Origin of the sequence: Dysgonomonas massiliensis, from assembly GCF_900240225.1 — a bacterium.
Lineage (GTDB): Bacteria > Bacteroidota > Bacteroidia > Bacteroidales > Dysgonomonadaceae > Dysgonomonas > Dysgonomonas massiliensis.
Window position 1 is genome coordinate 173,014 of the sequence record NZ_OEPV01000005.1, and the last position, 57,671, is coordinate 230,684.

The following is a 57,671-nucleotide window of genomic DNA, read 5'->3' on the forward strand; positions in this document are numbered from 1 at the left end:
TGTTAAAATCAGGATTCAGAAAATCCATAGCATTCCACAGATAGTTATTACCCCAATATTGCCAATCTTGGATTATCCCATCCAATGGAACTCCTGATTTGCGATATCGATTTACTACTTCTAATAATTCTTCCTGACTTTTGTAACGTTCCCTACTTTGCCAGAAACCGTACGTCCAAAGAGGAACCATTGGAACCTGACCCGTCAAAGAACGCATCTGAGCAACTACACCGTCAGCGTTTTCTCCATACATAAAATAATAATCAATACAGTCTCCTACTTCTGATTCGAAACTGGTAATATCTTGATTATCTGTAAACGTTGTAGGAGAGTAGTTGTCCCAATATAATCCGTAACCTTTAATCGATTGGATGAATGGTACTACGTCTTCTACATTGCCTTGTATCAAATATTTTGTCTGATTTCGCTGAGACATTTTTCCATTTTGTAGAATCCCTAAGCCATATATAGCCTCCTCTTTATCAAGAGTGAAACTTTGTTTTATTTTATATGTTTTGACACCAGCATCATCAAAATCAGTGAAAGCTATTCCATTTTCAGCCTCTTTAAGCAACGATTTTCCGTAGCTGTTTGAAAAAAGTACTTGCCCTGATTTTTGGTTTATGGCAACCTCGATTTTATTTGACTTTATTCTTAGATAAGTACCTTTTTCGCTAATACTTAAAGCTGAATTTTCAGGCTGAGCAATAACTGCCAGACTTTCTTTTTTATAGCTATTCTTTAACGGATACTTTATTATCCGAACAGTTGTTGGATTGAAAAACTGAACTTCAATATTAATCGAATTTATATTCGTTTTAATTCCGGTTTCTGTCTTCTCATAAGTTTGGGCAATTAGCTGAATAAAAAGAGAAACAGTGATAAATAATAATAGTATAAGTGATAGCTTTTTCATATTATTTTTTGATATTAAAGTTAGCTTATTTCGAGAACATCCAGTAGTCAAAATACATAATTCTTCCAGGTTTGTCTCCTTTGTATACGAAATATAAATCATGTGCATCAGTAGTCTTAGGAATATTCATACTGACTAGTGCCCATCTGTTATCCCCTCCAGTAAGAGGAATATTTATTGTTCCTAATAATTTACCTTCGGTACTACCTAGTCTGACTTCCATCGTTACATTACCATTGTGGGTAGTTCCTACTCGAGCAGTAAACTTGGTTGCTCCAATTTTTCCGAAATCGACACCTTTTACTTTGCTATATGATCCGTTCTTCTGAGCATTAATGAATACACCTACTTCTTTATTCTGAGAAGCTTTGACTCCTTCAGAAAAAGCAATTGTCTCTGCTTCGTTTTTTCGATAAGGATTTACTGTCATTAACCCCTCCTTTATACCATCAGTCATTCTCATTGGCTGAATTGTGCCATCTACGTTAAAATTAACTTTGTCGACACATACAGAACGTGTAAATCCACTGCCTCCGGGTAGAGCTCCATTATGATAAAATAGGTAAGTATTTCCTTTGTAGTCGATAATTCCTGGATGGTTTGTAAAACTTCTTCCTTCGGTAGGCATCAAGGTTCCTTTGTATTTCCATGGCCCCGTAGGACTATCGCTTATCGAATATCCTAAATGTTCGGGAATAGGTCCTCCTCCCCATAATAAATAATAGAGATTATTACGTTTATATAACCATGGAGCTTCTTCGTACAATGTTGGTCTTTCAGCAATATTACCTTCGCGTTTACCAAAAGCATTCTCTGTCATAGGTATATTAACTATCTCTCCTCTATAAGAAATCATATCGTCATTTAATTTGACGTAGTATAAGTATGGATTGCCCCAATAGAGATAAGCTTGTCCATCATCGTCGATGAAAACCGTTGGGTCTATATCCCCTTTCCCGCTCTGAACCAGAGGCTTGCCAAGTGGATCGATAAAAGGTCCGTAAGGACTATCCGAAACAGCAACTCCAATAGCTGGAGAATTGGTTGCTTTGTTAATAGTGGGTACATACATATAAAACTTTCCATCCCTTTCGACGCATTGTGCTGCCCAAGCATCACCTGCTGCCCAGCTGAAGTCTGTATAAGATAGAACAACACCATGATCGGTCCAGTTTACCATATCAGTTGTAGTATATAACTTCCAGTTATTCATAACAAACCAGGTTGCATCTTCTTCATCATGGCTTGTGTAAAGATATACCTTGTCGTTGTATACCATTGGAGCCGGATCTGCTGTATACATTGTTTGTACAATAGGATTTTGCGCTAGTATTGGACTTGCGCAGTAGAAAAGTATAATACTTAATAATGAGATTCTAATATTTGTTGCATTCATTGTATATAGTGATTGTTAGTTATCTAAATTTTGACAATTGGGTCTCAATTGTCTGCTTTACATTTCTCGAAAAGTCCCCTATCTTGATAGTGAGGCCAGAAGGAGACTTTTCAAGAAAATTATCATTCTATAAAAAACCTTGTCCGACAGTACCCTGTCCTCAACGGATGTAGCATCTGCCATTATTTATTAATTCTATGCTTCTAGGTTTGTTTTAATGATATTGATGTAAAAGTACTTAAAGATAGTTTTATATATACCTAATAATGTTTCAGATACCATTGCTTATATAACTGTAACATGTGAGTGTATTACATTTTTATTTGATAATGTTACATTGGAGTCAATAATGATGTTGTATCGCTGTTATATTGCTTTTGTGCTCGAATTACTTTGAATTTATATTTGGCTTCTTCTATTGGGGAATTTTCCAACAATCTTACATTTTATACGAATTTACTTCTTGTAAATTCTTCCTAGTTTATAAATATCGTTCTAGGTGACGAAGATTTTTGTTTAATTGCTGATTTATAAATAGTTGCTGTCTGTTAAGTAATATGGTCGAATAAATATGTAACTGATCTAGTAGATAATGTAACATGACGAAATTAACTGGAAACATTGTTCGTCTTTAGCTGCTATTGTAATTACTAGTTTTGATGGTCAAGAAAAAGATCATATTTACATACATATTTATTTTTTACTATGATGAAAATAATAAGAACAAAATCAAGATTCTTTAAATTCCGAGAGATGGTATTGCTAATGAGTTTTGCTATCCTCTCTTTCTCTAACTTTAGTTTTGCCGAGACCAAAGGCAGTCATGTTAAAGGTAAGAAAAGTATCAATCCTATCTTTAGTCAGTTTGTATATCAGGGGGATGACGATGTATACAAACAATATCCTTTGAAAGATGATGAATTTTATTCGCCTATACTTCAAGGATGTTATCCCGATCCGAGTATAACAAGAAAAGGGAATGATTATTACCTAATCAGTTCTTCATTTGCATTTGTTCCGGGAGTGCCTATTTTTCATAGTACCGATTTGGTTAACTGGAAACAAATAGGACATGTTTTGGATCGCCCTTCACAACTGAAAGTTCATGATTCGGATATGGCAGCTGGAGTGTATGCTCCTGCTATCAGATATAATCCCTATAATGATACATTTTATATGATTACGACTCAGTTCGGAGGAGGATTTGGCAATATAGTAGTTAAAACTAAAGATCCGTTGAAAGGATGGAGTGATCCAATAAAATTACAATTCGATGGAATTGATCCCTCACTATTCTTTGATGAAGACGGGAAGGCGTATGTAGTGCATAATGATGCCCCTGCAAAAGGAGAAGAACTATATCAAGGACATCGAGTAATTAAGGTCTGGGACTATGATCTCGAAAATGATAGAGTAATACCTGGTACTGATAAAGTTATAGTGAATGGTGGAGTTGATATTACTAAAAAACCAATCTGGATTGAAGCTCCTCATATCTATAAGAAAGATGGACGTTATTATCTGATGTGTGCTGAAGGAGGTACAGGGGGGTGGCACAGCGAGGTCATCTTTGTGAGCGATTCGCCTAGAGGACCATACACCCCAGCTCCTAATAATCCGATTCTCAGCCAGAGATATTTGAATAGAGATAGAGCAAATAAAGTAGACTGGGCAGGACATGCCGATTTGGTACAAACTCCCGAAGGAGAGTATTATGCAGTGTTTTTGGCAGTTCGTCCGAATGAAAAACATAGAGTCAATACCGGGCGTGAAACTTTCATTATCCCAGTTGACTGGAGTGGTGAATTCCCCGTATACGAGAATGGGTTAGTACCATTAGAACCAAAATTGAAAATGCCAGCTGGAGTAGTAAATCAGACAGGAAAAAATGGTTTTTTTCCGAATGGAAATTTTACTTTTACAGATGATTTTACATCAGAAAAGCTAGACTATAGATGGATTGGTATGAGAGGCAGTAGAGAAGATTTCATAATGACCTCAAAAAAAGGACTGGAGATAAAACCGTATTCAGTGAATATAAAAGAGAGAAAACCGACCTCTACTTTATTTCACAGACAGCAGCACCGTAACTTCTCGGCTACTGTTCAATTGGAATATCTTCCGAAATCAGAGAATGAATTGGCCGGATTAGTTTGTTATCAGAGAGAAACATTTAATTATGTATTTGGTGTTACGAAGAAAGACAATGAATACTACTTGTTGCTGGAAAGAACAGAAAGAGGAAAATCGACAATTTTAGCGTCAGAAAAAATTGATCTAAAATCATCAATAAAATTGCAAGTAGTTGCTAAAGGAGACTCTTATCAGTTTAACTATTCGACAAATAACTCTGAATTCAAAAATATTGGAGGTGTTGTTTCCGGTGATATTCTTTCTACTGATGTCGCTGGCGGATTTACAGGCAATTTTATCGGTCTACATGCAACATCAGCCAATGATGCACATCCTCTCTAAATCAGAAATACAGATAAAATGAAAAGAATATCATTTCTATTCTTTGTATTGGTGGCTTTGTTCGGATGTAAAAACAAGCAATCCTCTATAAGTGAAGTTACGTCGTGTACAAATCCTGTTATATATGCTGATATTCCTGATATCTCAATTACCAGAGCGGGGGATGAGTTTTATATGATAAGTACGACAATGCATCTTATGCCAGGAGCTCCTATTATGAAGTCGAAAGATATGGTTCATTGGGAAATTATCAATTATGTATTTGATAAATTAGAAGATACACCAAAGTATAATTTGGAGAATGGTACAGTGTATGGGCGCGGACAGTGGGCCTCGTCCATACGTTATCATGATGGTAAATTCTATGTGCTTTTTTCACCCAACGATCAGCCTTATCAAGGATATATCTATTCAACTACAGATCCAGCCGGAGAATGGAAACTAGTATCAAGAATTCCTCATTTTCACGATGCTTCATTATTTTTTGATGATGATGGAAAAGTTTATGTATTCTATGGTACAGGAGATTTAATCGAGTTGAAAGAAGATTTATCAGGTGTAAAGCCAAATGGGGTAAACCAGAAAATTTTTGAGCGAGATGCTGATGAACAAGGACTCCTAGAAGGAAGTCAGGTCGTAAAACATGATGGAAAGTATTATTTATTAATGATATCCATGGACTGGAGTATTCCTGGAAGACTCAGAAGGCAGGTTTGTTATCGAGCTGATAACATAACGGGGCCTTATGAGAAAAAAGTAATTCTGGAAAATGAATTCGAAGGCTTCGGCGGAGTAGGACAAGGATGCATAATAGATGATGTAAATGGCAATTGGTATGGAATGATTTTTCAAGATCGTGGAGGCATAGGACGTATTCCAATTCTATATCCTTGTACATGGATAGACGGATGGCCTATGCTTGGTGATTCGGTAGGTAATACTCCTAAACATTGGGATGTGCCATTGAAAACTTATGATACCGGTCGACGTGTTGTTGAAAGTGATGATTTCGAAGATTCTGAATTGAAACTAAATTGGCAATGGAATCATAATCCTCTTGACGAATCGTGGTCGTTGACCGAGCGTCCAGGTCATTTAAGACTGAAGACTAATATTATTGTAGACAACTTGTTCTCAGCTCGAAATACGATTTCACAACGGATGGAAGGGCCTATTTGCAGTGGAATTATTTCGATAGATATATCAAATATGAAAGATGGCGATGTTGCCGGATTCAGTGCTTTTAATGGTCATTCAGGTTTACTTTCAGTAGTGAAAGATCGTGATAAGAAATATCTAACAATGTCGACTAATACGATAAATATGGATGCGGAAAAACGTATAACTCATGTTGATGTTGACGAAAAAGCAAGAATTGAGATTAGTACGAATCAAATTTTCTTACGTATTGATTGTGATTTTAATCTACAGAAAGATATTGCAACATTTAGTTATAGCTTCGATAGGCAAGAATGGATCAGAATAGGTGATGAATTTAAAATGAGATTCGATTATTTACGCCTTTTTATGGGAACACGCTTTGCAATATTCAATTATGCCACAAAGGAGAAAGGTGGTTATGTTGATATAGATTTCTTCGAATTTGAGAAAAAGAATTAGATAGACAAGACTAGTACATAGCTTATTCTATGTATTAGTCTTATTTCTGTTACTTTTTTATTGCTGTATGTTTAATTGTCCTGTATACAGTGGTTTACGGCCTTTGCTGTTATGTCGTCAAAAGAAAATGTTACTAAATATAAAAAGATGTAATGTAAACAAAAAAAGCTGTAACAGCGTTTCTTATATCAAGAATGTCATAACGATATATTTGTATTAAGTACAATAAGTGTTTGCATGGAAACAAAAATGGAATGATAAGCTTTGAACCTGAAATCGTGTTTGGTCCTGAATGAATAATAATATTATGATAATTTAAAATTTGATTACTATGAATAACCCCGCTTATAATGATAGTTGATGTGTTCGATAGATCACCTATAAAGTGATTTGTATCAAGGTAGTTATGTGTAATATTTCTATTACAAATAAAAATAATAGTTAGTTAATCTTATTATATATCTTATGAAACAAAATTATAGAAAAATGTACCCTATTGTTTTCTTAAAATACATGAGAGGGAGTAGGTTTATAACAAGATTTTTAGCATTATTTATAGTATTGACAATATCTCTTTCTTCGTTTGCTCAAGAAAAAGTTGCCGTAACTGGTAATGTTTCTGACGAATCAGGAGAGCCATTGATCGGTGCTGTAATTAAGCTAAAAACAGATCCAAATATTGGTACTGCTACAGATTTAGACGGAGAGTTTGTGATAAATATTCCGTCAGGAAATCAAACACTTGTAATTTCTTATGTGGGAATGGAGTCCCAGGAAATTGCAGTTCGTGGTAACCAAAAAATTAATGTTACACTGAAAGAAAGTTCTATTATGCTGAACGAAACAGTGATAGTTGGTTATGGTCAGCAGAAAAAGGAAAGTGTGGTAGGGGCTATCACACAAACTTCGGGTAAAGTATTAGAGCGAGCTGGAGGAGTCTCTAGTTTAGGTGCAGCTCTTACAGGAAATTTGCCGGGGGTTGTGACAACATCCAGTACTGGTATGCCCGGTGAAGAAGATCCGAGAATTGTAATTCGTGGAATAAGTTCGTGGAATAATAGTGCTCCTTTGATTTTGGTTGATGGAATCGAACGTGCGATGTCTAGTGTCGATATTAATTCTGTCGAAACAATCTCGGTGCTGAAGGATGCTTCAGCTACAGCTGTATTTGGGGTGAAAGGTGCAAATGGTGTGATACTTATTACTACTAAACGTGGTCAAGAAGGTAAAGCTACTATACGTGCCGGTGTGAATACTACAGTAAAAGTGCCATCTAAACTACCTAAGAAATACGATTCGTATGATGCATTACGAATACGCAATATGGCTATTGAAAATGAATTGGGATTAGCACCCAATGCTTGGGTAGATTATACACCTCAAGCTATAATCGATAAATATCGTAATCCGGCAAATCTGGAAGAAAGTGAACGATATCCGAACGTAGATTGGGAGGATGTATTGTTTAAAGATTATGCTATGTCATATAACGCAAATCTAAATATTAGTGGAGGAACCAGATTTGTAAAATATTTTGCTGCTGTCGATTTCCTAAGCGAGGGAGACCTTTTTGAGGATTGGAATAATGGACGTGGTTATAATACTGGCTATGGCTACAATCGTATTAATGCGCGAAGTAATTTGGATTTCCAACTTACTAAGTCTACAGTTCTTAAGGTCAACTTAGCAGCTTCGCATGGAGCTAAGAAGAGTCCGTGGGATGCAAGTGGTAGTGAATATCCAATCTGGCAAGGAGCATATAATGTAGCTCCTGATGTGTTTTTACCAGTCTATTCGGACGGTACTTGGGGATATTATCCAGGAAATGAAGTCGCTGCAACAAACTCGGCAATGAATCTGGCTTTGGGTGGAGCTATGGAAAAAACAACTTCGAGGATTAATACAGACTTCACAATAGAGCAAGACTTAGGTATGCTTGTCAAAGGATTGAAGCTGAATGGTACAGTATCATGGGATAATACTTTTGTTGAAACAAGGAGAGGAATCAATGACTTGTATAATGATGCTCAACAAAAATGGATTGATCCCGATACCGGAGAAACCGAATACAAAAAAGAATTGGACGGAACCAACAAGTTTGACTTCATGGAAGGTATACGCTGGACAACTCAAGGTGGCGAAATGGAAAACTGGTCTACACAACGTAATTTGTTCTACCAATTGCAATTGAATTATGCAACAACATTGTTTGATGATCATAGTGTAACGGCAATGGGGTTATTTAGCCGCAACGAGACTGCTATAGGGAGTATGATTCCAAACTATCGTGAAGATTGGGTATTCCGTGTAACCTATGATTTTAGAAGAAAATACTTCTTAGAATATAATGGAGCATATAATGGTTCAGAGAAATTCAGTAAAGAGAACCGTTTTGCATTTTTCTCATCTGGAGCTTTAGGTTGGATGGTATCGGAAGAAAGTTTCATGAAGAACCTGAAATTTCTTGATATGCTCAAATTAAGGGCTTCTTATGGTGAAATTGGGGACGACAACATAGGTGCTCGCTGGTTGTATATGGATCAATGGGCATATGGAAATACAGGGCTTATGAGTGAAGATGGAAGCCGAAGTCCATATGTTTGGTACAGACAATCAGCTATTGGTAATCCTAATGTACATTGGGAGACTGTAAGAAAAACAAATTTCGGTGCAGACTTTTCTTTCCTTAACGGATTGATAGCCGGTAATGTTGATTTCTTTAGAGATAAACGTTCAGATGTACTTATCAACGGAAGTTCGAGATCAATCCCTTCTTTCTATGGAGGAAATCCTCCGGTAGCTAATCTCGGAAGGGTAAGTACAAAAGGTTACGAACTTGAATTACGTTTCAACTATGTTTTCAGTAATGGGCTACGTCTGTGGAGTAATTTCAATATGACACATGCTAAAGATAAAGTATTGGACGCAGATGATCCGGAAATGCTACCAGACTACAAAAAGCAAAAAGGAAAACAAATAGGACAAACATATACCTATGTAGGTCATGGATATTACAATACTTGGGATGAAATTTATGGAGCTACACAGCATAGCACAAATAATAACCAGAAACTTCCAGGTAATTACAATGTAATAGACTTCAATGGAGATGGTATAATAGACAACTATGATGAGGTTCCGTATGGATATCCTAATCAACCTCAGAATACATATAATGCGACTATAGGCTTCGAATGGAAAGGATTTTCTGCTTTTGTACAGTTCTATGGTGTTACTAACGTAACGCGTCAGGTTGTTTTCGAAAGTCTTTCGGGCAGACAAAATACAGTATATGATGAAGGTACTTATTGGTCGAAAAATAATGTAAATGCAGATTCACCTATTCCTAGATGGATTTCATCTCCAACAACAGGATACAATAATGCTCATCGTTATATGTATGATGGTTCTTATATCCGTTTGAAAAATGCTGAGATGTCTTATACTTGGAATTCCGGATGGGTTAAGAAAATCGGTTTGAGCTCGCTGCGTTTGTATATTAATGGTAATAACTTATGGTCGTGGTCTAGAATGCCCGACGATCGTGAATCGAACTTTGCGGGTACAGGATGGGCTAGCCAAGGAGCATACCCAACTGTAAAACGATTTAACTTAGGATTGAATATTACACTCTAATTATTGTGCATGATGAAAAAGTATATTAAATATATTATATGTTGTGGAATCATATCCATGATGTTAGGGGTTACCTCTTGTGAAGATTATCTTGATAAATCTGCAGAAAGTACGGTTTCGCCAGAAGACGCATTTAAAAACTTCACAAATTTCCAGGGATTTACCGAAGAATTATATTATTGCATCCCTGATTTTGCTAAAGGATATTGGAACAATTCCTTTAATTGGGGAGAAGACGAAATAATGACTACAGGTGTAAATTATCTTTACGGTTATAAAATTGATAACGGAGATTTTTGGGGATGGCAAAGAGAACATGATGGCTGGGCAGCCGGCTGGATGGACGGGAACTATAATACACAAAATGATGACCGATTTGGTAAGAAATTATGGCCTATGGCATGGTATGGTATCCGTAAAGCTAATCTAGGTCTTGAGAATCTGTCTAAGATGCGTGATGCTACGGACGAAGAACGAGATTTGATCGAAGGTCAATTACTGTTTTTTAGAGGCTGGTTCCATTTTATGCTGATACAATATTTCGGAGGATTGCCTTATATTGATAAAGTGTTGTCGTCTGATGAAAATTTCAAACTTCCTCGTCTGAAATACCATGAAATAGCTGAAAAAATAGGAGAGGATTTTAGGCGTGCAGCCAACGTATTGCCTATCAATTGGGATAATACAACTGCAGGAAAACAAACTCTTGGAAAAAATCAGCTTCGTATTAATAAAATTATGGCATTAGGCTATTTGGGTAAAAACTATTTGTGGGCAGGTAGTCCTTTGATGAACTTCGAATCGACAGGAAATAAAGCATATAATGCCGACTTTTGTAAAAAAGCAGCAGATGCTTTTGCCGAATTATTGAAGTTATGTGAAGATGGCGATACTCAATATGAATTGGTTCCGTTCTCGAAATACTCGTCAATATTTTATACAAATGGTCAAAATTGGAAAATGCCTGGATCTACAGAAGCTATTTTCCGAGGACCTTCTTATGACCCGAATGGATCGAACTGGGGTTTGAGCAAGCAATATCAGCCGGGAGGTGTTTTGACTGATGGCGATTTGATGTTCTCTCCTACAGCAAATTACGTGAATTATTATGGAATGGCGAATGGTATGCCTATTCCTGATGCTACTAAAGCTGACGCTGAATCTGGATATAATCCTAGACAACCTTGGACAAATCGTGACCCTCGATTTTATAACGATATAATCTTCGATGGTGTAAAATGTATTCAGGGTGCTACAAATGATGAAGCTAATCGTTACGCAAATTTATATACAAATGGTAGTTACAGAGATGTAACAAAAGGAAGTAGAACGGGTTATTTGATGTTCAAATTTATACCACGTACTGCAAATAAATATGATGACGGTTTTGGATATGGCAATGCAAATCACATTCATATTCCATATATGCGTTTAGCAGATATCTATATAATGTATGCAGAAGCTGCTGCACAAGGTTATGGTTCTCCAACAGCAAAAGTTGCCAATTATTACAAGACAGCAGCGGATGCTATTAATGTTATTAGAGACCGTGCAGGTGTAGGTCATGTAGCAAATAAGTTTTTAGGATCGCTAGACCAGTTTATGGCTGAGGTAAGACGCGAACGAGCTGTTGAACTTGCATACGAAGGACATCGTTTCAACGACTTACGACGTTGGATGTTATTAACCGAATATCCTTATACAATAAAAACTTCTCATGAGTTTACTCGTGATGGAGATATAAATAAGGATGATCCATCACAAAATAAGGTTCTGAATCTTACAGAAAAGGTTTTGGTTGAAAGAAAATTTGTAAGCAGACATTATTGGCTTCCTTTGAAAATTAAAGATGTCAATATGTACCCTGAGTTTTATCAAAATCCTGGATGGTAAGGAGCATGTTGTCAGATTCGTATAACTCTAATAAAGGAACAAAATGAAATATATAAAGATAGGAATAGTTTTATGTGCACTCCTGACCTTCTTTGTGTTGAGGGTTGATGCTCAGACTGTCATGAAAATAGATATCAAAGCTTCGATCATAGACCACAACGGAGATCCTGTCATAGGAGCAGTAGTGAGTGCCGAGGATGGAAATGAACAAGCTCTGACAAACATTGATGGAGTATTTGTTATGCAAGTAGATAAAGGATCGAAACTGAAGATAGAAGCTTTGGGTTATAATACTACTTATGCAAATGCTGCAGCTGACTTGACGCAAATAATACTCTCTCAGGTAGCTGAAAAAGAGCTGGTACAGGTTGCATATCGCAAAATGTACAAGGAGGATGTATTAGGTGGAGTTTCATCGGTCAGTATAGTTAATAATCTGGATAAAAATTATACAACATCGGCATTGGATGGTATGCAGGCATATATCGGAGGTTTCCAAGGAAACTTGTGGGGTATGGATGGCAGTCTTATATTGGTAGATGGTATCCCTCGTGATGCAGAATTTGTGAAGCCTTCAGAAATAGAACAAATATCATTTCTGAAAGGAGCTTCGGCAACCGTACTTTACGGTAGTCGTGCAGCAAAAGGAGTAATTTACATTACTACGAAAAGAGGAAAAGCTGAAGAACAAAGAATTAATGTCCGAGCTAATACTGGTTTTGATGTAGTCAAAAGATATCCTAAGTATTTAGGGTCAGGCGAATATATGTCTTTGTATAATGAAGCTCGTCAAAATGATGGATTGGAGGCATTGTACAGTGATGAAACTATTTACAACTATGCTTCGGGTAATAATCCGTTTAGATATCCTGATGTCAATTATTACTCGTCTGATTATTTGAAAAAAGCATATAATACATCTGATGTGACAGCCGAAATAACAGGGGGTAACGAGCGTGCAAAGTTTTATACTAATATTTCCTATGCTTATAGTGGAGGTTTAATAAAATTTGGAGAGGCTGAAAAGGATAATTCTACACGTTTAAATATACGAGGTAATATTGATTTGAAGTTAAACGAGTATATAAGCAGTAGAATCAATGCAGCAGCTATTTTCTATAATGGCCGCAGTGCTCATGGCGATTATTGGGCTAGTGCATCTACATCACGTCCTCATAGATTTGCTCCGCTTATCCCAATCAGCTATATAGAACAAGATGATGAAAACTCATGGCTGATGATCGAAAACAGCAATCACTTGATTGATGGAAAATATCTGCTGGGAGGAAGTCAATTGGATCAGACAAATGTGTTTGCCGATATCTATGCATCAGGATACAATAAATATGTAAGTCGTCAATTTTTATTTGATGCCGGAGTTGACTTTAAATTAGATAACATCCTCAAAGGTTTAGCCTTCCATACAACATTTGCGATAGACTATACAAGTAGTTATAATCAGTCTTATGATAATGAATATGCTGTATATGAAGCTTCGTGGAACAATTATTCAGGAAAAGATCTTATTGGCAAACTAACCAAATATGGAGAAGATACAAAATCTGGAGTGCAAAATATCAAAGATAGTTGGAGTAGACAAACAATAGCGTTCTCGGGATACTTTGATTATAAAACGACTATCGAGGACAATCATAACATTACGGCTATGTTGATAGCTAATGGATTTCAACAATCAGAATCAGCTGTTTATCATAAAGTAAGTAATGCGAATTTAGGGCTGCAGCTAGGCTATAATTTAAAGAAGAAATATTATTTCGATTTTAGTGGAGCAGTTATACATTCTGCAAAATTACCTTCTGGAAATCGTCAGGCATTTTCTCCGACTTTCTCTTTAGGTTGGAAGATTAGCGAGGAAGATTTCCTTAGCAATTCGTCTGCCGTAGATTTTCTGAAACTGACAGCATCAGCCGGTATTGTAAATACAGACTTAGATATATCAGATTATTATCTATATGAAAGTATTTACAGTCAAACAGATGGAGCTTGGTATGGTTGGCTAGATGGAGCCTCAAACCAATCTACAGATTCTAAACGAGGTGAAAATCCAAATCTCACATTTGCCAAACGTAAAGAGATAACATTTGGTGTTGAAGGTTCATTATTTGACCGACTATTATCTTTCGATTTGTCCTTTTTTGCTAATCGTATGACTGGTAAGGTAATTCAGGCCTCAACAATATATCCTAATTACTTTGTGACTGGATGGCCTTCTTCGTCGTTCTTACCTTATATAAATTTCAATGAAGATGAGCGCATAGGGATAGATTTCGCGATGAACTTCAACAAGCGTATTGGTGCTGTAGATTGGACATTAGGTGTAGCCGGAACTTATAATAAGTCGAAAGCTATAACTAGAGATGAATTGTATGAAGATAAGTATCAAAACAGAGCTGGGAAGCCTTTGGATGGATTGTGGGGACTGAAGAGTGCCGGCCTTTATCAATCAGATGAAGAAATAGCCAATTCTCCTTCTCATAGCTTTGGCGAGGTTAAACCCGGAGATATCAAATATATTGATCAGAATAATGACAATGTAATTGACTCGAAAGATGAAGTTTATCTAGGAAGAGCAGGCTGGAATGGAAGTCCATTTACTTTTGGTATAAACTTGACAGCTAAATGGAGAGACTTTACATTTTTTGCTCTGGGAGTTGGTGAGTTTGGAGCTAATGCAATGAAAAATAATTCTTATTTCTGGGTTCAAGGCGACGGGAAATATTCAGATGTTGTGCGAGGTAGATGGACAGAAGAAACAAAAGATACAGCTACTTATCCTCGTCTTACAAGTTTAAATAGCGATAACAATTTCCGCTCATCGGACTTCTGGCTGTATAAAACAGATCGATTTAATTTAGCTAAAGTTCAAATTACCTATGATTTGCCGAAACAGATATTTCATAAAACATTTGTACGCGGACTATCAGTATATGTTAGTGGAGCTAATCTGTTGACAATTGCTAAAGAACGAAAGATTTTGGAAACAAACTATGGTACAGCACCACAAACCAGATTTTATAATTTCGGGTTGAAGGCTATGTTCTAATAGAATAGTAAAACTAAAAATTGACAAGAAATGAAAATATACATATACTCAATTATAGCACTCTGTATAATTGCTTTTAGCAGTTGCGACGACTTGTTTTCTCCTGCAAATGAAAATAATCGAAGTAAGGAAGAGATATATGATGAGCCAGGTTTTGCTCAAGGTATCTTATTAAACGGATATACACGTATTCCTACCGGAAGCTGGTCATTCAATGATGTTGCAACAGATAATGCCGTTAGTAATGACAAAAACAATAATTACTTAAAGGCTGTTACGGGCCAGTGGAGATCGAACTTTAATCCATTTGATCAATGGCAAAATTCGAAGGCTGCTATTCAATATCTTAATATAATATTAGCAGAGTCTGATAAAGTGAAATGGGCTATTGACGAGAATGTTAGCAGTATGTTCAATGACCGTATGAAAGGAGAAGCATATGGGTTACGAGCTTTGTTTATGTTCCATATGTTGCAGGCTCATGGTGGTTGGTCTGAGAGTGGAGAATTGTTAGGTGTGCCTATTATCTTGGATCCTGAGAGCCCAACTTCGGACTTTAATCAGCCAAGAGCTAGTTTTGAAGATTGCTTACAGCAGATATATAGCGATTTGGATGCAGCTGAAGAATTGTTGCCTCTTGATTATGAAGATATCAAAAACGATTCCGAGATCCCTTCAAAATATGCAGGTGCTGGAATTGATAAAGATGATTATAATCGTGTGTTTGGTGAACATTTACGTCAACGTATTACCAAACGTATTTGTATGGGTATACGGTCTAAAGCAACATTGTTGGCAGCCAGTCCGGCATATTCGGAAGGTACTACATCGACATGGGAAAATGCAGCCAATCATGCAGCTGATGTTTTAGATCTAATTGGTGGAATCGACGGGATTGATCCTAATGGATTAACATGGTATGCTAATGGTTCGGAAATAGATAATCTGGCTAAAGGTGTAAATCCCAAAGAGATACTTTGGAGAGGTGGCGTTAGCAACAGCAATAGTCTCGAAACAGATCACTATCCACCATCATTGTATGGTAAGGGACGTCTGAACCCGACTCAGAATTTGGTTGATGCATTTCCTATGCTTGATGGATACCCATATTCCAGTTCGGAGACACCTTATGAAAATAGAGACCCTCGTCTGCAAAAATACATTGTGGTGAATGGAAGTAAAGCCGGACCATCGGATAAAGTTATCAAAACTGAAGTAGATGCCAATAATAATGATGGTATTGGTACTGCAGAAACTTCGACTCGTACAGGTTATTATTTACGTAAATTACTGCGAAAAGAAGTAAACCTGGATCCTGTAACAAAAAATGAGCAGAAGCATTATACTCCTCATATTCGTTATACTGAAATATTCCTGATTTATGCCGAAGCAGCCAATGAAGCTTGGGGACCTCAGTCTCGAGGTGGACGAAATTATTCGGCTTATGATGTAATCAAGGCAATTCGAAAGAGAGCAGGCATCGGTTTATCTAATGGTGATGCTTATCTTGAATCAATCAAGACTGATAAAGAGAAGATGAGAGAACTCATTCGCAATGAGCGACGTTTAGAGCTTTGCTTCGAAGGATTCCGTTTTTGGGATCTGCGTCGATGGAATGAAAATCTGACAGAAGCAGCCAGCGGTGTGCGTATCTCAAATGGTAAGTATACCAAGGTTACAGTAGAAAACAGAAATTATCAAGCTTATATGAATTATGGACCGATACCATACAGCGAGCTTCTTAAGTTTGATGCATTGGTGCAAAATAAAGGTTGGTAATTAAGAACCGTAAAATTTGAAACAATATGAAAAAGTTAATTTTTATTCTTTTAATAATATCTCTATTCTTTTCGGCTTGTAAAAATGATGATTGGGAATTTCCGGATTATGACTATACAACCGTCTATTTTGCATATCAGTCACCAATTAGAACTATTACGTTGGGGGAGGATATATTCGACACTTCTTTGGATAACGAGCATAAGTGCGAGATTATAGCAACTATGGGAGGAGTATATAAAAACCATAAAAATGTCGTAATAGATTATAGAGTGGATAATAGTTTGTGTAATAATCTTACATTCAAATCAAATGGAGAGAAAGTTCTACCTATGCCTGAGGCTTATTACTCTCTATTGTCGGACAAAATTACCATTCCTAAAGGCGAAATTTTAGGTAGACTTGCCGTACAATTGAATGATGCTTTTTTTGAAGATCCTCTGTCTCTAAAGAATACCTATGTTATTCCTATAGTGCTGACTGATGTTCAGAATGCTGATTCACTACTAGTAGGTGATGCTGCAGTATCTGATCCTAATCGTTTCTTGGTTACAGATTGGAATACTACACCTAAAGATTATGTCTTATATGCTATAAAATATATCAATCCTTGGCATGCGAATTATTTGCGTAGAGGAAAGGATATTGTTACTGGTAAAAATGGAGATTCTTCTTCGGATAAGACTATTATCCGTCATAAGGAATATGTCGAAAAAGATGAGGTCTGCAATATGACAACTGTGGCTTATGATGAAGTAGCATTACCTCTTACATTCCTAGACAAAAATGGTTACAAATTGGAGCATACATTAATCCTGAAATTTGATGATAATGGTCAATGTATTATTTCTTCAGAAGATTACGCTACAAGTGGAACTGGTTCTTTCGTGAAAAAAGGAGATAAGAACAGCTGGGGAAATATTGATAGAGACGTAATTTATCTAGATTATACTATAGATTTTGGCGACATAACTTATGCTACCAAAGACACCTTAGTTGTACGCGATAGAGGTATCAGTCTGGAGACTTTTGAACCCGTATTTAGTGAATAATTTATTTAATACTGAAAAATATGAAGCCATATAAGAAAATAGTACTCTCGGCTATCGGGGTTTTTATGATGATGTCTTGTACTGATGATTCTCAGCCTGACTTCAGTGTAGAAAAACCAGATAGTGTAAAGGCTGTAGAGTATCTGAATAAATATGATGCCTTGAAAGCTTACGTAGATCGTACGGCTAACCCTGATTTCAAACTAGGAGCAGGAGCTACAGTAAGCGATTATAATTCGAAAGGAGTTTTTTATCGCTTGGCAAATGCCAATTTTGATGAACTAACTGCCGGATATGCAATGAAGCATGGAGCAATAGTTCAGGATGATGGCAGCCTGAATTTACTTAATGTCGAAAAATTTCTTGAACTGACTGAAGCTGCAGGTTTGACTGTCTATGGACATACTTTGTGTTGGCATGCAAACCAGAATGCGGAGTATTTAAATGGCTTGATTCAGCCAGCTCTAGAACCTTCAGTTATTACTAATACTGATTTTGAAATCGACGCTTCTGGTTGGGGAGGCTGGGGTAATAATTCGACAAGAGGACGATCAGCATTAGGTGAAGGTCTTGATGGTGGATATTGTTATTATTTTACAAATCCATCTGAAACAGATGCATGGGCAGCTCAGACGGCTTTTGACTTGGCCGCTCCGTTGAAAGAAGGTTCTGAATATCGACTAAGCCTTTATATTAGAGCCTCTTCTAAAGGATCAATTACTGCCGAAATTCAGACAAATACAGATTACTCATCTAATGGTTTTGGAGCTATTGAGGTTACTACCGAGTGGAAAAAGGTAGATATGTCGGTAACTCCATCAACCGGAACTCGTAATCGTTTTCTGTTCAGTCATGGTAAGTTTGAAGGAACAGTGTACATTGATAATATTACCCTTCGCAGGGTAAATCCGAATGGCGGTCCTGAGAAAACAGAGGAAGAGAAAAAAGAAGTTTTGACTCAAGAACTGGAAACTTGGATTGCTGGTATGTATAGTGTTACTAAAGACAAAGTTAGGGCTTGGGATGTTGTAAACGAGCCTATGTCGGATTGGCCAGATCCTTATGAGCTAAAAACAGGGATTGGCAAAGAATTAACTGCAGACGAGTTTTATTGGCAAGATTATCTTGGTAAAGATTATGCCGTAACTGCATTTAATCTAGCACGTAAGCATGGTAATGAAACGGATATTTTGTTTATCAACGATTATGGATTGGAATATAATCTGGATAAATGTAAAGGACTAATCGAATATGTAAAGTATATTGAAAGTAAGGGCGCACGTGTGGATGGAATAGGTACACAGATGCATGTAAGTGTTAGTGATGCTAATAGAGAAACTATAACAGAAATGTTTAAACTATTGGCAGCTACAGGCAAAAAAATTAAAATATCAGAGTTAGATTTAGGATTAGGTGACGGAAAGACCACTGAAGAAGCAACAGAGGAAGACTATATCGCTCAATCGGAACTGTATGAGTTTATTGTTTCTGAATATTTTAAAATCATTCCACCTGCACAACGTTATGGAATAACAATGTGGAGCCCACTTGATAGTCCTAAAACTTCGTCATGGAGAAAAGGCGAGCCTATAGGTTTATGGACCGAAAGCTATACACGCAAGCATGCTTATGCCGGATTTGCAAACGGATTAGCTGGAAGAGACATTAATTCGGATTTGGATTAACAGACAAAATCCGATAGCCGTATATGAATAATACAGGGTATTACAAAAGAAAGTAATACTCTGTATTATCTTTGTTAATAAGTAGATCGTTAAATGAAATAATAGCCTGACAATAAATTCTTATATTTGTATGGAAGGACTTGTTTTGATAATTATATCTATTCTTAGATTATAAGCTCCATCGTGTCATCTTCTATAATAACCGTGAAAAACTATAAGAAAAAGAGAATTTTAATACTATGAAAAAATATAGGTTTTTATTGTGCCTATTTGGTTTTTTGTTATCAACCACCCTTTGTGCTCAAATTGGGAAACTATTTACTACCAATATGGGACTACCTTCCAGTATGGTAAATAAAGTTTTTCAAGACAAAAGAGGAATTATATGGATTGCTACAGATGATGGTTTAACGAGCTATAATGGCGCTAAGTTTACAACTTATAAACAAAATAGGGACAAAGAATTCTCTTTGGTAAGCAATTATGTTAAAACTATAGCTGACGACAGCAAAGGAAACCTATATGTTGGTACTCTTACAGGAGCTCAACTTTATGATTTTGCTACAGATAAATTTCATGATATTGTTCTTCTCGGATTTAATAATGATACTGTACCGGCTAATGTGACAACTATAATTGAGCGAAGGAGTGGAGATATATTAATAGGAACTTCCGGGTATGGAGTATTTCGGCTTGATGCAGATCGGAATAGTCTTGTAGCTCGTCCAATAGATTTACCCGTATCGTCTACTTTAATAAACTTAATCTATGAAGATAGAAATGACTATCTATGGGTAGGCTCTGGTGCAAGTAATCAGGAACTTGTGTGTATTGATGCAAATAATCAAATAAAGAAGAAGTTTGATGGTGAAAAGGCCGTTTGGAATTCAATATCGAGTATCTGTGAAGATACAAGCGGTATTTTATATGTAGGTAGTTTGGAGAAAGGTCTCTTTAGATATGATGAAAAAACAGAAAATTTTCAGCATATCTTATATTCGAGAGATTCAGCATTGCCGATAAAAGAATTATACTTAGCCAATCAGAACGAAATTTACATTGGTACAGATGGCTGCGGAATGAAAGTTTATGATATTGAAGAACGTCAGATAAAGGAAAGTAATTTTCAGTTTGCGTCTTTCAATATAAACACGTCGAAAATACATTCGATAATTAAAGATAAAGTCGGTAATATTTGGATGGGTTTTTATCAGAAAGGAGTAATGTTATTTCCTGCTATAACTAATGAATTTAGATATATTGGACGAAATTCTATAACAAATAATATAATAGGGTCTAATTGTGTTATGTCTGTTTTCAAAGATCATGAAGGAACATTGTGGGTTGGGACAGATAATGATGGTATATATCGAATTGATAGCGATTATAAAAAAGCAAAACATTACCCATCAGTAAGAAAGCCAAATTCTGTACCTCCAACAAGTATGGCTATTTTTGAAGATTCAGAGCGAAATCTGTGGATTGGCTCTTATCTGAATGGTATGGTAAAGATGGACCCTAAAACAGGTCATTGCGATTACTCATACAAACTAGTTGATCACGAGTCTAATTATACAAAAAATGTCTATTGCTTTGCGGAAGACAAATATAAGCGATTGTGGATCGGGACAATGGGAGGTGGTCTGTATTATATGGATTTAAAAACTAGTAATATCGTAAGATGTAAGACTCCTACAACAAATGAAGATTTTAGTGAAGATAGTAATGTATTACAAAATCAGTGGGTCAATTGTATTTTGGTTTCTAATGATAAAAGCAAACTTTATATAGGAACATATGATGGAATAGCGTGTTTGGATATTGAGACTTTGAGTTTTGTGTCTACATACAAGAAAAACAAGTTATTGTCAGGAAGAATCATTTTTTCAATATATGAGAGCCAAGATGGGCAAATTTGGGCGGGATCTTCTACCGGCTTGATACATTTCGACCCTTTAACCGGAAATATAACTGAGTATACATTAAAAAATGGACTTCCGAACAATTCGATCAGTGCCATAAAGGGTGATAATAATGACAATCTATGGATTAGCACAAATTACGGTATGGCAAAGCTTAACATGACAACTAAGAATATTGTTTGTTATTATTCGGGTGATGGATTATTGGGCAATGAATTTACAAAAGGAACTGCTTATGTAGATGAGAAGAATAATGAATTTGTATTTGGTGGTGTAGATGGAATAACTTATTTTAATCCAGAACGCATTGTTAATCCTTATCAAAAGCCAGAAGTATATATTACAGATTTCTATATAAATAATGTTTCAGTGAAAAAAGATGTCAAATCTGGGAAATATACAATTATTGACACTTCGGTGATGGATGCTAAAGAATTTCATTTGTCACATTACGATAACTCTTTTAGTATAGAGCTTTCTGCCATGGAGTTTAGCAATCCGGAGCGGATTACTTACCTATATTCCTTCGATGGAGGAGCTTGGGTAAATCTTCAGACAGGGCTAAATCGTTTATCATTCAATAATCTATTACCGGGTAAATACACCTTCAGTGTTAGAGCCAAAAATTACACATCTATTTCCGATCCCAAAACTATAACTATAATTATTTCTCCGGCCTGGTATGCATCTGTATGGGCTAAAATAATTTATGTATTAATAGGATTAATCATTTTAGCATTACTTGTGATGCAAGCTCGACAACGATATCGTAATCATCAAAAAATGCTAAAGCATATGCATGCTGAGGAGATAAACGAAGCTAAACTTCAGTTTTTTATGAATATCTCGCACGAGATACGTACTCCGATGTCATTGATAATAAGTCCACTGAGACACTTGATGAATACCGATAAAGATACTGAGCGACAGAAAACATATCGCTTGATTAATCGAAATTCGGAAAGAATAATTTCTTTGATAAATCAGTTGATGGATATAAGAAAGATAGATAAAGGCCAGATGCTTCTGAAAATGAAAGAGGTGGATATTGTTGGCTTCATCAATGATTTGAAATATACATATGAATATCAGGCTAAACGGAAGAATATAAGTTTCAACTTCCATTCTGATTTTGAGGAATTTAAAATCTGGATAGATCCGAAAAACTTTGATAAAATCATTCTTAATATTTTATCGAATGCATTCAAGTTTACGCCAGAAGATGGAACTGTAAATTTATATCTACGCCAAGGAAATGATCCGATGGCTTCGGGTGCAATGAAACGATTTGTTGAAATCACGATTGAAGATAGTGGTATCGGAATAGAAGAGAGTGAAATGGAACAAATCTTTGAACGATTCTATCAGATACGTAATCATCTGAATAATTCGAATATAGGGACAGGAATAGGATTACATCTTGTTCATTCATTAGTCGAGCTACATCATGGATTGATATATGTTAAAAATAACGAAGGCAAAGCTGGTTGTCACTTTGTAGTTAGACTTCCTTTGGGTAAAGATCATCTGAAACCGGAAGAAATTGATGAGTTACAAGTATACACACCTGCAATGGTAGATAAGGATTTTGTAGATAATTGGTTAATAGACGATTCTGAGGTAGAAAAGACTAGGACGAAAACCAGCTATAGAGTACTTTTAGTTGAAGATGATGAGGAAATAAGAAAATATATCTGTGAAGCATTATCCGATGAGTTTATAATGATAGAGAGTCATAATGGAAAAGACGCTTTGGGGAAAATCCAGAAAAAGGCTCCAGATTTGGTTATCAGCGATGTGATGATGCCGGAAATGGATGGCTTGACATTATGCCGGAAAATCAAACAGAATATTATGTTAAATCATATTCCGGTCGTTCTGCTGACAGCCAAAAACAGAGAAGAAGATAACATCGAAGGCTTGGATACGATGGCGGATGGCTATATTACAAAACCATTTAATATTAATATATTACGTAAAACGGTTCAAAATCTTATTAAGAGTAGAGAATTGCTTAGAAATACTTTTAGTGGTAATCAGAATGTAGAATCTCAAATATCTAAAATAGAAATTGAGTCGCCTGATGATAAGTTGCTTAAACGGATAATGAAGGTTATCAACCAAAACATAAGTAATCAAAACTTAAATGTAGAAATGCTGGCAAATGAAGTAGGAATAAGCCGTGTTCATTTGCATCGTAAGTTGAAAGAGTTGACTAATCAATCAACAAGAGACTTGATTCGTAATGTCCGGCTGAAACAAGCTGCCTTAATGTTTGCTGATAAGCGTCATAATGTTACTGAAGTTGCAAATCTTACTGGATTTGCTAATGTAGCATATTTTTCAACAGCCTTTAAAGAACTCTATGGTATATCTCCTACAGAGTATATGGATCTTCAACATAAGGATACTGATGATGATGAAACTAATGTTTGAAAAAGCTTTGTTGTAGAAATCATATTTCAATAATTAATTACCTAAAATATTATAGGGTGTATCTATAACAGAGATACACCCTTATTGTTTAGATAAAAGTGTATGATCTTTTTTTGTTATAGGTGCTGATAATCAGTGTTTAATGATTGAGAATGATACATAGAGAAAAACAAATGTTACTCTGTCTGTGAAAGATGTATTGTAATCTAAAGTATATGTTATAGAACTGTTCAAATAAATGAGGTCAAATGAATAAATTTATAATTTAAGATTTGGCTGTTCTAGCCATCAATATGCTGTACGGATTGGTCAACCTCAAATTTAGAATAAACATATAAATAGATATTTATTAAATACCTGTTAAAATGAAAAGCACAAGAAAATATTTAATTGTCATTTCGTTATGTTGGCTTTGTAGCTTTAGTAGTACAATTGCACAAATATACCCATATCAGAATCCTGATCTTAGATCGGAAGAACGAGCAAAAGATCTTCTGTCTCGCTTGACATTGGAAGAGAAAGTTGGCTTGATGGGCGATTATTCCAAAGAGGTTCCTCGTTTGGGAGTGAAGAAGTTTGCATGGTGGAGCGAGGCTCTGCATGGTGTCGCAAACCAAGGGGACGTAACAGTTTTTCCCGAGCCTATCGGTATGGCAGCTTCTTTCAATGATAGCCTTGTGTATAAAGTTTTTGATGCTATATCAGATGAAGCGCGTGCCCGTTTTCATTTCCGAGAAAGGAGAGGAGATGAACGAAGACAAGACAATGGTTTATCAGTATGGACGCCTAATGTGAATATTTTCCGAGATCCGCGTTGGGGACGAGGGCAAGAAACTTATGGTGAAGATCCTTATCTGACATCTCGTATGGGAGTTTCTGTTGTCAAAGGTTTGCAAGGGCCAGCAGATGCAAAATATAGAAAATTATTAGCTTGTGCCAAGCATTATGCTGTACACTCAGGTCCGGAATGGAATCGTCATGAACTGAATTTAAATAATCTGGATAACCGGCATTTGTGGGAAACTTATATGCCGGCATTTCAATCCTTAGTTCAGAAAGCTGATGTAAGCCAAGTAATGTGTGCTTATCATCGACAAGATGATGAGCCTTGCTGTGGAAACACTCGTTTATTGCAGCGTATCCTTAGAGACGAGTGGGGATTTAATCGTGTGGTAGTTTCAGATTGTGGAGCGATTGCCGATTTTTACACTTCGCATAAAGTTTCGTCTGATGCTCTTCATGCTGCAGTTAAAGGTGTCATAGCAGGAACAGATTTAGAATGCGGATATGGATATGCTTATCATGAACTGGTAGATGCAGTTTCACGTGGTTTGATCTATGAATCGGATATTGATAAGAGTGTCTTACGATTATTAATTGAGCGTTTCAATCTAGGTGATTTTGATGATAATTCAATCGTCCCTTGGGCTAATCTTCCGGATTCAATAGTCAACTGTAAAAAACATCAAGTCTTGGCTCTTGAAATGGCTCGGGAGACAATGACTTTACTTCAAAATAAAAAGAATATTCTGCCACTTTCTAAAAAACAGAAAATAGCTGTTGTAGGTCCTAACGCTGATGACGCAAAATTGATGTGGGGAAACTATAATGGTACACCCGCAAAAACAATAACAATTCTTGAAGGTATAAAGAATATTACCCAAGGAGAGGTCGTCTATGATAAAGGTTGCGATTTGGTTGATGATATGATATTAGAACCACTGTTGGCGGAATGTCAAGTTGAAGGAAAAGCTGGGATAAAAGCTACTTATTGGAACAATAAGCAACGAGCAGGCAACATGGTATCGATAGTGCAATATGACAAACCTATACGTCTGTCGACAACCGGACAACATCCTTTTGCTGATGGTGTTAATTTACAAGATTTTTCGGCTGTATATGAAACTGTATTAACCCCTTCGGAGTCCGGAGAAATTGTTTTCAGGCTACAATCTATAGGAGACTGTCAGCTGCTGGTTAATGATGAAGTCGTTTCAGAATACAGTTCGTGGCGATTTGTCGCTAAAAGGATTCCTTATATGGTAGAGAAAGGAAAGCAATACAAAATAAGAATAAATTTTACGCAGAATTATAATTTTACGAATGCAAACCTCCATTTTAATATAGGAAAAGAATCGCCTGTTAATTATCAGAAATTAATAGATAAATTAAAAGGTATAGATATTGTAATTTTTGCGGGTGGTATTTCGGGAGAACTAGAAGGAGAAGAAATGCCGATTGAACTTCCAGGTTTTAAAGGTGGTGATCGTACGGATATCGAATTGCCAGCTTCGCAGAGAAGTTGTATTAAAGCTTTAAAAGAAGCCGGTAAGAAAGTAATTATGGTGAATTGTTCGGGATCTGCTATTGGATTGGTTCCCGAAAGCGAGAATTGCGAAGCTATATTACAAGCATGGTACGGGGGGCAAGCTGGGGGGCAAGCAGTGGCTGAAGTATTATTCGGAGATTATAACCCTTCAGGTAAATTGCCTATCACTTTTTATAAAAATGTAGAACAATTGCCTGATTTCGAAGATTATGATATGAAGGGGCGAACATATAGATATATGATAGAGAAACCACTTTTCCCTTTTGGACATGGATTGAGTTATACAACCTTTAGAATTGGTACTGCTAAAGTAAATAATGCGAACATTAAAGTCGGAGAGTCGGTAACGTTAACTATCCCAGTGCAAAACACAGGAAAATATAAAGGAACCGAAATCGTGCAGGTGTATGTGAAAAAAGAGGGTGATGAAGGACCGGTAAAAACATTACGTGCATTTAAACGAATAGAATTATCTGCTAAAGAATCCACCGAAATAATTTTAGATTTAGAACCTTCTTCCTTTGAGTGGTACGATGAGACTTTATACCGAATGAATATTGTTGCGGGTGACTATATGATTTATTATGGTACTAGTTCGGATGAGAATAATTTGCAGCAATTAAAAATTACTCTTCAATAAATAATGGCTAGATAATAAAAATGAATTATAAAAAATAAACAACTGACGTAAATGAAAAAAAATCTATTAACTCTACTTCTAGTATTTAGTTTCTGTGTCGCATTTTCGCAGAATATATCAGTATCAAGTCCTGATGGACAATTGTCTGTTGATGTTTCGTTAGAGAATGAAGAACTACTGTATTCTGTCAGATTTAAAAATAAAGTGATGTTGGAAAAATCACCTTTAGGACTTGTGACTAATGAAGGAGATTTGAGCATCGGTCTGAAGTATGTTTCTCATAAAGAAGGTAAAGTAGATAAGTACTATAATCAGGATAAGATTAAACAATCTGAGGTGCATTATCAGGCAAATACTCTTAAATATACTTTAGAAGGGGCAGGGCAGAAAAATATATCAATACTCTTTCAGGTAAGTAACAACGATATCGCTTTCCGTTACGAACTCCCGGAATGGGGCGATCGAAAAGCATGTGTCGTTGAAAGAGAAGTCACAGGCTATAAATTCCCTTCAGCAACTACGGCATTTCTTTCCTATATGATGGGACCTATGGGAGCTTTTGCCCGCACTTCGCCAAGTTATGAGTCCGGCTATCAGGCTGATGTGGCTTTGTCTGAAACAAATTCTCCAACCGGATATGTATTTCCAGGTCTTTTCAGAATAGGGGAAGATGGCTGGGTGTTATTGTCCGAAACCGGAGTTAGTAGCCTTTACTGTGCGTCGCATTTAAGTAATTATAAAGATGGTATTTACAGAGTTGAATATCCTGATCAGAAACAGAATAATGGTTTTGGCAGCGTAGGAGCTCAACTTGGTCTACCGGGAGTTACTCCGTGGCGGACAATTACAGTGGGAGATAACCTCAGTCCAATTGTAGAGACTACTATCCCTTTTGATGTAGTAGACCCACTTTATGAACCTTCGCAGAAATATAAATATGGCCGAAGTACCTGGAGTTGGATTGTGTGGCAAGATCCGAGTATGAACTGGGCAGATCAGGTGAAATATATTGATTTAGCTTCAGAAATGGGGTATGAATATATTTTGATGGATGCATTGTGGGATACCAATATAGGCTACGATAGAATGAGAGAATTGATAAAATATGCGAACTCTAAAAATGTAGATGTATTCTTGTGGTATAATTCTAACGGATCGTTTAATGATGCTCCACAGAGTCCTAAAAATAAAATGAATACATCGATTGAACGTAAAAAAGAAATGAAATGGCTGAAAGAGGTTGGCGTAAAAGGGCTGAAGGTGGATTTCTTTGGAGGAGATAAACAAGAAACTATGCGTTTATACGAAGATATTCTTTCTGATGCCAATGATTATGGTTTGATGATTGTATTTCATGGCTGTACTCTTCCACGCGGATGGGAACGAATGTATCCCAATTATGTAGGAAGCGAGGCCGTTATAGCATCCGAAATGTTGATCTTCTCGGAAGGAGTTCGCAAGGAGGAAGCATTTTTTGCATCGTTACACCCATTTATACGTAATGCTGTGGGAGCTATGGAGTTTGGTGGAACATTCCTGAATAAATACCTTAACAGAGGTAATAGTGAAGGACAAAAACGCTTAACAACAGATGCTTTTCAACTAGCAACGGCTGTACTCTTCCAGAATCCGGTACAGATGTTTGCTCTCACACCAAATAACTTGACAGATGCTCCATCGCTTGCTATTGATTTTATGAAAAACATACCGACAACTTGGGATGAAACAGTATATATAGATGGTTACCCTGGCAAATATGCAGTTGTAGCTCGTCGCCATGGAGACAAGTGGTATGTTGCAGGAGTAAATGCGAATAAAGAAGCTGTTAAATTGAAACTGAATTTGGAGATGTTCATTGATAAAAAGGTTATTATTTATAATGACAATAAAAACTTAGAAATATCTACCAAAGAGATCGAGGTTGGCAAAAATGGTGTTATAGAAATTATCATCCAACCTAATGGTGGATTTGTGATGGTTAATTAGTTGATTAATAGTATTGAAAATTAATAATGTTCGATATGGGAAATAAGATAAATTTGAGGCTGCTGATTGTGTTTTTTGCAATTATTAATTCGTTTGCTATCTATGCGCAAAGACCAGCTATTCAGACAAAATACACAGCAGATCCTGCACCGATGGTATATAATGACACTGTGTTTTTATATACAACTCACGATGAAGATGATGCTCAGGGCTTTAAAATGTTCGATTGGCTGCTTTATACATCTACCGATATGGTAAATTGGACCGATCATGGGGTAGTAGCTTCACTCAAAGATTTTGAGTGGGTGATACGAGATAATGGGGCATGGGCTCAGCAAGTAATAGAGAGGGATGGCAAATTTTATATGTATTGCCCCATACATGGACAAGGTATCGGCGTATTGGTTTCCGATTCGCCCTATGGACCTTTTGTCGACCCCCTTAAAAAGCCTTTGGTATGGCAAAAAGAGCATTGGGAAGATATAGATCCTTCAGTATTTATTGACGATGACGGACAAGCTTATATGTATTGGGGAAATCCGAATGTATATTATGTGAAACTGAATAAGGATATGCTTTCTTATTCGGGAGATATTGTAAAGCTGGCTGAAAAACCGGAGCATTATCAGGAAGGACCATGGGTATATAAACGTGATAAACATTATTATATGGCTTTTGCTTCAACATGTTGCCCCGAAGGTATAGGTTATGCAATGAGTGATAAACCAACGGGTCCATGGAAAACTCAAGGATATATTATGAAACCAACTCACAGATCAAGAGGTAATCACCCTGGGATCATTGACTATAAGGGTAAGTCCTATGTCTTCGGTCTAAATTATGACTTAATGCATATGGAGACGTTCAAACACCATGAGCGAAGATCGGCATCGGTGGCAAGAATGTTTTATAATACTGATGGTACTATTCAGGAAGTACCATATTGGTTGGATACAAGACTAGATCAGATTGAATCGTTTAATCCTTACCGCCGTGTAGAAGCAGAAACAATGGCTTGGGGATACGGATTAAAGACCGAAAAAATGCCTGATGGTAGAATAAGTGTAACCAATATTGATAATGGAGAATCATTATGTATTCGTGGAGTTGATTTTGGTAATGGAGCAAAAGAGTTTAGCGCATCGGTAGCCTCTCTTGTAGATGGAGGGTATATCGATATACGTTTAGATAGTACAGATGGACCCTTGGTAGGAACACTGAAGATACTTCCTTCGGGAGCAATGGATAGGTATCAATCGATATCGTGCTCGGTAGAAAATGCTATTGGAAAGCATGACCTATATTTCTGCTTTAGAAGTAATGCGCAAAAGAATAATTTATTCTTTTGGGATTCTTGGGAATTTAAATGAAAAGAATGCATATTCATTTTTTTGAGTTTCGATAAATATACTGTTATAAATAATCATTTAATTGTAGAAGATGAACCGATTGTTGATAAGGTGCCTATTGGCTGTATCGATATTGTCGTTATATAATTGTAGCAATAGCAAAAATAGTAAGGATATTGGTAACGGTCTGGAGATTTCTTTATCGGAAGGGAAACTACACCTTCTAGCTTTACACGATAATGCTGTACGAGTCCGATTTTTTAAACCTGACGCTTCTATCCAAGATGAATTAATCTACGTCCCTGAAGTTTCAACTCCAGTGTATGATATTATAGAAAATAAAGAAGAAGTTGTTCTTAAGCTAAAAAATATTATAGCAGTATTTGACAAGAATAGCGAGGCCCTTTCTTTTCAGAATCGAAATGGAGAAATAATTCTGGCAGAGAAAATAGGTGGGCGTATCATCAAGAATTCTTCAATACAAGGAGAAGCTACTTTTGAGGTAGAGCAGCATTTTTTTTCACCAAAAGATGAATATCTATATGGAACAGGGCAATTTCAAGATGGGTATTTGAACATAAGAGGATTAACTCGACGTTTGACTCAAGTGAATACTCAGATTGCCATTCCATTTGTTTTATCCAATAAAGGTTACGGCCTTCTGTGGAACAATTATGGATTGACAGACTATAATCCGGCGGATAAGTCTGTAGAACTTATTTCCATAGATAGTGATGGCGAAGCACATATAGTGAATGCTACAAGTACCAGTGGAAACAAAAGAGAACGAAGGCAGATAAATGCATTTGTTGGGTCTATTGAGGTACAAGAAGATGGTTATTATTCATTGTTGCTAGATGTTGGTCAGAAGATGGCACGAAAGCATTACCTATCGATCAATGGAGAAAAAGTTATCGATGTTAATAATACTTGGCTTCCACCCACTACATCCACTATAGTTCACTTGAAAGCTGGAATTCATAAAATAGAAGTACAAGGTGAACGGAATGATAAGCCTATCTTAAATTGGCATATGGTGGCAGACGAAACTGTATTTAGATCGCCAGTGGCTCAAGCTTTAGATTATACGGTTTTTGCAGGTACAGGTGACGAGGTAATCTCAAGTTATAGAAAATTGACCGGACCAGCACCATTAATGCCTTTGTGGGCAATGGGATACATTCATTGTAGAGAACGCTATAATACTCAGACTGAATTGTTGGAAAATGCGAAAGAATTTCGTCGCCGAAGATTACCAATTGACTTAATTGTACAAGATTGGCAATATTGGGGTAAATATGGTTGGAATGCTATGCAGTTTGACGAAGAACGTTATCCTGATCCTGCTAACATGGTACAAGAACTTCATAATATGAATATGAAATTGATGATTTCTGTATGGTCTAAAATAGATAGAGAATCAGAAGTCGGAGAACAAATGGCTGACAGAGGTTTTTATATTCCGGATAGCGATTGGATCGATTTTTTCAATCCAGATGCAGCAGCATTTTATTGGCAGAATTTTAGTGATAGGCTCCTTAAACCATACCAAATTGATGCTTGGTGGCAGGATGCTACCGAACCCGAAAATGACGATTTACAAGGGCGCAGAGTTAATAAAGGAAATACTCCGGGAGAGGTTTATCAAAATGTTTATCCTCTATTTGTGAGTAAGACTATTTATGAGGGATTGCGTAAAGACGATCCGAACAGGCGGGCTATGATTTTCACTCGTAGTGGCTTTTCGGGTATGCAACGTTATGGAGCTGCTACTTGGTCAGGTGATGTTGGGCATGATTGGGAAACCTTACGTCGACAAATTGTTGGAGGGCTAGGTCAAATGGCTTCCGGACTTCCGTGGTGGACATATGATGCTGGAGGATTCTTTCGTCCTAATGATCAATATACAAGTGTAGAGTATCACGAACAGTTTATACGTTGGTTCCAGATAAGCACATTTTTACCTTTGATGCGGGTTCATGGATACATGAGTAATACAGAACCGTGGAGATATGGCGAAAAAGTAGAAGATATAGCCAAACTGTATTTGAAACTACGTTATCGAATGCTCCCTTATATCTATTCAGGTAATGCAGCTGTATCATTTGATGGATCAACCCTTATGCGTCCGTTAGTAATGGATTATCCCAATGATATTCAGGCCTTAGAGCAGCGTTATCAGTTCATGTTTGGTCCATCATTATTGGTTGCTCCGGTTGTAGAAGGCGGAGTTGATCAATGGACGATTTATCTGCCTGAATTTCAAAATGGATGGTTTGATTTTTGGACCGGAAATAAATATGAAGGAGGAGAAACAATCAACATGGATGTTGATATTTCAAAGATACCATTGTTTGTAAAAGCCGGATCAATAATACCATTTGGACCAGAGAAACAATATGCATCGGAGGATACAGATGGCTCTTTGGAGATACGGATATATCCAGGTCAGGATGGATCATTTACAGTTTACGAAGACGAAGGCAATAATTATAATTACGAAAAGGGTGAATTCAGTACATTCAAGCTGAAGTGGAATGATAAAGAAAAGGTGTTGACCATAGGTAAACGAAGTGGATCATTTTCAGGAATGAAAGAGAATGTTAATATTGATGTTGTTATAGTTACTCCTAATTCAGGACTAGGAATGACGTCTTCCGAAATTGTAAAGACTGCAATTTACACGGGAGAAAAAATAGAAATAGAAATGTGAATTAGAAGATAAAAATATAATTTGGATAGTTCATTGATTCGATAAAATAATTCTTGGATTCGTTTTTGGTTTTCAGAAGAACATGTTGCGGTTCTATCAATGCTTATATGGCAGTTGAAGTTATGACCGCAACATGTTTTTTGATGAAAATGAACCTATCTAATTAAGCAATAATCTGTTGATTGTTTTTATGAATAAACCGGATAATTCTTTCTCGATCCTAGTAGAATTTAGATGTCGGCTTTGTAACTCCCAGTGGCATACATGCCTATCATAGCTCCAGTGAAACCACCAGCAGATTCGGTACTTAAATTTTTAGCATCAATATCTTCTGCTACAATCTTCCAGGTCTGTCCCTGATCGAATGATACGTAGAAACTGTATTTGTCTTTGACTCCTTTGACTTTTAGCTTAATCGCGTCCGATTCGTATTCTGAGGGAATTTCTATTTGTGCTATACGTTTATTCTCTTTTTGCGCACGATCTAATATAATATATGGATTGTTTCCGATCAACGTTTTTGCGAGGACAAAGTTGTGTACTTCGTTTTGGTAACACACAAGTCCAGCCATTTCATTTGCAGATTTAGGAGCAAAAGTTAGTGCGGTCTCAGCTTCAAATTCAGAATGTTGCTGGCGACGACCGATGAAAGCCGGATTTGCTATAGCGCTTATATTTATAGCAATAGGTTTTAGCTCTAGACCATTACTACCAAAATTGAACCAATCTCCTTTCGGCGTTCTGATAAATTGCCATTCATTTGCTAATATTTGAGTATCGAAATTATCGCGCCAAACGAAGTTGCCGGTCAGGTAGCTTTTCTGTGGAGTCAGACCTTCTTTCTTTACAATTGTAGGGATAGGCAAATCTTTATCTAAAATAACCGGATGATTATTTTCCCATTTTACAGGCAGTAAAAATGTCTCGCGCCCCGTATTATAATGGTTACCTTCGTAAGGACGGCATCCGAGAAAAACAGCATACCAATCGCCTTCGGGCGTATCAATTAAATCAGCATGTCCTACACTAGTTACAATATCAGGACGGTGCTCTGGTAATCCTTTTTGTGAAAGTATCGGGTTGTTTTTGTATGGTATATACGGTCCTTTCACATTGTCAGAGCTTAGTATCACTTCGGTATGATTGACACTTGTACCACCTTCAGCTGCCATCAGATAATATTTCCCGTTTACTTTATAGATATGAGGCCCTTCAATCCAAATGGGTTTTGTACTTCTGTCAACTCCGGCGTCAAGAATAACTTTCCGTTCGCCGAAGGTTTGGTCAGTTTCTGTATCATAGTCATGTATCCAAATAGCTCTGTGCCCATCCCATTCAGGAGTTCCTTCGGGTGCATCATTGTGAACAATATATGCCTTACCGTCTTCGTCGAAAAATAAAGAAGGGTCTATACCTCCAACATTTGGCAAAGGGATCGGGTCAGACCAATTGTTGAGCATTGGGTCTTTTGTTTTCACTACAAAATTTCCGATACCATCAACACAAGTTGTAATCATGTAAAAAGTATCATTGTATTTATTGTATTCAATAGCCGGAGCATATATACCTCCCGAGAGCCTTATACTGTCGAGTTGCAATTGCGATGGACGATTCAATACATGTCCGATTTGTTTCCAATTGACTAAGTCGGTACTATGAAAAATTGGCACTCCCGGATAATAGGAAAATGTCGAGTTTACCATAAAATAGTCGTTGCCTTTTCGGCAAATACTGGGATCGGGATAAAATCCGGCCAAGATTGGATTGAAATATTCGTTCTGCAGATCAATATCTTTATCAAACCTTTTGTCCATTCCCCGATATTCGAAATAGCTGAACACGGCTTTATCCGTTGTGTTTTTTACGCAAGTTGCCATTGTGAGAATCATAACAATACCTAAAGTCAATGTAGTGAGTTTTTTCATGTTATTTCCAATTGATTTATATTTTGCGATAAATGTAAGATGCTATCTCTTTATTTGGAAGAATAAATGTAACAGAAGCTTTTCTACATGATACAACCGCTTAATAGAGCATGAAAAATTGATCACTAACAATTCCAGTTGTGCTGTAATTATACTTGACACGACATGTTACTTTATAAAAAAAGTAACACATGTGTACAAAATATCACCATTCTAGAGTATTGCTAATACTAGTTTGTTTGAGGTGATATATCTAAAATAATATAGATAAAGTTATATCCTTTTATAGCGAATTTTATATAGGCTTATGTATTGTTTTTATCTTTTTCTGAATTACTATTGCTATATTCAGAGGGCGATACTCCGTAGAATTCTTTAAAAGCATTTGAAAAATGTGATAGATTAGTGAATCCGACAGCATAGGCAACTTCAGAGACTGTTAGTTTCTTGTTAGTTAAGAGCGATGCTGCTTGTTTCAAACGAATACCTCTTATGAAATCGCGTGCAGACTGGCTTGTCAATTCTTTCAATTTGCGATGTAAATGGACACGGCTTATACCAGAGTTTTCGGCAAGCATCTCAACATTGAGATTGGGATTGGATATATTGTCGTTGATAAATTTCATTATTCTTTCGATCAATATATCATCAGATGATTTTAATTCGATGCTCTTAATCTTATCGTCTTGATGCTGCTTACCTCCAAATTTATTCTTGAGCAATTCTCTGTTTTCGATGAGATTGCTAATCGTCTGTCTCAGTATATCAGTGTTGAATGGTTTGGATAGATAAGCATCTGCTCCGATCTCCAGACCTTCGATCTTATCTTCGGGTTTAGTCTTTGCAGTCAACAATATGATCGGAATATGGTTTATATTGATATTCTGTTTTATTTTTCGACTTAGCATTATTCCATCCATCTCGGGCATCATTACATCACTGATGATAAGATCTACATGCTCTTTCATTACTATATCCAACGCTTCTTTACCGTTTCGGGCTTCTAATATTTTATATCTGTCCGAAAGCTCGTCCTGAATATATTGGCGTATTTCGTCTTCGTCCTCTACTAATAATAGTCTGTATTTTGTTTTAGGTTTGACTTTTTTCTCTTGCTTGTCAGTTTCGATATTTTTGTACAGATTATCTGGAATATCTAGACTGTCCATTGCCAGACGATAAGGGCTTACCGCAAGCTCGCTATGCGGTGCCTCTAGTTCTTCAGCTCTGAAATGAGCATTGCCCAACGGTAATCGGATTATAAATTTACTGCCGCGTACATCTTTTCTGTTTTCGGCATACAATATACCATGATGCATTTCGACAAGTAGTTTTGCCAGATGCAAGCCTATACCTGTTCCAAAGTTTGAGTTTGTCTGATCATTATTGATTTGATAGAAGCGTTCGAATATATTTTCTATCTTATCTTCATCCAGACCTATTCCAGTATCGGCAATTGTTATTTCGAAATATTTATTCAAGTTCTCCTTGTCGTTATCGTTTCCTCCCACGGCAAGAGATACTTTGATCTCTCCATCGTCCGGTGTATATTTGAAAGCATTAGAAAGAATATTCAGTAAAACTTTGTCAAAGTTGTTGAGGTCTATCCAAACCATTAGCGATCTCATTTCGTGTTCGAAAATGAAATTTATATTCTTCTTTTTAGCCTGATATTCAAAAGTTAACATTAAATCATTAATGAAACCAACTACATCTGTTTCTCTGCAACTCAATTTCATTTGACCTTTATCGAGCTTTCGGATATCCATCAATTGATTGATAAGACGAAGAATGCGCTGCGAGTTGCGGTGAATCATCTGATATATTTTGTGTGTATCTTCATCTTTGTTCTCTTTTATGAGCTTCTCTAATGGGTTTATAATTAGAGTCATAGGTGTGCGTATTTCGTGCGAAATATTGATGAAGAACTGAAGCTTTGCTTCGCTGACCTTTTCTGCATGGTCTTTCTGCATCAATTGTTGCTTGTATCTGATTCGCGATATAGTGTAAGCAACTATTCCATATATGATCAACATGACCAGAATAGCATACATCCAATTTGCCCATACTGATTTGTACCATGGTGGAACAATCTTAATTTGATATGTTTTTATAGGTGAATAATTACCATTATCATTTGCTCTGACTTTGAATGTATAATTGCCAGGAGGTAGATTATTATATGTAATTCTATTTACGCCATTAGCAGTACTGAGCCATTCCATATCAACATTTTCTATCATATACTGATATGATATTCGTTTCGAATATGCAAAGTCGAATGTCGAGAATTCGAAACTGAAAGTATTATCATTATAATTCAGTGTAAATCGTTCGGTATCGGTGCCAGATACGATGTCGCGATTGTCAGATTTATCTCGTTTATTTATGATTTTGTTGTATATATAGAAATTGGTTAACGAGATATCAAGAGGTCTGTTCTTTTCAATTATCTCCTTCGGGAAAAAGCTGGTTACGCCACTTGTTCCGCCAAAAAATACTTTGCCTTGATTGTCTTTAAATACTGCTCCTCTCGAAAATTCATTCCCCTGCAATCCGTCCGACACATAGTAGTTCACAAATTGTTTCGTATCTGTCTTGAGCTTGCTGATACCTTGATAAGTACTTATCCAAATATTTTGATCCTCATCTTCGCATATTCCGCATATCACATCGTTTGCCAAGCCCTCTTTGGTTGTGTAATTAGTAAATTCTTGAGATTGTTTGTCAAACATAAAAAGCCCCGTCGATGTACCTATCCAGATATTACCTTTCTCATCTTCGGTTAATGCCTGAACTACTGTTTCGGGCAGAATATTGTTTCTCCCGGAAAATGTAAGGTATGTTTTTTTTATCGGATCGTAACAACTAAGCCCTTTGAAATGACCTACCCATATTAATCCGTCTTTATCACACATCAAAGCATTTATCCAGTCGTTGGCAAGTTCATCTACTGTAAGAAGATCCATTTCTCGTTTCGAGGATTCGTGTGCTTCTAGTATTTTTCCATCCTTGTCCAGAATAAAAAAGCCGGAACCATAAGTACCCACGAGTAAATGTCCACTACTGTTTTCGGTTATACAATAGACTTTCTTATCCGATAGGTAATCAATATATTTACAGTTACCTGTTTCTCTATCCAATTTGGCCAATCCATCCGTATACGAGCCTAACCAAATGCTTCCATGTAAATCTTCGTGAATACTATACACAATATCGGGAGCCGAATTAGGAGAAGATGTTTTTTTATAATGATAGATTTGTTCTCCTTTATTATTTATGCCATATGTGCCATCATTGTCTGTTCCTATCCATGTTATTCCTTTACTATCTTTATGTATTGCTGTTACAGAACTCGAGCCAATGATATTGTAATTTAATGATTTGTATCCGAAATAATTGAACTTACTTTTGGTATTTGGTATAAAGAACAGACCTTTTTGAAAGAATCCCAACCAAATATTTTTATCTCTATCCAATAGTATTGAGTGTATCTTACTTTTCGAAAAATCGAAAGGAGTAGAGCTTATTTCATAGTCTTCTATAATATTTTTGTTTTTATTATATGTCATCAACCCCTGTCCATCGGTACCGATGTATAGTCTGTCATCATCATCAACAACTAATGACTTTATGAAAAGTTGAGAATTACCTTTATGTCTGATAGGGTGAAATTTATCACTTTCCGGATCATATTTACTTAGTCCTTTTGTCAATGTACCTACATAGATATTACCTTGCGAATCTTCGTTTATCGTCGAAATGTTATTACTGTTTATCGTAATAGGTGTTTTGTAAGATCTAATTTCTTTTGTTTTAGGGTTATAGCAATTCAGTCCTTCATTTTCCGATCCAATCCAAATATTATGCTGCGAATCTTCGAAAATAAAGTTGAGATAGATGCTATTCAACGAGTTTGTTAAGTCTGTTTCAGACTTAAATACAAGAGTTCCTTTTTTAGCAGAAAAAATACCTTGACCTGAGGTAGCGAGCCAAATGTCACCATTATGAATTTCAATGATTGATGTGATATGTGGATATACATTTTTGCTATCTCTGGTCAGAATTATCTCTTCGAAAGAGTCTGTATCGCGGTTGTATAGCATCAGACCTGAGATTGTTCCAATGTATAGATTTTCTGAACTATCTTCAAATATAGTCCTTACATAGTTATGTTTTAATGATTCAGAATCACCTTCAATATGCTTATATGTTGAAAAATTATTTCCGTCAAATTTATTGAGACCGTATTCGGTAGCAATCCATATATAACCTTGTTTATCTTGATAAACTTTATTTATAAAACTACTAGCTAGTCCATTTTCGGTTGAATATAAATTTGCTGTTTGGGCATATAATGAAAGATTCAGCATAGCACTAATTAGAATTAGCATTATGTGTAAAATATAATACTTCTTGTTTTTCAGCATATCAGTTACAGTTATAAATACTGAGAATGGTTATTGTCTAGAAACTAAAAAACGCTTATCTCAACTTTTACTCTCAGAGTAATTACTCAAAGTTAAGAAATATTAGAATAAGTCGTCTCTCTCGAGATCGTTTAGTAGTGTTATTATCGGCTTTATCTTGTTTTCAGGAAGAGATGTAACGTATAGCAAAGCATATGTAACAAAAATAGAATTGAATGTTACGTTGAAAATGGAGTCTGATACAAAAACAGGTCCTTTATTCGTATAATAAAACTAGTTTTGTTTTGTCATTCTACATAGGTGAAAAAGATACTTTCGAAAAACAATTAATTAAAGAAACATTTCAAACATTTAATTATCATTTCTATGAAAAACTGTATTGTTATAAAACCAACAATTAGGTTACTATTGTTGATGTTGTTTTTACCGCTCATGGCTTTTGCCCAAAAGGCTCAAGTTAACGGAACGGTAAAAGATCAGAGTGGAGAAACTTTGATTGGTGTTAGTGTAGTTGAGAAAGGGACCACTAATGGAACTATAACAGACCTCGATGGAAAGTACGAATTAGCAACACAAAACAATGCTATTTTGGAGTTTTCGTATATAGGTTATGTATCACAGAGTATAGAAGTTAATGGTCGTAGCCAGATTGATGTGATTTTGCGTGAAGACAATAAAGTACTCGAAGAAGTAGTGGTTGTAGGTTACGGTACTCAGCGAAAAGAGGCGGTTACCGGATCAGTTGCTTCGATGCGAGGCGATGTGTTACGCGAAGTTCAAACAGGGAATGTAACATCTGCTCTTGCAGGACGTATGCCCGGGGTGCAGCTGTCACAAACAAGTTCGAAGCCCGGTTCGGATATGCAAATCCGTATTCGCGGAACACGTTCGTTTAGTGCCGACAATAATCCTCTGATAGTTTTGGATGGTATCCCTTTTGCCGGAACAATAGGTGATATCAACCCAAATGATATCAAAAGTCTAGATATCCTTAAAGATGCTTCAGCTACAGCTATCTATGGTTCTCGTGGAGCTAATGGTGTAATCATCATCACAACAAATAAAGGTGTAGCAGGGCAAAAAGCAAAAGTAACTTACAACGCTTATTTAGGAGCAAAGACTCTTTATCACAGATATCCGATGATGTCGGGTAGCCAATTATATCAACTTCGACAAGATGCTGGAATATACAGCGAAAAAGATGAAAGTGGAAGTACTCGTCCTACTTTAGGAATGGATGAGGTGCAGGGAGTTGATACCGATTGGCAAGATTTAATGTTTAAAACTGCTATGGTAATGAGCCACGATATAGGTGTATCGGGAGGAAGTGAAACCGGTAGCTATAATATAGGTGTTGGTTACTTCGAAGATCAGTCATTATTGCCGGGTCAAGATTATAATCGTATAAATTTGAGAGCTACTATAGATCAGAATATCGGGAAATATGTTCGAGTAGGATTATCTTCAAATAGTAACTATAATGTTACTAAAGGTCAAAGTTTAGGCTTGTATAATACATTGGCTATATCGCCAATGATCAACCCTTGGGATGAAGATGGCAATTGGAAAAACAGAGTAGAATCTGTAGCTGATAAATATTGGTCGTTCTCAAGAGATGCGATTGAGGGTTTAGGAGATAAATATGCTGATAAACAACGCGTCTATGCTTCGTATAACTCTCTTTATGGAGAAGTGAAAATACCTGGAGTAGAAGGTTTAAGTTATCGAATTAATATCGGACTTAATATAAGAAGTCTTGATAGAGGACGATATCAAGGAATGGGGGTATTTAGCGATACACCGGATGCTGCTTCATCAGGATCGAGAGAAAAAGCTTCAACAACTCAATGGGTAGCTGAGAATGTTCTAACTTATGATAAGTTTTTTGGTAAACACCATTTGAACGTAGTGGGGCTATATTCGGCAGAACAAACTAAATATGAACGCTCATATATATCTGCGACAAATATTCCTTCCGATCATTTTCAGTATTGGAATCTGGGACAAGCCGAAAAATCGAATGTTACGTTTAATCCAAAAGAACAGAAATATGAAGTTAGTGCATTGAAGTCATGGATGGGGCGTGTGATGTATGATTACGATAGCCGCTATATGTTCTCTTTTGCTCTTCGTTCCGATGGCTCTTCTCGCTTGGCTAAAGGTCATCAATGGCATACTTATCCGGCAATTTCTGCAGGGTGGAATATCGCAAGAGAATCTTTTATGGAGAATGTTGACTGGATGGATAACCTTAAATTGCGTTTAGGGTGGGGACAAACATCTAATCAGGCTGTATCTCCTTATGCAACACTAGGTAGCTTGGATACACGTCCATACAACTTCGGAGACGAAGGTACTACAGGGTATTATGTTACAGAAGTTCCTAACAACGAGTTGGATTGGGAGTACTCGATAACATATAATGCCGGAGTAGATTTCTCTCTACTAAACAATCGTTTATGGGGTAGCCTAGAGTACTATATCGTTGATACAGAAGATATCCTGATGAAAGTTCCTATGCCTCAAACTTCGGGAGTAGGTAGCTATTGGGCAAATGTGGGAAAATCACAAAATAAAGGTATCGAATTGTCACTTAATGGTGTGATTATAGATAATATGAATGGTTGGACATGGGAAGCTGGGCTTAACTTCTATAAGAACAAAAATAAAGTTGTTGCTTTAGCTAGTGGACAAGATAGAGAAGAAGATATGAAATTATTCGTAGGTCATTCAATCAACTCAATCTACGATCATCAAAAGATCGGACTTTGGCAAGAAGGTGATCCTTTCCTAACTCAATACGAGCCTGGAGGTAATGTGGGGATGGTCAAAGTAAAATATACTGGCGAATATAATGAAGATGGATCTCCCGTAAGAGAAATTGGTGCTCAAGACCGTCAAATTATGAATGCCGATCCGGATTGGCAAGGTGGTTTCAATACGCGCGTTGCTTATAAGAACTGGGATTTAAATATTATTGGTACATATCAACATGGTGGTATACTTGTCAGTTCATTACACTCATCGAATGGTTATCTGAATATGTTAACAGGTAGACGTGGAAACGTAGATGTAGATTACTGGACACCAGAAAACACGAATGCAAAATATCCAAGACCAGGCGGTATCCAGAGTGGAGATAACCCGAAATATGGTAGTACACTAGGTTATTTTGATGGTTCATATTTCAAAGTAGGTCAAATTACATTAGGCTATAACCTTAATCCGAATGCATCATGGTTCAGAAAAGTTGGTTTAAGTAGTGCTCGCGTTTACTTCACAGTACAAAATGCTTTTGTATTTGGATCTTCATTTAACCGTGAAACAGGACTAGATCCGGTAACAAACTCTTACGGTGACGAAAATGCAGCTGTAACATCAAGTTTGCCATACAGCAGAAATACACTGACTGTAGGAACTAATACTCCTCAGACTCGTAACTATGTGTTTGGTTTGAATTTATCATTCTAAATGTCTTAAAACTAGAAACAAAATGAAAAATATAAGAATAATAATTGGAGCCGCTCTTTTTGCGATGCTTACATTTTCATGCAGCGATAATTTGTTGGATGAAAAACCACGAGGAACAGCCGATCCCGATTTCTTCAAAACCGAAGAAGGCGTTCGCGGAGGTCTGACCTCTCTATATGCACACACTAGATGGATTTTTGGCCAGTATTTTTATGCTGCCGCTCAAAATGGAACAGATGAATCTACCTATGCACAGAGTGCTGACAACAACTTTAAGGATACAGATATGTCGGGTGCAGGTTCGCTAACACCTAGCACCAGTCGTTCAGATGCTTTGTGGGGTGCAGCTTTCTCAAACATTAATACAGCAAGTGGTATTATCGAAAATGCCGCAGCTGTAGGCTTATCAGAAGCAATGATCGCTGAAGCTCGTTTCTTCCGTGCGTGGGATTATTTTATGCTTGTACAGACATTCGGAGGTGTTCCTCTTGATCTTGGTTCCGGTGAATTGAAGTTCAACAGTTCTACATCTCGTACATCAGTACGTAATACCGTTCCTGAAGTTTATACGAAAGCTATTTTCCCAGATATGATAGCTGCTGTTCAGCATCTTCCGGAAAAAGGCCGTGTAACTGGAGGATTGACAAAAACTGCAGCCAGATTGTTTTTATCAAAAGCATACCTTACTTATGCATGGTGGCTGGAGAACCCTAATAGTATTCCTACATATCCGGAAACTCCAAGAGTAGATCCGGACGGACATGATGCAGCATGGTATTATCAGGAAGCTTATAATGTGGCTTTAGAAGGAATTAAAAATCCTGCAGGGTTTGCACTTCAACCTACATTCTATGATGTACACCTAGGTAGTAACGATCGCAATAGTGAGATCGTATTATATAGTGACCATATTGAAGACGAATATTACAATCAAGCCAGCTTGTCTTGGAGTAATGGTGGTGCTCCGGAAAGTTTCGCAGTTTGGTTTGCAACATGGAACTATACAGATATCAGGAGTTCTGTTGATGGGGAAAATTACGGAACTTCGTCGGTACAACGTGAGGCAGTACAATGGGGTGGACGTCCTTGGACCCGTATGTGCCCTACTATAGATGTAATTACTGAGACTTTTGCAGATAAGAAAAATGATAGCCGTTATGACGGAACATTCGTTACTGTTTATCGTGGTAACTGGGAAAAAGCTGGTGTTGCGAATGAAGTATTATATAATGCAAATGGTTTGCCTATCAAAAATGGAGATCCTATCCTTACTTTCTTAGACGAAGAACCCGAGACTGCTATAACTTATCCAACAGGATCAGGACAAAGCAATATCGGTGCCGGAACTCTTCCTGATAGAGCCGATTGGGTAATTGCGCCTAGTGGTATTAGCCGAGTAGTTTATCCAGGGCTTTGGAAGTTAGGTACTTACCGTACGGACAACGGATCGGGATTGGGCCAACCTAATGGTGCTATCACTCGTCCTTGGAATATTGCGAAATTCTCTGAATTTTACTTCATAGCAGCAGAAGCAGCAGTGAAGGGTGCAAAAGGTGAAATGGATGCTCGCGAGCTTATCAACGTAATTCGTGCTCGTGCTGGTAAATGGCGTTGGCATAACAACAATAATGTTGAAATGATTGTAGATAATAGTGCTGCAATGATCGAAGCTACTCCAGCGGTTGATAAAATTGATATCGAATATATATTAGCAGAGCGTTCTCGCGAATACTATGGCGAAGGCTATCGCTGGTATGACCTTGTACGTACACAAAGCTGGGCTGATATAGCTGGTTCATACACAATCTGTGGAAGCAGTAAAGGTGATCATGATCCTAAGGTGACAAACCGTACCATATTGCCTTATCATTATTTACGTCCAATTCCACAAAGCCAATTGGACCGGATGACTATGTCGGAAGCTGAGAAGAAAGCTTATCAGAACCCTAATTATTAAAATTCTGTGAAATAATAAAATTAATAGGTTGGAGGATCAGCCTCCAGCCTATTGATAAAATAAATACCATGAAAAAAACTTTAAGTATATCGCTGTTTTCCCTGTTATTAGTGTTGTTACCAATAATGTTGTCGGCAAAAGAAAAATTTGTATTTACTGAAAATGATACGGATCACTTTCCGCTAGTAGTCAACAAAGTACCTCTGTCAATCATTGTTGACGAAAATGATGATAAAGGAGTGCTTCGGGCAGTGAATATTTTGAATGAAGATTTCAGAAAAGTTACTGGTAATACACCAAACCAAGGAAAAAGTAAATATGCCCTGATTATTGGAACAGTTGGCAAATCAACACTAATTGATAACCTTGTCAAACAAGGAAAAATTCAATCGAAAGACTTACAAAACAAGAACGAAAAATATTTAATAACGAATATTGCCAATCCTTGCGAGGGGGTAGAAGAAGCTATTGTCATTGCGGGTAGCGATAAACGTGGAACAATATACGGGATATACGAACTATCGGCACAGATAGGAGTATCTCCATGGTATTACTGGGCAGATGTTCCGGTAGAACAAAAAGACAATTTATATTTCAAAAAAGGCACATACACCGAGGGTGAACCTGCGGTTAAATATAGAGGAATTTTTCTGAATGACGAATGGCCCGCACTTGGAGGTTGGGCACAAGCTACATTCGGAGGATTCAATCATAAATTCTACGAAAAAGTATTCGAACTAATCTTACGTTTGAAAGGAAACTTCATGTGGCCAGCCATGTGGAACAGTGCATTTTATGATGACGATCCGCTCAATGGACCATTGGCCGATGAATATGGTATTGTGATGAGCACATCACATCACGAGCCGATGGCGTTGGCACAGAAAGATTGGCACAGAAGAGGAAAAGGTGAATGGAATTACAATACAAATAATAAAACATTAAAAGAATTCTGGAAATCGGGCATCGAACGCAGTAAAGATTGGGAGCAGGTGGTTACCATCGGTATGCGTGGCGATGGCGATGAAGCAATGGAAGAAGGAACGAACATTGCTCTATTAGAGAAAATAGTTCGAGATCAACGTAAAATTATTTCAGAAGTTACTGGTAAACCTGCAGAAAAAATGCCTCAGGTCTGGGCATTGTATAAAGAAGTGCAGGATTATTATGATCATGGAATGCGTGTGCCGGATGATGTAACACTGTTGTTTTGTGATGATAACTGGGGTAATGTTCGTAAACTTCCCGAATTGAATGCTCCGAAACGTAAAGGCGGCTATGGAATGTATTATCATTTCGATTATGTGGGAGGACCACGAAATTCGAAATGGATAAACGTTACACAGATACAACGTACTTGGGAACAGATGAATCTGGCCTATCGTTATGGTGTCGACCGCATATGGGTAGTGAATGTGGGAGACTTGAAGCCAATGGAATATCCAATCAGTTTCTTTATGGATATGGCTTGGAATCCCGATCGATTTGATGGGACCAATCTACAGCAACATACCGAAGAATGGTGTGCTCAGCAATTTGGAGAAAAATATAAAAAGGAATTAGCAAGACTTATCAATCTTTATACAAAATATAATCATCGTATAACACCCGAATTACTGGATGATACAACCTTTAGTTTGGATAATTACAATGAGTTCGAAACAGTTGTAAATGAATATCGCGACTTATTGATAGATGCAATGCGTTTTTATAACCTTATTCCTTGTAAATATAGAGATAGTTATGATCAGCTGATCCTATTCCCTATAAATGCTACTTGTAATCTATATGAAATGTACTATGCAGTGGCCAAGAATAAAGTTTATGCTTCGAAGAATGATGTTAAAGCCAATTATTGGGCGGATAAAGTAAAAGAATGCTTCGATCGAGACTCGTTACTGACAGTTCATTTTCATGAGAATATTACAAATGGCAAGTGGATTCATATGATGGATCAGGTACGTATTGGCTATACGTATTGGCAGCAACCTGACAAGAGCGTGATGCCTAAGGTTGTCTATGTGGATGTGCCGGCAGGATCAAAAGAGCCAATATTTGAGGAAGCAGACGGTTATGTTTCCATCGAAGCTCAGAATTACGCAAAAGCAAATAATGGAAAGAAAGTGTCGTGGATAACAATTCCCGATATGGGTAAAACTCTTTCGGCTCTGACTACAAATTCAGTGACAGAGACCCCTGATGAGAATGTTTATCTGGAATATAAAGTAAACCTAAAGACGATAGGAGAAGCTAAGCTGACTCTATTCTTATCTCCGACTTTAAATTTTAATGGTAATAGAGGTCTGCGTTATGCTGTGTCAATTGATGGTGGCAAAGAGCAGATCGTAAATTTCAACGGACATTATAGAGGAGAATTGGCTGAATGGCAAGCGAACCGAATTATCGAATCATCAACCAATCTTCTGATTGATAAAGCGGGTACTCATACCATCCGTATTCGTCCGTTGGATCAAGGTATCGTGCTTCAAAAGCTAATACTTGACTTGGGAGGGCTTCTACCTAGTTATTTAGGCGCTCCGCAAAGTAAGAATATAAATGAATAAGCTATCATCTTAGGAATAAAACAATATGGGAAATTTAATCAGAATATTATTCACATTACTTATTGTATTGGGTTTTACGGGAGTAGAAGCCAAAGTAAGATTGCCTCGCCTTATTAGCGATGGTATGATATTGCAACGTGATACGGAAGTCAAAATATGGGGATGGGCTGCTTCAGGAGAAACTGTCAATTTGAAGTTTCTGAGCCAGAACTACAAGACTAAAGCCGACAAAAAAGGCAACTGGTCGATCATCATTCCAGCACAGAAAGCAGGAGGCCCATATACGATGGAAGTAAATGATATTCAGATTAACGATGTATTGTTTGGAGATGTTTGGTTATGTTCTGGACAATCAAACATGGAATTACCTATTCGTCGCGTATTGGATTTATATCAAGAAGAAGTACAATCGGTGAATAATCCGAATATAAGACATTTCAGAGTTCCTATAAGATATGATTTCGTCGAAGCAAAAGATGACCTTGATGGAGGTACTTGGCAGATGACGAATCCGGAGAGCATACTCGAATTCTCGGCAGTAGCCTATTTTTTTGCTAAAGAATTATACGATAAATACAATGTACCGATCGGACTTATAAATTCGAGTGTAGGCGGTTCTCCTGCCGAAGCTTGGATCAGTATGGATGCTGTCAAAAAGTATCCGGTACATGAAGCTGAAGCTAAGAAGTATGCTGCTAAAGGGTATATAGATAATGTAAGGAAAGAGGAACAAGCTAAAAATAACGCATGGTATGCTGAAATGATGAGATTGGATAAAGGTCTCGGTATCTGGGATAAAGAACAAGTGAATACTGCCGATTGGGGCGACTATTATCTTCCGGGTCTGTGGCGTGATAAGGCGATGAACATCAGAAATGGAGTTGTTTGGCTACGCCGTTCTTTCGAAATATCTGAAGAAGATTCCGGAAAGCCGGCAACATTACGTCTAGGATATATAATTGATTCTGACTCTGCATTTATCAATGGCAAATTTGTAGGAACTACCGGATATCAATATCCTCCGCGAATCTATCAAATACCGGAGGGTATACTCAAAGCTGGTAAGAACTTCGTTACTGTTAGAGTGGTAACAAATCCCAATGGCGGATTTCAGGAAGATAAACCTTATAAGATTATTTTAGATAATAAAACGATAGATCTGACTGGAGTCTGGAAATACAATACCGGAGCTGAATTGCCGTCAGCGCCGTCTACTACATTCTTTCAGTACAAACCTACGGGGCTTTTCAATAGTATGATTGCACCGATAAATAATTATAAGCTAAAAGGAGTTATTTGGTATCAGGGTGAATCCAATCTGGGCAGAGCCAAAGAATATAAAAGCTTGATGCAGGATTTGATAAACGGTTGGCGTGAAAAATTCAACGAACCTATGCTACCTTTCATATATGCTCAATTGCCGGAACTGAATAAAGCATGGAATCAACCATCGGAAAGTGGTTTAGCCGAACTGCGTGAAGCTCAGCGTGAAATTCTTAACCTGCCGGCTACAGGTATGGCTGTTACATTAGGATTGGGAGAATGGAACGATATTCATCCTCTAAACAAAAAGGGTGTCGCTGGTCTTCTTGCACTCGAGGCTAGACGAGTTGCCTATAAAGAAAATGATATAACTACTTCTGGTCCAAAATTGATACGTGCAATGGTAAAGGATATTAGCATTATTCTTTCGTTCAATTCGGTTGGATCAGGCTTATATTCAAATCAAATATTAAATGGTTTTACAATTGCAGGAGCAGACGGAAAATACGTTTGGGCGAATGCCTCTGTAATATCCGAAAATAGAGTCCGAGTATGGAGTCATTTAGTACAGCAACCTGTTTCGGTTCGTTATGCATGGGCAGATAATCCTCAGGGAGCAAATTTGAAAAACAAAGAAGGCTTATTTGCATCGCCATTTATGGTCACAGAATCTGATCTTACATCACCGGACATTATATCAGAAAATGAAGTAGGGGTACATGATGATTTCAATTACGAACTTTGGAAAGATCATGGCGATGTGAGCATGATTCTGAAAGAGGGGGGAGCTTTCGAATGTAAGTGGACTGATATAAACAATGTTCTGTTTCGTACTGGTAAGAAGTTCGATATGACGAAAAATCATCGCGATCTAGGTCCAATTTCAGTTGATTACGACTGTGATTATCAACCAAATGGAAATTCATATCTGTGTGTCTATGGGTGGTCAGTAGACCCACTTGTCGAGTTTTATGTTGTAGAATCGTGGGGCAGTTGGCGTCCGCCTGGTGCCGAGCCTATAGGAACTGTTGAAGTAGATGGTGGAACATATGAGATATATAAAACAATGCGAATAAATCAACCTTCTATTATAGGCGACACTACTTTTCCGCAATATTGGAGTGTTCGTACCGACCGAAAAACTCAAGGAAATATTTCTCTGAGCGATCATTTTGAAGCATGGGAAAAGCTTGATCTCGGATTAGGTAAAATATTCGAAATTGCATTTTGTGTAGAAGGCTTCCGAAGCAGTGGTGCTGCCAATTTGAAAAGTCATGTACTGACTATCGGAGATACAACAATTGGTTCAGATCGGAAAAAATAAAAATTTAATTATATGGAATCAATATCACAAGTAACAACAGAATCGAAAGGTTTTTATAAACTATCGAGATTGCAACGTATTGGCTTTGGATCGGGCGACTTGGCTCAGAACCTTATTTATCAAACCGTTGCCCAATATTTACTTATTTTTTATACTAATGTTTACGGCTTGCCAGCTGCTACGGCTGCAATTATGTTTCTTATCGTTCGCTTGGTTGATGTTGTCTGGGATCCACTGGTAGGAGCGTTTGTTGATAAACACAATCCGAAAATGGGTAAATACCGTTCGTATCTGGTTTTAGGAGGAATTCCTCTGACCGGATTTGCTATTCTTTGTTTCTGGAATGGTTTTTCAGGATCATTGGTTTATGCTTACATTACCTATGTCGGTCTGTCTATGTGTTATACACTTATTAATGTTCCTTACGGAGCATTGAATGCATCGTTGACTCGCGATACTGACGAAATAACTAAACTGACTTCGGTGCGCATGTTCCTAGCCAATCTTGGAGGATTAGCCGTTGCTTATGGTATTCCAATTATTGTAAAAACTCTTTCTCCTGATGGAAAAATAAACTCGGTAGAATCGGGAAATGCTTGGTTCATCACAATGACAATATATGCTGTAGTAGGTTTAGCGTTGCTTATTTTTTGTTACACTCAGACAAAAGAACGTGTTGTGATGGACGAAAAGGATACTGAAAATGTAAAAGTATCTGATTTGTGGATCGAATTCAAGCATAACAAGCCGTTACGTGTATTAGCATTTTTCTTCATCACAGCTTTTGCTATGATGGCTATCGGCAACTCGGCTGGTTCGTATTATATGATCTACAATGTTCAAGCTCCCGACTGGTTGCCTTATTTTGCGGCTTTAGGTTCTATACCTGCATTTATTTTCATGCCGATGGTTCCGGCTATCAAACGTACGATCGGGAAAAAACAAATGTTTTATGTCTTTCTTTCGGTTGCTATAATAGGAATGGCGATGTTATACATAATATCTGTTGTTCCTGCACTCAAGACACAAGTTTGGTTGGTATTGGTTGCTCAGTTTGTTAAATCCACTGGAATCATTGTAGCTACCGGTTATATGTGGGCTTTAGTTCCCGAAGTTATCTCTTATGGGGAATATACTACCGGTAAACGTATCTCGGGAATAGTGAATGCTCTGACTGGGATCTTTTTTAAAGCAGGTATGGCTTTGGGTGGCGTTGTACCGGGATTTGTTCTTGCGTTTGTTGGTTTCGATGAAAAAAACACAGTCAGTCAATCGCCTTTTGCCGAACAAGGCATATTATGGCTCGTTGCTGTTATTCCGGCAATATTACTTCTTGTAGCTATGTTCATTATCTCGAAATATGAATTGGAAGACAATGTAATAGATAAAATAAACATGGAAATAGAGGAGAGATACAAAAAATAAACTTTTAAACAGTATAATATAAAATTGTATGAAATTTTTTAAAACCACACTGCCAGTTCTTGGATTTTTGCTTGTCACAAGCTGTACGCCAAAAGTTGAATCAGAAAAAAACTTAAAAGAGGCTTTTAGCGATAAGTTTTATATTGGAGCAGCAATGAATGTTAATCAGATATACGAAGTAGATAGTATTTCTGCCAATATTGTAAAACAACAATTCAGCTCTATCGTTGCAGAAAATTGTATGAAAAGTGAAGAAATCCAACCTAAAGAAGGTGAATTCTTTTTTGATCATGCTGATCGTTTCGTCGCTTTTGGCGAAAAGAATAATATGCATATGATCGGTCATACTTTGATTTGGCATTCACAAGCTCCCGACTGGTTTTTTGTCGATGAGAATGGTAAAGATGTATCACGTGAAGTGTTGATAGAACGTATGAGAACGCATATCTATACTGTTGTAAAGCGTTATAAGGGAGCAATAAAAGGTTGGGATGTCTTGAATGAAGCTATTTTAGATGATGGATCATTGAGAAAGAGTAAATTTCTTGAGATCATAGGAGAAGATTATATTAAACTGGCTTTTCAGTTTGCTCACGAAGCGGATCCTAAAGCTGAATTATATTATAACGACTATAATGAATGGCATGTCGGTAAACGTGATGCTATAGTACGTATGGTGAAATCGCTGAAAGATGAAGGAATTCGTATAGATGGAGTAGGAATGCAAGCTCATATGGGACTAGAATATCCTTCTGTTGAAGAGTACGAAGCTGCAATCGAAGCTTATCATGGGGCAGGAGTAAATGTAATGATCACAGAATGGGATATCAGTGCATTGCCTAGACCGTCAAAAGCGACCAGTGCAAATATTACAGATACAATTGCTTATAAAAAAGAAATCAATCCTTATACAGAAGGTTTACCCGAGGATGTGCAGACTCAGTGGGAAAATCGTTACCTTGATTTTACGAAATTATTCTTAAAACATCAGGATAAGATAACGAGAGTGACTACTTGGGGTGTTGCAGATAAAGATTCGTGGAAAAATGATTTCCCGGTTGTAGGACGTACAGATTATCCTCTATTATTCGACCGATCGTACGAGGCTAAGCCGGTTGTAGGAAAAATGATAAAACTAGCAGAAGAATATAATAAACAATAAACATAAAATATTAAGTTATGAAAGAACCAAGATATTTAGTGCCAGGTGCATATATGGCCGATCCGGCAGTCCATGTTTTCGAAGGAAAATTATACATATATCCATCCCACGATTGGGAAAGTGGAATTGAAGAGAATGATAACGGCGATCACTTCAATATGAAAGATTACCATGTATTCTCAATGGATGATATAGATGGCGAAGTGACAGATCATGGTGTAGTTTTAGCTACAGAAGACATACCATGGGCGGGCCGCCAATTGTGGGATAATGACGTAGCATATAAAGATGGCAAATATTACATGTATTTTCCATTGAAAGATCAGAACGACATATTCCGCATAGGTGTTGCTGTCAGCGATAAACCTTACGGACCATTCAAACCGCAGGACAATCCAATGAAAGGAAGTTATAGTATCGATCCTTCAATCTTCGAAGAGGATGGCAAATACTACATGTATTTCGGTGGTATTTGGGGTGGACAGTTGCAGCGATACAGAAATAATAAGGCATTGGAATGTGCCGAGATTCCTGCTGACGATCAGCCATCACTTTGTGCAAAAGTTGCATTGTTGAGAGACGATATGATGGAGTTTGCAGAAGAGCCTCGCGACGTAGTAATTGTTGATAAGAATGGAGAGCCTTTGAAACAAGGTGATACTGAACGTCGTTTCTTTGAAGCATCGTGGTTGCACAAGTATAACGGAAAATACTATTTCTCATATTCAACGGGTGATACACATAATTTGTGTTACGCTATCGGTGATAATCCATATGGACCATTTGTTTATCAGGGTGTAATATTGACTCCTGTAGTAGGTTGGACTACACATCATGGTATAGTCGAATTTAAAGGAAAATGGTATTTATTTCATCACGATTGTGTACCTTCGGAAGGAAAAACTTGGCTTCGTAGCTTGAAAGTTGTAGAGATGGAATATAACGATGATGGTACAATAAAAACGATAGAAGGCACAGCAAATAAAATTTAGAAATGAAAAAAATAACAATAATATTATACAGCCTATTTCTGGTTTTATCATATTTGAAAGCCGAAGACGGAAGCCGTCTTTGGCTTCGTTTCGATAAAGCAGAGAACACTGCTGCTAATATCGTATACATGCAAAAACGATATTCTGCTACATTGGCGGTAGCAATGCAGGAGCTGAAAACCTATTGGAAAGGACAAGAAGTCGAATTTGTTGTCGACAAGAAACTGAAAAATCTGAAAGACGGCTACCTTATAAAAGGGTATGACCAAAAGATTACTATCTATGCAGGTAAGGATGAGGGAATACTCTATGGAGCTTACCATCTGCTACGCTTACAACAATCAAAAGCTGATGTAAAGAATTTGGACATAGAAGAAAAACCATCTTACGATATTCGCATACTCAATCATTGGGATAATCTGGATGGAACTATCGAACGTGGCTATGCCGGATATTCGTTGTGGAAATGGGATGAGCTGCCTAATACTTTATCGCCACGTTACAAAGAATATGCACGGGCAAATGCTTCGATAGGAATCAATGCTACTGTATTGAATAATGTAAATGCATCACCAGATATATTGAAAGCAGAATATTTAGAGAAAGTGAAAGCTTTGGCAGATGTTTTCCGTCCGTATGGATTGAAAGTATATTTGTCGGTCAATTTTTCATCGCCTAAAGTAATTGGTGGACTAGAGAACTCGGATCCATTGAACAAGGATGTTCAGAAATGGTGGAAAGAAAAAGCAAAAGAAATTTACTCGCTGATTCCCGATTTCGGAGGATTTTTAGTAAAAGCCAATTCAGAAGGACAACCAGGACCTCAGGATTATGGACGCACTCATGCCGATGGAGCTAATATGCTGGCTGATGTGCTGAAACCATACGATGGCATAGTAATGTGGCGTGCTTTCGTCTACAACCCGAATAATGAGGATAGAGCAAAACAAGCATATATGGAGTTTGTTCCGTTAGATGGACAATTCAGAGATAATGTAATTATCCAGATAAAAAATGGTCCGGTTGATTTTCAGCCGCGAGAACCATTTGCTCCATTATTCGGTGCATTGAAAAATACTGCTGAAATGGTTGAATTTCAAATAACGCAAGAATATCTTGGTTTCTCAAATCATTTAGCATATTTAGCTCCGCTTTTCAAAGAAGCATTGGATAGCGATACTTATTCGGATGGTGAAGGTTCTACTGTAGCAAAGTTGACAGACGGAACATTACGTAAACAAAGCAAAACAGCTATTTCAGCTGTCTCAAACATAGGAGCGGATGTAAATTGGTGTGGGCATCATTTTGCTCAAGCCAATTGGTATGCATTCGGGCGCTTAGCTTGGAATCATCAATTATCGTCAGAGCAAATTGCAGACGAATGGCTGAAGATGACCTTTAATGATGATAAAAATTTTGTTGATCCGATTAAATCATTGATGCTCGATTCGCGTGAGGCTGTAGTCAATTATATGATGCCTATGGGACTTCATCATATCTTTGCTTGGGAACATCATTATGGTCCCGAACCTTGGTGTACAATACCTGGTGCACGTGCTGATTGGTTACCGGCTTATTATCATAATGCAGATAAGGCTGGCTTAGGTTTTGATAGAACGAAAACTGGAAGTAATGCTGTCGCTCAGTATTTTCCTCCATTGGATGGAGTATACGGAAATATTGCGACTTGTCCAGAGAATCTGATTCTTTGGTTCCATCATGTAGCATGGGATTACAAAATGAAGAATGGACGAATCATGTGGGATGAACTTTGTTATAAATACGACGAAGGTGTTCAGCAAGTTCGTGAATTTCAGAAGACATGGGATAGGGTAGAGGACTTTGTCGACAAACAACGTTTTACAGAAGTACAGTCGAAACTGAAAATTCAGGCAAAAGATGCTGTATGGTGGAAAGATGCTTGTTTGTTATATTTCCAAACATTCTCCAATCGTCCTATTCCTTATGATATAGAGAGACCTATACATGAATTGGATGATCTGAAGAAAATCAAGCTTGATATGAAACATCATAATTAATTTTCTGCTTTATGGAAAAAACTTGGAGATGGTTTGGTAAGAAAGATAAAATAAGTCTTTCGATGCTTCGGCAGATTGGGGTAGAAGGTATTGTAACAGCTTTACACGATATCCCGAATGGAGAAATCTGGACAGAAGACGCAATACTTGATCTTAAAAATTATATCGAGGCGGCAGGTCTCAGATGGTCTGTAGTAGAGAGTCTTCCCGTTAGCGAAGCTATAAAATATGCAGGAAAAGAGCGAGATCAACTTATCGAAAACTATAAAATAAGCTTGGCTAATTTAGGTAAATGTGGTATCAAAACTGTTTGTTACAACTTTATGCCGGTTATCGATTGGATACGCACCGATCTGGAACGTCCGTGGGAAGATGGTACGTCTTCTCTTTTCTTCGATAAAATACGCTTTGCATACTTCGATTGTAAGATTTTAAAGCGTGAAGGAGCTGAGAAGGATTATTCGGATGAGGAGATGAATAAGGTTCGAGAACTGGATCGTACAATAACCGAATCGGAAAAAGATGCTTTGATTGATACGATTATTGTCAAGACTCAAGGTTTTGTAAATGGGAATATTAAGGAAGGAGATAAAAATCCGGTGTCAATTTTCAAGAACCTTTTGGCTCTATATGAAGGAATAGATCGTGATGGACTCAGAGAGAATATGAAATATTTCTTGGAGCAAATTATGTCGGTCTGCGACGAGTATGGAATCAATATGTGCGTACATCCAGATGATCCGCCGATTCAAGTGTTGGGATTACCTCGTATTGTAACAAGCCGAGAAGATATTTCATGGATATTGAAAGCAGTGGATAATCCTCATAATGGACTGACTTTCTGTGCAGGCTCGCTGAGTGCAGGAATCCATAACGATGTTCCGCAGATGGCGCAGGAATTTGTATCGCGTACCCATTTTATTCATCTTCGTAGTACTGAAGTTATGGATAATGGCGATTTCATTGAAGCTCCACATCTCGAGGGACGCGGGCATCTGATAGACTTAGTTCGTATTTTTGAAAAAGAAAATACAGCTCTTCCAATGCGAGTCGATCATGGACGTACTATGTTGGATGATGCGGATAAAGGATACAATCCGGGTTACTCATTCTATGGACGTATGTATGCTCTGGCTCAGATGGATGGTGTGATAGCTACGGTGAAAGATGAATTGAAAAATTCAATTATATAATGAACAGAAAGTAAATATACTAGGGGCAAATGGAAGAAAATATATTTAGTATCAAAGATAAAATAGTCGTTGTGACAGGTGGCTATGGTGTATTGGGTGGAAGTATATCCAAACATTTAGCAAAACAAGGAGCTAAAGTCTTGATTTTAGGACGCAGTAAGGAGAAAGCAAGTGCGCTTCTGAATGAAATATCCGATTGTGGAGGAGATGTATCATTTATCGAGTCAGATGTAATGAACGAAGATCTCTTGATCAAGAATAGAGAGGAAATTCTGGCAAAATATGGGAGAGTAGATGTGCTGATCAATGCAGCCGGAGGGAATATACCCGGTGCGACATTGGCTCCCGATCAGGATTTCTATACAATGAAACGTACAGATTGGGATAAGGTTATCGATCTGAATATGAACGGGACAGTATATCCAAGCTTAGTGTTTGCAAAAGTATTTGCCGATCAGAAGCAAGGATGCATCATTAATGTGTCGTCTATGGCGGCTTATTCGGCAATAACGAGGGTTGCAGGTTACTCAGCGGCTAAATCAGCTATAAGTAATTTTACACAATGGTTAGCTGCAGATATGGCGTTAAAATATGGAGACGGAATTCGAGTGAATGCTATTGCTCCGGGTTTTTTCATTGGTGAGCAAAACAGAAAAGTACTTATCAATCCCGATGGATCGCTGACTGATCGTAGCAAAAAAGTATTAGCAAATACGCCGATGGCTCGTTTCGGAAAGATTGATGAACTGAATGGAGCTGTCCAGTTTTTGTGCAGTGATGCAGCCAGCTTTATTACTGGTGTAGTTCTGCCAGTGGATGGTGGGTTTAGTTCGTTTAGTGGAGTCTAAGTTACTCGAACATATACGTATAAAATATAGGAGGCCGGTTAATACCGGCCTCCTATATTTTAATGTGCCTCGAATTATTTATTAAAAAACAGAGGTCGCACACTACTGAGAATGTGCAACCTCTAACAAGTACCAAATTATATAAACCACCAATTATTTTTTCCAGATTTTTTCCATATCCTCCAAG

Annotated in this window: 28 protein-coding genes (2 of these 28 only partly in view); 23 read left to right on the top strand and 5 right to left on the bottom strand. The window is 37.2% G+C overall.

Going from position 1 to position 57,671, the window contains the following annotated elements; translation table 11 throughout:
• Both C1A06_RS06720 and C1A06_RS06725 read right to left on the bottom strand, forming a co-directional pair.
• Nucleotides 1-916 carry the start of a glycoside hydrolase family 31 protein gene (locus C1A06_RS06720; protein WP_101689480.1) on the bottom strand. It extends 1,541 nt beyond the left edge of the window, so only the first 916 of its 2,457 coding nucleotides appear in the window; the start codon lies at nt 914-916; its stop codon lies off the left edge, out of view.
• A 25-nt stretch (nt 917-941) separates the two neighbouring features.
• Nucleotides 942-2,312 carry a glycoside hydrolase family 43 protein gene (locus C1A06_RS06725; protein ID WP_101689481.1) on the bottom strand — a complete coding sequence of 457 codons (1,371 nt, stop codon included), beginning with the start codon at nt 2,310-2,312 and terminating at the stop codon, nt 942-944.
• Between the two features lie 708 nt (nt 2,313-3,020).
• Between C1A06_RS06725 and C1A06_RS06730 the strand changes: the two genes are divergently transcribed.
• The 13 genes from C1A06_RS06730 to C1A06_RS06790 all read left to right on the top strand — a co-directional run bounded on the left by C1A06_RS06730 (nt 3,021) and on the right by C1A06_RS06790 (nt 32,891).
• Entirely contained in the window at nt 3,021-4,787 is a 1,767-nt protein-coding gene (locus C1A06_RS06730) for a glycoside hydrolase family 43 protein (RefSeq protein WP_101689528.1), read from the top strand.
• An 18-nt stretch (nt 4,788-4,805) separates the two neighbouring features.
• Nucleotides 4,806-6,407 (top strand): glycoside hydrolase family 43 protein, encoded by a 1,602-nt coding sequence (locus C1A06_RS06735; RefSeq protein ID WP_101689482.1) that lies wholly within the window; start codon nt 4,806-4,808, stop codon nt 6,405-6,407.
• A gap of 513 nt (nt 6,408-6,920) precedes the next feature.
• On the top strand, nt 6,921-10,043 hold the full coding sequence (locus C1A06_RS06740) for a SusC/RagA family TonB-linked outer membrane protein (RefSeq protein ID WP_101689483.1): 3,123 nt from the start codon (nt 6,921-6,923) through the stop codon (nt 10,041-10,043).
• A 12-nt stretch (nt 10,044-10,055) separates the two neighbouring features.
• The gene (locus C1A06_RS06745) at nt 10,056-11,936 is read left to right on the top strand and encodes a RagB/SusD family nutrient uptake outer membrane protein (RefSeq protein ID WP_185116828.1); all 1,881 of its coding nucleotides are present in this window, start codon (nt 10,056-10,058) and stop codon (nt 11,934-11,936) included.
• A 43-nt stretch (nt 11,937-11,979) separates the two neighbouring features.
• The gene (locus C1A06_RS06750; protein WP_101689485.1) at nt 11,980-15,000 is read left to right on the top strand and encodes a SusC/RagA family TonB-linked outer membrane protein; all 3,021 of its coding nucleotides are present in this window, start codon (nt 11,980-11,982) and stop codon (nt 14,998-15,000) included.
• 30 nt (nt 15,001-15,030) lie between these two features.
• A complete protein-coding gene (locus tag C1A06_RS06755; RefSeq protein WP_101689486.1) occupies nt 15,031-16,779 on the top strand; it encodes a RagB/SusD family nutrient uptake outer membrane protein in 1,749 nt (582 codons plus the stop codon).
• Nucleotides 16,780-16,805: 26 nt separating this feature from the next.
• The gene (locus tag C1A06_RS06760) at nt 16,806-17,831 is read left to right on the top strand and encodes a DUF5627 domain-containing protein (RefSeq protein ID WP_101689487.1); all 1,026 of its coding nucleotides are present in this window, start codon (nt 16,806-16,808) and stop codon (nt 17,829-17,831) included.
• Nucleotides 17,832-17,851: 20 nt separating this feature from the next.
• The gene (locus C1A06_RS06765; RefSeq protein ID WP_101689488.1) at nt 17,852-19,516 is read left to right on the top strand and encodes an endo-1,4-beta-xylanase; all 1,665 of its coding nucleotides are present in this window, start codon (nt 17,852-17,854) and stop codon (nt 19,514-19,516) included.
• Between the two features lie 239 nt (nt 19,517-19,755).
• The gene (locus C1A06_RS06770; protein ID WP_101689489.1) at nt 19,756-23,874 is read left to right on the top strand and encodes a two-component regulator propeller domain-containing protein; all 4,119 of its coding nucleotides are present in this window, start codon (nt 19,756-19,758) and stop codon (nt 23,872-23,874) included.
• 365 nt (nt 23,875-24,239) lie between these two features.
• Complete coding sequence (gene xyl3A, locus C1A06_RS06775) at nt 24,240-26,843, top strand: xylan 1,4-beta-xylosidase (RefSeq protein WP_101689490.1); 2,604 nt, start codon at nt 24,240-24,242, stop codon at nt 26,841-26,843.
• A 51-nt stretch (nt 26,844-26,894) separates the two neighbouring features.
• Complete coding sequence (locus C1A06_RS06780) at nt 26,895-28,829, top strand: glycoside hydrolase family 97 protein (RefSeq protein ID WP_101689491.1); 1,935 nt, start codon at nt 26,895-26,897, stop codon at nt 28,827-28,829.
• 35 nt (nt 28,830-28,864) lie between these two features.
• Entirely contained in the window at nt 28,865-30,199 is a 1,335-nt protein-coding gene (locus tag C1A06_RS06785) for a glycoside hydrolase family 43 protein (RefSeq protein WP_185116825.1), read from the top strand.
• Nucleotides 30,200-30,269: 70 nt separating this feature from the next.
• Nucleotides 30,270-32,891: a glycoside hydrolase family 31 protein gene (locus C1A06_RS06790; RefSeq protein ID WP_101689492.1), complete on the top strand. Its 2,622-nt coding sequence runs from the start codon at nt 30,270-30,272 to the stop codon at nt 32,889-32,891.
• Between the two features lie 230 nt (nt 32,892-33,121).
• Here the strand turns inward: C1A06_RS06790 and C1A06_RS06795 are convergent, their stop codons facing one another.
• Nucleotides 33,122-34,816: a glycoside hydrolase family 43 protein gene (locus tag C1A06_RS06795; RefSeq protein ID WP_101689493.1), complete on the bottom strand. Its 1,695-nt coding sequence runs from the start codon at nt 34,814-34,816 to the stop codon at nt 33,122-33,124.
• 305 nt (nt 34,817-35,121) lie between these two features.
• Nucleotides 35,122-39,210 carry a hybrid sensor histidine kinase/response regulator transcription factor gene (locus C1A06_RS06800; protein ID WP_245872018.1) on the bottom strand — a complete coding sequence of 1,363 codons (4,089 nt, stop codon included), beginning with the start codon at nt 39,208-39,210 and terminating at the stop codon, nt 35,122-35,124.
• 402 nt (nt 39,211-39,612) lie between these two features.
• On the opposite strand from C1A06_RS06800, the gene C1A06_RS06805 reads away from it, so the two are divergent.
• The 10 genes from C1A06_RS06805 to C1A06_RS06850 all read left to right on the top strand — a co-directional run bounded on the left by C1A06_RS06805 (nt 39,613) and on the right by C1A06_RS06850 (nt 57,484).
• The gene (locus C1A06_RS06805) at nt 39,613-42,717 is read left to right on the top strand and encodes a SusC/RagA family TonB-linked outer membrane protein (RefSeq protein WP_101689495.1); all 3,105 of its coding nucleotides are present in this window, start codon (nt 39,613-39,615) and stop codon (nt 42,715-42,717) included.
• A gap of 22 nt (nt 42,718-42,739) precedes the next feature.
• Entirely contained in the window at nt 42,740-44,674 is a 1,935-nt protein-coding gene (locus C1A06_RS06810) for a RagB/SusD family nutrient uptake outer membrane protein (RefSeq protein ID WP_101689496.1), read from the top strand.
• Nucleotides 44,675-44,742: 68 nt separating this feature from the next.
• On the top strand, nt 44,743-47,238 hold the full coding sequence (locus C1A06_RS06815; RefSeq protein WP_101689497.1) for a glycosyl hydrolase 115 family protein: 2,496 nt from the start codon (nt 44,743-44,745) through the stop codon (nt 47,236-47,238).
• Nucleotides 47,239-47,263: 25 nt separating this feature from the next.
• On the top strand, nt 47,264-49,825 hold the full coding sequence (locus tag C1A06_RS06820; RefSeq protein WP_101689498.1) for a glycoside hydrolase family 11 protein: 2,562 nt from the start codon (nt 47,264-47,266) through the stop codon (nt 49,823-49,825).
• A 12-nt stretch (nt 49,826-49,837) separates the two neighbouring features.
• Nucleotides 49,838-51,250: an MFS transporter gene (locus C1A06_RS06825; protein ID WP_101689499.1), complete on the top strand. Its 1,413-nt coding sequence runs from the start codon at nt 49,838-49,840 to the stop codon at nt 51,248-51,250.
• Nucleotides 51,251-51,278: 28 nt separating this feature from the next.
• Nucleotides 51,279-52,412 carry an endo-1,4-beta-xylanase gene (locus C1A06_RS06830; protein ID WP_101689500.1) on the top strand — a complete coding sequence of 378 codons (1,134 nt, stop codon included), beginning with the start codon at nt 51,279-51,281 and terminating at the stop codon, nt 52,410-52,412.
• 17 nt (nt 52,413-52,429) lie between these two features.
• On the top strand, nt 52,430-53,404 hold the full coding sequence (locus tag C1A06_RS06835) for a glycoside hydrolase family 43 protein (protein WP_101689501.1): 975 nt from the start codon (nt 52,430-52,432) through the stop codon (nt 53,402-53,404).
• Nucleotides 53,405-53,406: 2 nt separating this feature from the next.
• Entirely contained in the window at nt 53,407-55,443 is a 2,037-nt protein-coding gene (locus C1A06_RS06840) for an alpha-glucuronidase (RefSeq protein ID WP_185116826.1), read from the top strand.
• A gap of 11 nt (nt 55,444-55,454) precedes the next feature.
• A complete protein-coding gene (gene uxuA / locus C1A06_RS06845; protein ID WP_101689502.1) occupies nt 55,455-56,636 on the top strand; it encodes a mannonate dehydratase in 1,182 nt (393 codons plus the stop codon).
• A gap of 29 nt (nt 56,637-56,665) precedes the next feature.
• Nucleotides 56,666-57,484, top strand: a complete 819-nt coding sequence (locus C1A06_RS06850; protein WP_101689503.1) for an SDR family oxidoreductase — start codon at nt 56,666-56,668, stop codon at nt 57,482-57,484.
• Between the two features lie 153 nt (nt 57,485-57,637).
• Here C1A06_RS06850 and xylE read toward each other — a convergent pair whose 3' ends face one another.
• Nucleotides 57,638-57,671: the end of a D-xylose transporter XylE gene (gene xylE, locus C1A06_RS06855; RefSeq protein ID WP_101689504.1), read on the bottom strand. The gene runs 1,529 nt beyond the window's last position; the window shows 34 of its 1,563 coding nt (coding positions 1,530-1,563); its start codon lies beyond the right edge, outside the window; its stop codon occupies nt 57,638-57,640.

Coding starts and splice junctions, on each gene's coding strand:
- C1A06_RS06725 (WP_101689481.1), bottom strand. CDS start 2,312: ATGAATGCAACAAATATTAGAATCTCATTATTAAGTATTATACTTTTC.
- C1A06_RS06730 (WP_101689528.1), top strand. CDS start 3,021: ATGAAAATAATAAGAACAAAATCAAGATTCTTTAAATTCCGAGAGATG.
- C1A06_RS06735 (WP_101689482.1), top strand. CDS start 4,806: ATGAAAAGAATATCATTTCTATTCTTTGTATTGGTGGCTTTGTTCGGA.
- C1A06_RS06740 (WP_101689483.1), top strand. CDS start 6,921: ATGAGAGGGAGTAGGTTTATAACAAGATTTTTAGCATTATTTATAGTA.
- C1A06_RS06745 (WP_185116828.1), top strand. CDS start 10,056: ATGAAAAAGTATATTAAATATATTATATGTTGTGGAATCATATCCATG.
- C1A06_RS06750 (WP_101689485.1), top strand. CDS start 11,980: ATGAAATATATAAAGATAGGAATAGTTTTATGTGCACTCCTGACCTTC.
- C1A06_RS06755 (WP_101689486.1), top strand. CDS start 15,031: ATGAAAATATACATATACTCAATTATAGCACTCTGTATAATTGCTTTT.
- C1A06_RS06760 (WP_101689487.1), top strand. CDS start 16,806: ATGAAAAAGTTAATTTTTATTCTTTTAATAATATCTCTATTCTTTTCG.
- C1A06_RS06765 (WP_101689488.1), top strand. CDS start 17,852: ATGAAGCCATATAAGAAAATAGTACTCTCGGCTATCGGGGTTTTTATG.
- C1A06_RS06770 (WP_101689489.1), top strand. CDS start 19,756: ATGAAAAAATATAGGTTTTTATTGTGCCTATTTGGTTTTTTGTTATCA.
- xyl3A (WP_101689490.1), top strand. CDS start 24,240: ATGAAAAGCACAAGAAAATATTTAATTGTCATTTCGTTATGTTGGCTT.
- C1A06_RS06780 (WP_101689491.1), top strand. CDS start 26,895: ATGAAAAAAAATCTATTAACTCTACTTCTAGTATTTAGTTTCTGTGTC.
- C1A06_RS06785 (WP_185116825.1), top strand. CDS start 28,865: ATGGGAAATAAGATAAATTTGAGGCTGCTGATTGTGTTTTTTGCAATT.
- C1A06_RS06790 (WP_101689492.1), top strand. CDS start 30,270: ATGAACCGATTGTTGATAAGGTGCCTATTGGCTGTATCGATATTGTCG.
- C1A06_RS06795 (WP_101689493.1), bottom strand. CDS start 34,816: ATGAAAAAACTCACTACATTGACTTTAGGTATTGTTATGATTCTCACA.
- C1A06_RS06800 (WP_245872018.1), bottom strand. CDS start 39,210: ATGCTAATTCTAATTAGTGCTATGCTGAATCTTTCATTATATGCCCAA.
- C1A06_RS06805 (WP_101689495.1), top strand. CDS start 39,613: ATGAAAAACTGTATTGTTATAAAACCAACAATTAGGTTACTATTGTTG.
- C1A06_RS06810 (WP_101689496.1), top strand. CDS start 42,740: ATGAAAAATATAAGAATAATAATTGGAGCCGCTCTTTTTGCGATGCTT.
- C1A06_RS06815 (WP_101689497.1), top strand. CDS start 44,743: ATGAAAAAAACTTTAAGTATATCGCTGTTTTCCCTGTTATTAGTGTTG.
- C1A06_RS06820 (WP_101689498.1), top strand. CDS start 47,264: ATGGGAAATTTAATCAGAATATTATTCACATTACTTATTGTATTGGGT.
- C1A06_RS06825 (WP_101689499.1), top strand. CDS start 49,838: ATGGAATCAATATCACAAGTAACAACAGAATCGAAAGGTTTTTATAAA.
- C1A06_RS06830 (WP_101689500.1), top strand. CDS start 51,279: ATGAAATTTTTTAAAACCACACTGCCAGTTCTTGGATTTTTGCTTGTC.
- C1A06_RS06835 (WP_101689501.1), top strand. CDS start 52,430: ATGAAAGAACCAAGATATTTAGTGCCAGGTGCATATATGGCCGATCCG.
- C1A06_RS06840 (WP_185116826.1), top strand. CDS start 53,407: ATGAAAAAAATAACAATAATATTATACAGCCTATTTCTGGTTTTATCA.
- uxuA (WP_101689502.1), top strand. CDS start 55,455: ATGGAAAAAACTTGGAGATGGTTTGGTAAGAAAGATAAAATAAGTCTT.
- C1A06_RS06850 (WP_101689503.1), top strand. CDS start 56,666: ATGGAAGAAAATATATTTAGTATCAAAGATAAAATAGTCGTTGTGACA.